At 68.8% G+C, this 56,270-nt stretch carries 51 protein-coding genes (2 of these 51 cut by a window edge); 35 read left to right on the forward strand and 16 right to left on the reverse strand.

Going from position 1 to position 56,270, the window contains the following annotated elements; all coding sequences use genetic code 11:
• From DLJ53_RS31280 to rutA, 3 genes are all read left to right on the forward strand, one after another.
• Nucleotides 1-1,048, forward strand: the 3' portion of a protein-coding gene (locus DLJ53_RS31280; RefSeq protein WP_111352259.1) for a CaiB/BaiF CoA transferase family protein. It extends 137 nt beyond the left edge of the window; 1,048 of the gene's 1,185 nt are visible here — the last part of the coding sequence; its start codon lies beyond the left edge, outside the window; it ends in the stop codon at nt 1,046-1,048.
• Nucleotides 1,049-1,312: 264 nt separating this feature from the next.
• A complete protein-coding gene (locus DLJ53_RS31285) occupies nt 1,313-2,608 on the forward strand; it encodes an ArgE/DapE family deacylase (protein ID WP_111352260.1) in 1,296 nt (431 codons plus the stop codon).
• A gap of 210 nt (nt 2,609-2,818) precedes the next feature.
• Nucleotides 2,819-3,898, forward strand: a complete 1,080-nt coding sequence (gene rutA, locus DLJ53_RS31290; protein ID WP_111352261.1) for a pyrimidine utilization protein A — start codon at nt 2,819-2,821, stop codon at nt 3,896-3,898.
• A 26-nt stretch (nt 3,899-3,924) separates the two neighbouring features.
• On the opposite strand, the gene DLJ53_RS31295 is transcribed toward rutA, so the two are convergent.
• Nucleotides 3,925-5,010 (reverse strand): replication initiator protein A, encoded by a 1,086-nt coding sequence (locus DLJ53_RS31295; RefSeq protein WP_111352262.1) that lies wholly within the window; start codon nt 5,008-5,010, stop codon nt 3,925-3,927.
• Between the two features lie 1,158 nt (nt 5,011-6,168).
• Here DLJ53_RS31295 and DLJ53_RS31300 point away from each other — a divergent pair.
• From DLJ53_RS31300 to DLJ53_RS31325, 6 genes are all read left to right on the forward strand, one after another.
• Nucleotides 6,169-7,020, forward strand: a complete 852-nt coding sequence (locus DLJ53_RS31300; protein WP_162409740.1) for a ParA family protein — start codon at nt 6,169-6,171, stop codon at nt 7,018-7,020.
• Nucleotides 7,017-7,478: a hypothetical protein gene (locus DLJ53_RS31305; RefSeq protein WP_111352264.1), complete on the forward strand. Its 462-nt coding sequence runs from the start codon at nt 7,017-7,019 to the stop codon at nt 7,476-7,478. Before DLJ53_RS31300 ends, DLJ53_RS31305 begins: the two co-directional genes overlap by 4 nt.
• A 102-nt stretch (nt 7,479-7,580) precedes the next feature.
• Nucleotides 7,581-8,576, forward strand: coding sequence for a BMP family protein (locus tag DLJ53_RS31310; RefSeq protein WP_111352265.1), 996 nt, complete (start codon nt 7,581-7,583; stop codon nt 8,574-8,576).
• A gap of 167 nt (nt 8,577-8,743) precedes the next feature.
• Nucleotides 8,744-9,895: an AI-2E family transporter gene (locus DLJ53_RS31315; protein WP_111352266.1), complete on the forward strand. Its 1,152-nt coding sequence runs from the start codon at nt 8,744-8,746 to the stop codon at nt 9,893-9,895.
• 113 nt (nt 9,896-10,008) lie between these two features.
• Nucleotides 10,009-10,608, forward strand: a complete 600-nt coding sequence (locus DLJ53_RS31320) for an HD domain-containing protein (protein ID WP_111352267.1) — start codon at nt 10,009-10,011, stop codon at nt 10,606-10,608.
• A gap of 311 nt (nt 10,609-10,919) precedes the next feature.
• Nucleotides 10,920-12,872, forward strand: coding sequence for a sigma-54-dependent Fis family transcriptional regulator (locus tag DLJ53_RS31325; RefSeq protein WP_111352268.1), 1,953 nt, complete (start codon nt 10,920-10,922; stop codon nt 12,870-12,872).
• A 37-nt stretch (nt 12,873-12,909) separates the two neighbouring features.
• Here DLJ53_RS31325 and DLJ53_RS31330 read toward each other — a convergent pair whose 3' ends face one another.
• From DLJ53_RS31330 to DLJ53_RS31340, 3 genes are all read right to left on the reverse strand, one after another.
• Nucleotides 12,910-13,557, reverse strand: a complete 648-nt coding sequence (locus DLJ53_RS31330) for a hypothetical protein (RefSeq protein ID WP_111352269.1) — start codon at nt 13,555-13,557, stop codon at nt 12,910-12,912.
• 124 nt (nt 13,558-13,681) lie between these two features.
• Nucleotides 13,682-14,536: a c-type cytochrome gene (locus tag DLJ53_RS31335; protein WP_111352270.1), complete on the reverse strand. Its 855-nt coding sequence runs from the start codon at nt 14,534-14,536 to the stop codon at nt 13,682-13,684.
• A 110-nt stretch (nt 14,537-14,646) separates the two neighbouring features.
• Complete coding sequence (locus DLJ53_RS31340; RefSeq protein ID WP_111352271.1) at nt 14,647-16,392, reverse strand: PQQ-dependent dehydrogenase, methanol/ethanol family; 1,746 nt, start codon at nt 16,390-16,392, stop codon at nt 14,647-14,649.
• A gap of 631 nt (nt 16,393-17,023) precedes the next feature.
• Here DLJ53_RS31340 and DLJ53_RS31345 point away from each other — a divergent pair.
• The 7 genes from DLJ53_RS31345 to DLJ53_RS31375 all read left to right on the forward strand — a co-directional run bounded on the left by DLJ53_RS31345 (nt 17,024) and on the right by DLJ53_RS31375 (nt 24,559).
• A complete protein-coding gene (locus tag DLJ53_RS31345) occupies nt 17,024-17,785 on the forward strand; it encodes an SDR family NAD(P)-dependent oxidoreductase (RefSeq protein WP_111352272.1) in 762 nt (253 codons plus the stop codon).
• Nucleotides 17,786-18,013: 228 nt separating this feature from the next.
• Nucleotides 18,014-19,264, forward strand: a complete 1,251-nt coding sequence (locus tag DLJ53_RS31350; protein WP_111352273.1) for an urea ABC transporter substrate-binding protein — start codon at nt 18,014-18,016, stop codon at nt 19,262-19,264.
• Nucleotides 19,265-19,370: 106 nt separating this feature from the next.
• Nucleotides 19,371-21,008, forward strand: a complete 1,638-nt coding sequence (gene urtB / locus DLJ53_RS31355) for an urea ABC transporter permease subunit UrtB (protein WP_202913456.1) — start codon at nt 19,371-19,373, stop codon at nt 21,006-21,008.
• Nucleotides 21,005-22,147, forward strand: a complete 1,143-nt coding sequence (urtC, locus tag DLJ53_RS31360; protein WP_111352275.1) for an urea ABC transporter permease subunit UrtC — start codon at nt 21,005-21,007, stop codon at nt 22,145-22,147. Before urtB ends, urtC begins: the two co-directional genes overlap by 4 nt.
• Complete coding sequence (locus DLJ53_RS31365) at nt 22,144-22,866, forward strand: ABC transporter ATP-binding protein (RefSeq protein ID WP_111352276.1); 723 nt, start codon at nt 22,144-22,146, stop codon at nt 22,864-22,866. The genes urtC and DLJ53_RS31365 overlap by 4 nt, the downstream gene beginning before the upstream one ends.
• Before the next feature lie 18 nt (nt 22,867-22,884).
• Nucleotides 22,885-23,577, forward strand: coding sequence for an ATP-binding cassette domain-containing protein (locus DLJ53_RS31370; protein ID WP_111352277.1), 693 nt, complete (start codon nt 22,885-22,887; stop codon nt 23,575-23,577).
• A gap of 46 nt (nt 23,578-23,623) precedes the next feature.
• Entirely contained in the window at nt 23,624-24,559 is a 936-nt protein-coding gene (locus DLJ53_RS31375) for an acetamidase/formamidase family protein (protein ID WP_111352278.1), read from the forward strand.
• Between the two features lie 116 nt (nt 24,560-24,675).
• Here the strand turns inward: DLJ53_RS31375 and DLJ53_RS31380 are convergent, their stop codons facing one another.
• A complete protein-coding gene (locus DLJ53_RS31380) occupies nt 24,676-25,869 on the reverse strand; it encodes an NHL repeat-containing protein (RefSeq protein ID WP_202913457.1) in 1,194 nt (397 codons plus the stop codon).
• Between the two features lie 242 nt (nt 25,870-26,111).
• Between DLJ53_RS31380 and DLJ53_RS31385 the strand changes: the two genes are divergently transcribed.
• Nucleotides 26,112-27,563 carry a HupE/UreJ family protein gene (locus DLJ53_RS31385; protein WP_162409742.1) on the forward strand — a complete coding sequence of 484 codons (1,452 nt, stop codon included), beginning with the start codon at nt 26,112-26,114 and terminating at the stop codon, nt 27,561-27,563.
• Here the strand turns inward: DLJ53_RS31385 and DLJ53_RS31390 are convergent.
• Nucleotides 27,558-28,478, reverse strand: a complete 921-nt coding sequence (locus tag DLJ53_RS31390) for a LysR family transcriptional regulator (protein WP_111352280.1) — start codon at nt 28,476-28,478, stop codon at nt 27,558-27,560. The two genes, DLJ53_RS31385 and DLJ53_RS31390, sit on opposite strands and share 6 nt — an antisense overlap.
• Nucleotides 28,479-28,662: 184 nt before the next feature.
• Here DLJ53_RS31390 and DLJ53_RS31395 point away from each other — a divergent pair, with 184 nt between their 5' ends.
• From DLJ53_RS31395 to DLJ53_RS31410, 4 genes are all read left to right on the forward strand, one after another.
• Nucleotides 28,663-29,430, forward strand: a complete 768-nt coding sequence (locus DLJ53_RS31395; protein WP_111352281.1) for a LamB/YcsF family protein — start codon at nt 28,663-28,665, stop codon at nt 29,428-29,430.
• Nucleotides 29,431-29,685: 255 nt separating this feature from the next.
• Nucleotides 29,686-30,537, forward strand: coding sequence for a tripartite tricarboxylate transporter substrate binding protein (locus tag DLJ53_RS31400; protein WP_162409744.1), 852 nt, complete (start codon nt 29,686-29,688; stop codon nt 30,535-30,537).
• Nucleotides 30,538-30,551: 14 nt separating this feature from the next.
• Nucleotides 30,552-30,998 carry a hypothetical protein gene (locus tag DLJ53_RS31405; protein WP_111352283.1) on the forward strand — a complete coding sequence of 149 codons (447 nt, stop codon included), beginning with the start codon at nt 30,552-30,554 and terminating at the stop codon, nt 30,996-30,998.
• Between the two features lie 70 nt (nt 30,999-31,068).
• Entirely contained in the window at nt 31,069-32,574 is a 1,506-nt protein-coding gene (locus DLJ53_RS31410; RefSeq protein WP_244935209.1) for a tripartite tricarboxylate transporter permease, read from the forward strand.
• Nucleotides 32,575-32,698: 124 nt separating this feature from the next.
• Here the strand turns inward: DLJ53_RS31410 and DLJ53_RS31415 are convergent, their stop codons facing one another.
• From DLJ53_RS31415 to DLJ53_RS31440, 6 genes are all read right to left on the reverse strand, one after another.
• Nucleotides 32,699-33,892 carry a cytochrome P450 gene (locus DLJ53_RS31415; protein WP_111352285.1) on the reverse strand — a complete coding sequence of 398 codons (1,194 nt, stop codon included), beginning with the start codon at nt 33,890-33,892 and terminating at the stop codon, nt 32,699-32,701.
• 134 nt (nt 33,893-34,026) lie between these two features.
• Nucleotides 34,027-34,263: a hypothetical protein gene (locus DLJ53_RS31420; RefSeq protein ID WP_111352286.1), complete on the reverse strand. Its 237-nt coding sequence runs from the start codon at nt 34,261-34,263 to the stop codon at nt 34,027-34,029.
• 69 nt (nt 34,264-34,332) lie between these two features.
• The gene (locus DLJ53_RS31425; protein WP_111352287.1) at nt 34,333-35,403 is read right to left on the reverse strand and encodes an ABC transporter substrate-binding protein; all 1,071 of its coding nucleotides are present in this window, start codon (nt 35,401-35,403) and stop codon (nt 34,333-34,335) included.
• Between the two features lie 12 nt (nt 35,404-35,415).
• Nucleotides 35,416-36,216, reverse strand: coding sequence for an ABC transporter permease (locus DLJ53_RS31430; protein WP_111352288.1), 801 nt, complete (start codon nt 36,214-36,216; stop codon nt 35,416-35,418).
• 66 nt (nt 36,217-36,282) lie between these two features.
• Complete coding sequence (locus tag DLJ53_RS31435; protein ID WP_111352289.1) at nt 36,283-37,035, reverse strand: ABC transporter ATP-binding protein; 753 nt, start codon at nt 37,033-37,035, stop codon at nt 36,283-36,285.
• 92 nt (nt 37,036-37,127) lie between these two features.
• Nucleotides 37,128-37,898 (reverse strand): ABC transporter permease, encoded by a 771-nt coding sequence (locus DLJ53_RS31440; RefSeq protein WP_111352290.1) that lies wholly within the window; start codon nt 37,896-37,898, stop codon nt 37,128-37,130.
• A gap of 618 nt (nt 37,899-38,516) precedes the next feature.
• On the opposite strand from DLJ53_RS31440, the gene DLJ53_RS31445 reads away from it, so the two are divergent.
• The gene (locus DLJ53_RS31445; RefSeq protein ID WP_211100713.1) at nt 38,517-39,017 is read left to right on the forward strand and encodes a VOC family protein; all 501 of its coding nucleotides are present in this window, start codon (nt 38,517-38,519) and stop codon (nt 39,015-39,017) included.
• A gap of 33 nt (nt 39,018-39,050) precedes the next feature.
• Here DLJ53_RS31445 and DLJ53_RS31450 read toward each other — a convergent pair whose 3' ends face one another.
• Nucleotides 39,051-39,944 (reverse strand): LysR family transcriptional regulator, encoded by an 894-nt coding sequence (locus DLJ53_RS31450; protein WP_111352292.1) that lies wholly within the window; start codon nt 39,942-39,944, stop codon nt 39,051-39,053.
• Between the two features lie 443 nt (nt 39,945-40,387).
• Between DLJ53_RS31450 and DLJ53_RS31455 the strand changes: the two genes are divergently transcribed.
• From DLJ53_RS31455 to DLJ53_RS31490, 8 genes are all read left to right on the forward strand, one after another.
• On the forward strand, nt 40,388-41,155 hold the full coding sequence (locus tag DLJ53_RS31455) for a carboxymuconolactone decarboxylase family protein (RefSeq protein WP_111352293.1): 768 nt from the start codon (nt 40,388-40,390) through the stop codon (nt 41,153-41,155).
• 198 nt (nt 41,156-41,353) lie between these two features.
• On the forward strand, nt 41,354-41,749 hold the full coding sequence (locus DLJ53_RS31460) for a (R)-mandelonitrile lyase (protein ID WP_111352294.1): 396 nt from the start codon (nt 41,354-41,356) through the stop codon (nt 41,747-41,749).
• A gap of 89 nt (nt 41,750-41,838) precedes the next feature.
• Complete coding sequence (locus tag DLJ53_RS31465; protein ID WP_111352295.1) at nt 41,839-42,549, forward strand: RibD family protein; 711 nt, start codon at nt 41,839-41,841, stop codon at nt 42,547-42,549.
• Between the two features lie 114 nt (nt 42,550-42,663).
• Nucleotides 42,664-43,128, forward strand: coding sequence for a (R)-mandelonitrile lyase (locus tag DLJ53_RS31470; RefSeq protein WP_244935203.1), 465 nt, complete (start codon nt 42,664-42,666; stop codon nt 43,126-43,128).
• Nucleotides 43,129-43,339: 211 nt separating this feature from the next.
• The gene (locus DLJ53_RS31475) at nt 43,340-44,740 is read left to right on the forward strand and encodes an MFS transporter (RefSeq protein WP_111352296.1); all 1,401 of its coding nucleotides are present in this window, start codon (nt 43,340-43,342) and stop codon (nt 44,738-44,740) included.
• Between the two features lie 243 nt (nt 44,741-44,983).
• Nucleotides 44,984-45,334: a cyclophilin-like fold protein gene (locus tag DLJ53_RS31480; protein WP_111352363.1), complete on the forward strand. Its 351-nt coding sequence runs from the start codon at nt 44,984-44,986 to the stop codon at nt 45,332-45,334.
• Nucleotides 45,335-45,562: 228 nt separating this feature from the next.
• Nucleotides 45,563-46,084 carry a DUF6152 family protein gene (locus DLJ53_RS31485; RefSeq protein ID WP_146620155.1) on the forward strand — a complete coding sequence of 174 codons (522 nt, stop codon included), beginning with the start codon at nt 45,563-45,565 and terminating at the stop codon, nt 46,082-46,084.
• Between the two features lie 57 nt (nt 46,085-46,141).
• On the forward strand, nt 46,142-46,645 hold the full coding sequence (locus tag DLJ53_RS31490) for a hypothetical protein (RefSeq protein WP_111352298.1): 504 nt from the start codon (nt 46,142-46,144) through the stop codon (nt 46,643-46,645).
• Between the two features lie 203 nt (nt 46,646-46,848).
• Here the strand turns inward: DLJ53_RS31490 and DLJ53_RS31495 are convergent, their stop codons facing one another.
• Both DLJ53_RS31495 and DLJ53_RS31500 read right to left on the reverse strand, forming a co-directional pair.
• Nucleotides 46,849-47,712 carry an aldo/keto reductase gene (locus DLJ53_RS31495; RefSeq protein ID WP_111352299.1) on the reverse strand — a complete coding sequence of 288 codons (864 nt, stop codon included), beginning with the start codon at nt 47,710-47,712 and terminating at the stop codon, nt 46,849-46,851.
• A 411-nt stretch (nt 47,713-48,123) separates the two neighbouring features.
• Nucleotides 48,124-49,539, reverse strand: a complete 1,416-nt coding sequence (locus DLJ53_RS31500; RefSeq protein ID WP_111352300.1) for an amidohydrolase family protein — start codon at nt 49,537-49,539, stop codon at nt 48,124-48,126.
• Between the two features lie 285 nt (nt 49,540-49,824).
• Between DLJ53_RS31500 and DLJ53_RS31505 the strand changes: the two genes are divergently transcribed.
• The 4 genes from DLJ53_RS31505 to DLJ53_RS31520 are packed head-to-tail and all read left to right on the forward strand — an operon-like array spanning nt 49,825 to nt 53,826.
• Nucleotides 49,825-50,949 (forward strand): Zn-dependent alcohol dehydrogenase, encoded by a 1,125-nt coding sequence (locus DLJ53_RS31505; protein ID WP_111352301.1) that lies wholly within the window; start codon nt 49,825-49,827, stop codon nt 50,947-50,949.
• Complete coding sequence (locus tag DLJ53_RS31510) at nt 50,942-51,490, forward strand: TRAP transporter small permease (protein WP_111352302.1); 549 nt, start codon at nt 50,942-50,944, stop codon at nt 51,488-51,490. Before DLJ53_RS31505 ends, DLJ53_RS31510 begins: the two co-directional genes overlap by 8 nt.
• Nucleotides 51,487-52,752: a TRAP transporter large permease gene (locus DLJ53_RS31515; protein ID WP_111352303.1), complete on the forward strand. Its 1,266-nt coding sequence runs from the start codon at nt 51,487-51,489 to the stop codon at nt 52,750-52,752. Before DLJ53_RS31510 ends, DLJ53_RS31515 begins: the two co-directional genes overlap by 4 nt.
• 51 nt (nt 52,753-52,803) lie before the next feature.
• Nucleotides 52,804-53,826 carry a TRAP transporter substrate-binding protein gene (locus DLJ53_RS31520; RefSeq protein WP_111352304.1) on the forward strand — a complete coding sequence of 341 codons (1,023 nt, stop codon included), beginning with the start codon at nt 52,804-52,806 and terminating at the stop codon, nt 53,824-53,826.
• Nucleotides 53,827-54,101: 275 nt separating this feature from the next.
• Here DLJ53_RS31520 and DLJ53_RS31525 read toward each other — a convergent pair whose 3' ends face one another.
• Entirely contained in the window at nt 54,102-54,998 is an 897-nt protein-coding gene (locus tag DLJ53_RS31525; protein WP_111352305.1) for a LysR substrate-binding domain-containing protein, read from the reverse strand.
• Nucleotides 54,999-55,103: 105 nt separating this feature from the next.
• On the opposite strand from DLJ53_RS31525, the gene DLJ53_RS31530 reads away from it, so the two are divergent.
• Nucleotides 55,104-56,270 carry the 5' portion of a CaiB/BaiF CoA transferase family protein gene (locus tag DLJ53_RS31530; protein ID WP_111352306.1) on the forward strand. It continues 33 nt past the right edge of the window, so the window shows 1,167 of its 1,200 coding nt (coding positions 1-1,167); it begins with the start codon at nt 55,104-55,106; the stop codon falls past the right edge of the window.

Raw genomic sequence — 56,270 nt, forward strand, 5'->3', positions numbered from 1 at the left:
CGGCCAGGGCGGAATGCGCAACGGCTTCTCCTGGTACTTCGCCGGGTTCAACCGCAACAAGCGGTCGGTGAAGCTCAACATGCGCACCGACGAGGGGATGGCGATCCTCAAGGACCTCATCCGGACCGCCGACGTGCTGGTCGAGAACTTCCGCCCCACCGTGCTCGACACGATGGGGCTGACCGAGGAGGTGCTGAAGGCGCTGAAACCGGATCTCATCGTCTGCTCGATCTCCGGCTACGGCCAGACGGGACCCTACAAGGACCGTCCGTCGTTCGACTTCATCGCCCAGGCGATGAGCGGCTTCATGAGCTCCACGGGCTATCCCGACCGCGAGCCGCTCCGGGCGGGCCTTCCGATCTCGGACCTGATCGCGGGCCTCTACGGGGCGCTCGCCGTGTCGGCCTCGCTGCGGCGGCGGGAGGTGACGGGCGAAGGCGAGCGCATCGACGTCGCGCTCGTCGACTCGATCCTCTCCTTCGCGTCCTACTTCGCCGCCAACTATCTAGCGACAGGCACGGCGATGGAGCGGACCGGCAACGACCACCCGGTGGTGGCGCCCTACGGCGTGTTCCGGGCGAAGGACGGCGACGTCGCGATCGCGCCGAGCAACGACCAGATCTACGGCCGCCTCGTCGACGCGCTCGGGCTGCGCGAGGCGCTGTCCGGGCCGGACTTCGCCACCAACGCGGCGCGGATGAAGAACCGCCCCCGGGTGAACGCGATCATCGACGCCAAGATCGGCGAGGACACGCGCGACCACTGGATCGACCGGCTGAACGCGGCGGGCGTACCCTGCGGGCGCGTGCTGACCTATCCCGAGGTCTTCGAGGACCCGCAGATCCTGGCGCGCGAGATGGTCTGCGAGGTGGAGCACCCGGGACGCGGGCCGATTCGCATGGTGGGCTTTCCGATGAAGCTCTCCGAGGCGCCGTGCGAGATGCGCAACCCCGCCCCCGAGCTCGGCGCCGACACCACCCCGGTCCTCGAGGCGCTGGGCTACGACGCGGAGAGAATCGCCGCGCTGCGCGACGGCGGCGTCATCTAGGCTGCGCTCGCGCGGGGGCACCCGGTCGGCGACCGCCCTCCCCCTTCCATGTTCCACCCCCGGCAACGTTCGGTCGCCGCGACGACGCTCGAGGGCGCGCGGCGCGACGCCGGGCCGGCCACCATCAACGTCCGCCCGGGACGCGCGGCTCGCGGCGTGTCCCGGGCGGCGGCCGTCTGTCCGCTGCGATATCGGCTGTACCTTCGGAACGTCTCGCCCCATCCTGCGCTGGCCACCCCCCCTCCCCCTCGAAGGACAGCGCTCATGACCGGCCCCCTCGCCCCCGACCTCGCCCGCCGGATTCTGGACGAGGTGCGCGCCGGCTTCGAAGACCAGATCCGCTTCACCCAGGAGCTCATCCGCCTGCCCTCCCTGCGCGGTCAGGAGCAGACGGCGCAGGACTTCATGGCCCGCACGCTGACGAAGCGCGGCTACGGCGTCGACCGCTGGCGGATCGACCCGGAGGACATCCGCCACCACCCCGGCTTCTCCCCCGTCGCGACCGACTACTCCAACGCCTACAACGTGGTCGGCGCGCTCCGGCCCCGGGAGGAACGCGGGCGCAGCCTCATCCTCAACGGTCACATCGACGTCGTGCCGACGGGGCCGGCCGACATGTGGTCCGCGCCCCCGTTCGAACCCCGCCGCGAGGGGGACTGGCTCTACGGCCGCGGCTCCGGCGACATGAAGGCGGGGATCGCGGCCAATGTCTTCGCCGTCGACGCGCTCGCCCGGCTCGGCTACCGTCCCGCCGCCACGCTCTACCAGCAGTCCGTCATCGAGGAGGAGTGCACCGGCAACGGGGCGCTGGCCTGCCTCGTGCGCGGCTACACCGCCGACGCGGCGATCATCCCCGAGCCGGAGGACGACCGGCTGGTGCGCGCCAATGTCGGGGTGCTCTGGTTCCGCGTCCACGTGCGCGGCCACCCGGTGCACGTGCGCGAGGCCGGCACCGGCGGAGACGCGATCCAGACCGCCTACCGCCTGATGGCGGGCCTGCGCACGCTCGAGGAGCGGTGGAACGCCCGCAAGGGCGCGCACCGCTACTTCGAGGACCTCGACCACCCGATCAACTTCAACGTCGGCAAGATCGAGGGCGGCGACTGGGCCTCGACCGTACCCGCCTGGTGCAGCTTCGACTGCCGCATCGCGATCTACCCGGACCAGGATCCCGCCGAGGCGGCGCGCGAGATCGAGGCGCAGATCCGCGAGAGCGCGGCCGAGGTGGCCTTCCTCGCCAACTCGCCGCCGGAGGTGGAGTTCAACGGCTTCTTCGCGCGCGGCTACGTGCTGGAGCCGGGGAGCGATGCGGAGACCCTCCTCGCCCGCTGCCACCTGACGACCTTCGCCAGGCCGCTGGAGAGCTTCGTCACGCCCGGCTACCTCGACGGGCGCGTCTTCGTCATCTACGCCGACATGCCCTGCCTCGTGTACGGTCCCGTGTCGGAGGCGATCCACGGGTTCGACGAGCGGGTCAGCCTCTCCTCCGTGGAGCGGATCACCGGCACCATCGCGCTCTTCATCGCCGAGTGGTGCGGGCTGGAGCCGATCGACGCCTGACCGGTCCCCCCCGCATCCGTGCGTCCGTTGCGCGCGGGCCGACTGGCCCGGGACTTGAATGGACCGTCGCGATGGTGGGGCCGGCTTGATCGTCGTGCCACGGTCCCGGACCGGCACAAGCTCCCCGCCTTCGGGCCCGGCACCCGCCGGGTCAACGCGCGTCTTCGGCCATCGCCGCACCAAGAGCAGCACGGAGGAGGAGTTTTCGAGATGGACATGGGCGTCTTCATCCCCATCGGGAACAACGGATGGCTGATCTCGAAAGCCTCGCCACAGTACAAACCGAGCTTCGAGCTCAACCGGACCGTGGTCCAGAAGGCCGAGGAGTACGGCTTCGAATTCGCGCTCTCGATGGTGAAGCTGCGGGGATTCGGCGGTGAGACCGAGTTCTGGGACTACAACCTCGAGAGCTTCACCCTCATGTCGGCGCTGGCGGCGGTCACGACGAAGATCAAGCTTTTCGCCTCGTCGGCCATCCTGACCCTGCCGCCGGCGCTCGTCGCCCGCATGGCGACCACCATCGACAACGTCGCGCCGGGCCGGTTCGGCATCAACATCGTCAGCGGCTGGGCGCCGAACGAGTACACGCAGATGGGGCTGTGGCCGGGCGACGCCTACTTCGGCTACCGCTACGACTACGCGAGCGAGTACTGCCAGGTCATGAAGGAACTCTGGGAGACCGGCCAGTCGGACTTCAAGGGCAAGTACTTCACGATGGACGACTGCCGCCTGCAGCCGACGCCGACCAGCAAGATCGAGATCGTCGCCGCCGGACAGTCCGACACCGGCATGGCCTTCTCCAGCACCTACGCGGACTATTCGTTCGTCCTGGGAACCGGCGTCAACACGCCCGCCGCATTCGCGCCGACGGCCGAGCGGCTCGCGTCCGCCGCCGCGAAGACGGGCCGTGACGTCGGCGCCTACGTCCTCTTCATGGTGATCGCCGACGAGACCGACGAGAAGGCCCAGGCGAAGTGGCAGAGCTACCGCGAGGGCGCCGACCTCGAGGCGCTCGCCTACATGGGTGTCCAGGGGGCCGCCGACACCGCGTCCGGCGAGACCTCGACCGCTCGCGCGATCAACCTTCCCGAGGGCGCTGTGAACTTCAACATGGGCACCATCGTCGGCTCCTACGAGACGGTCGCCGCGATGCTCGACGAGGCCGCCGCCGTACCGCACGTCAAGGGCATCATGCTGACGTTCGACGACTTCGTGATCGGCATCGACCAGTTCGGCCAGCGTATCCAGCCGCTGATGACGTCACGTCGGGTCGCCGTCCCCGCGCAGTAACCGGGACGGTTCCGCCCTCCCCCACATCAGGCCGGCGCGCCGCGGCGTTCGTAGAAGCGGGCGCAGAAGGCGATGAAGGCGAGGTCCGGCTTGCGCGGCGGGGTCTTCTCGCTGGACGCGAGCCAGTTCCGCCATTCGGCCTCGATGAAGTACGGGTCCCAGCCCGGCGCGGCGTCGCGGGCGGCCTCGTAGGTATCGGAGTCGAGGCGGATCTCGTCGATCCAGTGCGGACCGGTCAACGCCGGCTGCATCGTGTTGCGGTTGACGAAGACGACCTTGTCGTCCGTCTCGTCGTAGGCGATGTGGTAGTCGGGAAGGTGGTCGGTCTCGGCGGTGTCCTTCAACAGGTAGCGGAACTGCTTGAGCGGGCTCTTCGACCCCGACTTCTTGTGCAGCAGCTGGACGGAGCAGCGCCACTGCGCCTGCGCCCCGCAATGCTTGCGGGCGAGCTCGTAGAGCCGCCGCTCGATCGGCTTGCGCAGGCGGAAATAGTCCGGGTGAAGGGTCAGCACGTCCTGCGCGCGGATCGCCTTGAAGACCCAGTCGGACAGCTTCACCTCGCACCACAGGAGGCGCCCGTCGAGCCCGTGCTTGCGCCGGATCGAGGCGGCGTCGATCAGGCCGAAGGTGCTGTACTCCTCCTCGTCGCCCGCGCGCACGTTGGTGGAGATGCGCGTGCCGGCGAGCCGGTCGAGCGCTTCGGCGAGCGCGGCGTAGTCCTTCCCCGCCGTGCCGCGGTTGGTGAAGATCAGCAGATCGCGCGAGTTGATCCGCACGTTCTGCGAGACCGCCTCCCCGCGATTGAGCTTCGCCATGATCTGCGAGATGCAATAGATGAGAATATCTTTGTCATAAATGGTGGCGAGCCCTTTCACGCTGGGCGTGATCTCGATCCAATTCCCGTTGTGCTCGTAACGGCGGATGGCCGTCTCGGGCTTCTTGGAGAGCGAGTAGAACGGGTGCTCCATATGCTGCATCAGGTCCTTGAGGACCGCGTCTGCAACGTCGCAGATGAAGAGGTCCTGCTCGGGGTGGCGCTCTGGCAGCAGCGTTGCGAGATCGCGCGCCGACTCGAGCGGCAGAGACGACTGTTGAGGCGTTTCGTAGCTCATGGCGCACCCATTCGGGGTTTCAGTGACTCGAACAGCAGATTCGGGGTTTCAGTGACCCCGACTCCACCTTCGGGGTTTCAGTGACCGCCGTCAATAGTTCGGGGTTTTAGTGACCACAGCGACGGATTCGGGGTTTCAGTGACGCCGGTTCGGGGTTTCGATGACGGGGATTCGGGGTAACAGTGACCGGCTGGACGATTCCAGCGTCGATTCCAGCTTGTCTTTCAGCGGGTTACGCGAACGGGGATTCCCCTTAACACGGAATCTAACACCCATTTAACCCCTCGAACCCGTGCCAGAACGAATCCGGGGGACGAACGAAATTCCCCATCCGACACGAACGCACCGCATCGCGAGCCCCCTCCCCTACCGGTGAGAACCCGGCGATCCCGTCGATGATCCCCCGCTGACCTCGGCACTCGACATGTGAAGCGCCATCCCCGCTGCAACGGCATCATAGGGCTGACGAAGCAGATCGTGCAGTTTCTGGACTGACGGTCCGTATCCTCCGGTTTTCGCACTTACGAGTAAGACCGACCGGCTCGCACAATTTTCATGCCGTCGGTAAGGTCAGACATCATCGGGCGGCCAAAACCCGCACCGACCGTACAGCGCTGCCCTCCCGTACCGTACGTACTGGCCGACCGATATGTGTTGGCCACTCCGTACACATGAGACCAACCGATAACCCTATGATCCGGATTTCGTTGGGATTAAATGAATGAGCCGGTTTTCATGCGGATGGTAAGTCCGATGCGGACACCATCATACCGGTACGACCGATCCGACAAGCCGTTCGGCTGACGTCACCGAACCGGCCTCCGAGCGGGCAGACGCAGGATATCAGCGGCACCCGGCACGGTCCTTTCCATCCCTACGAGACACAACATGCGGATATCGCCCGCAGCGGACGTATGGTCCTGCTCGGCTGCCCTTTATCCAAATTTCATACGTACGTTATGTCTGAAAACCATATGAGCCACACCAGCCGGATAGGCCGTCTGACACGCACCGTTAACCGCATCGGGCGCACTGGCGGGGCGTTAACCTCCGGGTATTAGGCAAATATCCACCATTCCAGGACCATGCTCCGGCACACGCTCCGTCACGTTTTCGGCCGGACCGGCCGGTTATCGTGCGCATGAAAATGGGATGAGCATGACCCAACGCCGACGCCCCGTGATCTCCTTCGCCACGTCGAAAGGGGGTTCGGGCAAATCCACCTGCTGCATCGTGCTGGCCGGCGTCCTCGCCGATCAGGGCGGCCGCGTCGCGATCATCGACACCGACCCCACCCAGACCGTCTACCGCTGGGCGCAGAAGGACGGCCGGCCGAAAGGCATCGAGGTTTATTCCGCGACGAGCGAGGACGAGCTCCTCGATGCCATCGACGACGCCTCGCCCAAGAACCACGTCATCCTGATCGACGTCGAAGGGCGCGCCTCCGTCGTCGGCAACATGGCGATGGGCAAGTCCTCCCTGGTGATCGTTCCGGTCCAGCCGTCCGAGCCGGACGGGCACGAGGCGGCCAAGACGATCCGCGCGATCAAGACCGCCGCCCGCGCCCACGAGCGCGACATCAAGTTCGCCGCCGTCATGAACCGGATCGCCGGCGCCATCCGTTCGAACACCTACAAGGACGTCGTCCAGCAGTTCGCGTCCGGGGGCGTCCCGATCGCCGCTCACCTCGTCGACCGCGAGGCCTACCGCCGCATCTTCATGGAAGGCGGCACGATCTTCACCCTCGAGAGCAATTCCAAGTCGCAGGTCGCCCAGCTCAAGAAGGCCCGTGCGGAGGCCTACGTCTTCGGCGAGCAGATCGGGCGCATGGTCGGGCTGGTCGACGGGGGAGGGGGCCAGGCCGCGGACGAGACGATCGCGGAGGCCGCGGTCGACACCTTCCGCCGTGCCGCCATGGCCTCGCTCGACACGGAGGACGGGGAGGGCGAAACCCTCGACGACCTCGCCACCAGCACCATGCGAGACCTTGAGACCGAGGCCAGCCGATGACGCAGTCCCGCACCACCACGTTCTCGTTCGACCCGGCGGACGTCGAGCCGGACGACCTCGAACGCGAGCGCTTCAAGGACAAGAACCGCAGAGCGTTCGAGCGCGCCGACTACGTCCCGCCGGAGCTGCGCACGGCACCGGAACCCCGCGCGCCACGCGCGAGCGCGGCGCCGTCCCCGGCGCCGAAGCCGGCCGCACCGAAGGTGCCGAGCTTTCGCCGACAGCGGGGGCGTCCGGCGGGCGAGCGGCAGCACCGCGTCTCGTTCAAGAGCACCGAACCGCACCTCGCCGCGCTTTATGCCATCGCCGGGCAGGGTGAACTCGTCGGGGTCTTCGAGCACGCCGTCGAACTCCTGGCGCGCGAGGTCGCCGACAGCGAGCGCTACGCCGGCCGGCCGGTCGACCGCGAGGCGATGGAGGCCGTCCACCAGCTCCTGCGCTACGTCGAAGGCGGGTAGGGGAGGGCGAGGCCTGACCTCGCCGGCAGGCGGCCCGCGCGGCACCGCGCTGGCATCCCACTTGCGTGCGCTCGTTCCCGACCACGCAAGGACCGAGCCCCCATGTCACGCACCCTCCGTTTCCGTGCGGCGCTTGCCGCGTTCGCCATAGCCGCATCGCTCACCGCCGCGCAGGCCGACGAACCGGTCAGGGTCGGTGGACTCTTCGCGGGCCGCATCGACGATGGCGGCTTCATGCAGGCGGGCTACACGGGCCTCGCGAAGGCCGGCGACGCGCTCGGCGTCACCATCGACTACACCGACGGGATCAAGCCCGAGCCGGACCTCCTCGCCGAGGCGCTGCGGGCCCTCGCCGCCGATCATACCCTCGTCATCGCCCACGGCGGACAGAACAGCGCCGCGGCGAAGACGGTCGCGGCCGAGTTCCCCGATGTCACCTTCGTCGTCACGCAGGGCGGCGTCACCGGCGACAACCTCTCCAGCTACGAGGTTCTCCAGGAGCAGTCGGCGTTTCTCGCCGGAGTCCTCGCCGCCCGCGTCACGAAGACCGGCACCGTCGGGCACATGTCCGGCATCAAGGTCAAACCCGGCCTCAAGGGCCGCGCCGCCTACATCGCCGGCGTCGCCTACGCCGACCCGGACGTCACGGTCCTGACCAACTTCTCCGGGGACCAGGACGACAACGCCCTGTCCGCCAAGATCGCCAACGCCATGGCCGACGCAGGCGCCGACGTCGTCTTCACGATGCTGAACGCCGGGCGCACCGGGGCCATCGACGCGATGCGCGAGCGCGGCGTGCGCCAGATCGGCAACGTGGTCGACTGGACCGCGATCGATCCCGTCTTCGTCGGCTCGGCGATGGCCGATTCCGGCATGGCGCTGTTCGATGCCGTCTCCGACTACGTGTCCGGCGCGTTCGAGCCGGGTGTGGTGCGCAGGATCGGCCTCGACACGCCGGAGGCCGTCAGCCTCGCCGTCGCCGACGACGTGCCGCAGGCGGTGCGGGACGAACTCGCCGCCGTCGCCGCGAAGATCGTCGCTGGCGAGATCGAGGTTCCGACGGAATGGGAGGGCGAGGAGTTCACGGTCGCGGACTGAGACGAATATTCTTGCGCCCCGTCGACCCTGACGAGGGCACGCTTCGCCGGTCTCGGGCGTTGTAGGTCGGAACCGGGCGAGGCGGTCTCGCCCGGGAGCGTCGACGAGCCGACCACGGCCCCGAGCGGGCAGCGGACGGCGGCGCGCGAAGACTTGTCGAGGATCCGATGACCACTTCACGTCCTGCACCGGTCCGACCGGAGCCGGTCCACGTCCGGCCGAACTGGGCTCTCGTCGGCATCTTCATCATCCTCGCCTTCGGCGCCGTCGCCCTCGCGCGCAGCTTCCTGATGCCGATGACGCTGGCGCTGCTGCTGTTCTTCGTCTTCGCCCTGCCGTGCCGTATCCTCGCGCGGGCCGGCATCCCGCCCAGCATTTCGGCGGGGATCATCACCCTGGCGCTCTTCTTCGGCCTCATCGGGGGGATCATGTCGCTGGCGGTGCCGATCGCCTCCGCCGTCGACGATGCGCCGCGGATCTTCGGCGCGCTGCAGGACAAGCTCGCCTCGCTGGAAGGCTCGGTCGACAAGATCCGCGATGCGATGAAGCAGGTCGAGACGATGGCCGTCCCGGAGGAGGGCGGAGGGGAGGCGACCAAGGTGGTGACGACCGGGACAGGCCTCGGCGTCCTCACCGGCATCGCGACGACGACACCGGCGCTGCTTGGCCAGATCGTCTTCACCCTCGTGCTGCTCTTCTTCGCCCTCGCCTCGCGCGACCTCCTCTACCGACGCACGGTGGAGAGCTTCTCGCGCTTCCGCGACAAGCGGGCGGCACGGGCCGCCATCGACGAGATCGAGAAGAGCCTCGGCATCTATCTCGGGTCGATCACGCTGATCAACGCCATCCTCGGGCTCGCCATCGGGCTGGCGATGTGGGCCTGGGGGATGCCGGCGCCGGAGCTCTTCGGCGTCGCCGGCTTTGCCCTCAACTACGTCCCCTATGTCGGGCCGGTCTCGGGAATCATCATGGCGACGCTGGTCGCTCTGGTGACGCTCGACGGGGTGCTGCAGCCGATACTCGTCGGCATGACCATCCTCGGCCTGATCTCGCTCGAGGGGCAGTTCATCACGCCCTACTTCCTGTCGCGGCGGCTGAGCCTCAACCCGGTCGTGGTCTTCGTCGCGGTGGCGCTGTTCGCATGGTTGTGGTCGGCGATCGGCATGGTGGTCGCGGTGCCGATGCTGGTCGTGCTCAACGTGATGTGCGCCCACATCCCCGGCATGCAGGGCCTCGGCAATTTCCTGTCCGGGTCGGAGGAGACCTGTGCCGGGGAGGAGGATGCGCCGAAGGGTGGCGACACGCCCGCCGCGGCGTAATCGTCGATGCGGGCCGGCCCCTCGCGTCCATTGCCCGTCCGCGCTAAACCCGGGGCGATCGCCGCCGGGCGGTGAGCCCGGCCGCCACGCAGCGCCAAGAACCGGATCCCGCCATGACCGCCCCCTCCGATGCGCTCTCGCGCCGTCTCTCCTTTCTGGCCGAGCTCGAAAAGCTGAAGTCGGTGACGCGCCAGTCCCGCCTCGTGGACGGGAGCCGCAACGAGAACTCGGCGGAGCACTCCTGGCATCTTGCGATGTTCGCGATGGTTCTCGCCCCGCACGCGCCGGGGGTCGACGTCGGGCGGGTGATCGAGCTCCTGCTCGTCCACGACATCGTGGAGATCGACGCCGGCGACGTGCCGTACCACCTCGCCGGCAAGGACCTCGCGAAGATCGCCGAGGCCGAGAACGCCGCCGCCGCCAGACTGTACGGGCTGCTTCCGGGTGCTGAAGGGCAGCGGCTCCGCGCCCTTTGGGACGAGTTCGAGGCGGCCGAGACGCCGGAGGCGCGCTTCGCCAAGGGCCTCGACCGGCTGCAGCCGGTGCTCCTCAACCTGATGACGGACGGGGGCACGTGGGACGACTTCGCCGTAACGGAAGAACAGGTGATGGCGCGCTGCGGCCCACCGATCGAGGGCGCCTCGCCGGACCTGTGGGCCGCCGCAACAGACCTCATCCGCGCACACTTCGCCGCCCGCCGCGCCGACGCCTGACCCCGGTCCAGCAGGAACTTTCCTCATCCTGACGGCCGGCAGGCCGTCAGGACCGGGCAGGCCGGATGAATGCCGCTCCCTGCTGTCGCGGTCAGTCAATTCTCGCCGCTCAAAAATAATTCGTGCCGCAAGTTACATCACCGGATGCCGGCAGCATCCGCTACGTGCCTGATCTATCAGGGGTAGCGCGATGTCGGTCAGGGATGGGCCGGTTCAGGGCGTTGGCCGTAAGACTTTTGTCCGTCTTGAACCTGCGCTAACGCTTACGTTGAAACAATGGTCCTATAATTCGTGGCGCAGCGGGGAAGGCGATGTCGGGGCCCGACGGCGACGCCGAACTGTCAGCACTGATCCGCAGCCGGTCGTTCGCAGACGCGCCCGATCGCTTGATCCGTGCGAGCTGGCACCGGTGTCTCGAGGACTTCCAGCTCGACCCGGGGCGCAAGCTCGCCATCGCGCAGCTCACCCCGGCCGAGACCGCCGTCGAGAGCGAGCGGTGCGGCCTAGCCCTTCACCTCGCCGAAATCCATCTCAACCGGCTTCAGGGCATCATGCAGCCCGCCGGCTACGCGGTGTCCTTCGCCAACCGCGACGCGGTCACGCTCGCCGCCCGCATCCCGCACGAGTTCGACGTCGAGATCGGCCGGGCGCTCGCGCAGGGAACCCGCTGGCGCGAGGCGGAGATGGGCACCAACGGCATCGGCTCCTGCCTGCAGCTCCGCGAGTCGCTGATCGTCAACCGCGACGAGCACTTCCACACCTGCCACGAGATGATGAGCTGCTGCGTCGCGCCGGTCTTCGACCCGTTCGGCGCGCTGCTGGGATGCATCAACGCGTCCATGGTCGGCGGCTCGCTGCGGCGGATCGACCACCGGCTGGCGATGCAGCTCGTGAACCGGCACGCGCTGCTCCTGGAGGACGATCTCGTCGGCAGCCTCGAGAACGCCTGCGCGTGGCTCAGCCTGCGTCCGCTCGACCGCACCTGGGACTGGCCCGCGCTCGTCGCGGTGGACGACGCCGGGCGCGTCATCGGCGCCAACAGCGCCGCCCGGCGGCTGGGGGCGGAGATCGCGGACGCGCGCGGCGAGCTCCTCGGCTTTCCGCTCGACGAGGTGCTCGGCTGCGACCTCGAACGCTTCATCCGCACCTCCGAGGAGGCGGCCATCGAGCTCCAGCTCGGCCGCCAGGGGGTGCCGCACCTCTACGCCTGCCGCGTGACCTGGCCGCCGCCACCGTTCGCCTTCCGCCGGCACACCGCGGTGTCGCCGTCGCCCGGCGCGCCCGCGCCGGTCCCGGCCACGCGGGCGCGGCCGGGCGGGCCGAGGCCGCTCGACCTCGCGTACCTCTGCGCCGGGGAGACGCGTCTGGCGCTCGAGCGCCCCCGCGTGGTCCGCGTCGCCGACGCGGGGGTGCCGGTGCTACTCTGCGGCGAGACGGGCACCGGCAAGGACGCGTTCGCCCGGGCGATCCACGAGGCCAGCGCCCGGCAGGGCGGACCGTTCGTCACCTTCGACTGCGCCGCGGTCCCCGAAGCGCTGATCGAGCGGGAGCTCTACGGCGACGATGTCCCTCACGGTGCGGGGCGGCCGGCGGGCAAGCTGCAGCTCGCCTCCGGCGGGACGCTCTTCCTCAACGAGATCGGCGACATGCCGCTGGCGCTCCAGACCCGGCTCCTCAGGGTCCTGTCGGACGGCGAGATCCATCCGCCCGGTGCGCCGGCGCCGATGCTCCTCGACCTGCAGCTCATCGCCGCGACGCATCGCGACCTGCCCGCCATGGTGGAGGAGGGCAGCTTCCGCCGCGACCTCTACCACCGCGTCTGCGGCTACGCGCTGTCGCTGCCGGCGCTGCGGGAACGCTCGGACCGACAGGTCCTCCTGCGGGCGATCATGGCGGAAGTCGGGGCGAACGGGTGCTCGTCGACCGTCGAGACGATCCTGCTGGGGTACGACTGGCCCGGCAACATCCGCGAGCTCCTGCAGACCGTCCGGATGGCGGCGGGCCTCGCCGGGGGAGGGCGCATCGAAGTGGAGTGCCTGCCTGCGCACCTGCGCCTGAAGGCAGCCACCACGGCGGAGGCCGGGGCAGGGGAGTGCGCGGCACCGCTGCCGGTGAACTGCGACGAGCGCCAGATGCTGCTCGAAGCGCTGCGCGCGACGCGGTGGAACATAACAGCGACGTCGCAGCGTCTCGGCCTCTCCCGCTCGACCGTGTACCGGCGCATCCGCAACTTCGACCTGCCGGTCCCGAGCCAGCTCATCTGACCCCCGGCCCGGGACGAGCCGGGGGGCCTGTCCGTGCCTAGCTCTGCGGGCGGCGCTTCACCTCGAACGAGGTGGCGTTGACGACGTCGTCGGCGGCGTCGCGGTAGAGCTGCGTCTGCAGCACGATCTCCCGACCGTCGGTCACCTTCTCGCAGCGCTCGTCGACGAAGGTGCCGCCGACCTCGCGCCGCTCCGCGGACGGCTGGCCGACCGAGCACTGCCAGCCCTGCCAGCCGTAGTGCGACTTCACCTTGTTGCCGAGAAGGAAGGCCTTCTTGTGCATGTACTGCCGCGCCTCGGGGTCGGTGCGCACCGCGAGCGTCTCGAGGACGCCGTCGGCGTCGACGCGCACCGTCAGCTCGACCGGATGGCCGGCGACGCGCGTGCCGCCCCACTTGTCGTTGACGGAGATCCACTCCTGCGCGGCGTCGTCGTAGTAGACGCGCACCGTGCGCAGGCCCGCGGCATCGGCCGGGCACTCCAGCACGGCGCTCCATTCGGACACGTGCGCGACGGGCGCGCCGTCCGGCCCCAGGCAGGCGAGGTCGCCGTAGCCGTGGTGGGACAGGATGGTGACCGGCTCGCCGACGGTCAGCGTGCGGATGTCGCCCGCGGCGGCCATCGTGGCGAAGGACAGCGCCAGACCGGCGCCGAAGAGAATGGATCCGGGTACGGATCGTGTCATGGCATCGTCTCCCCAGGGAACGGGACGATGCCCGCTCCGTCGTCTTGTTCTTGGCTTCCGGGTCTTGCGGTCCGTGGCCCGCGCCGGGCGGAACAGGCCGCCCGGCGCGGCGGGCACGGGCGGATCACTCGTAGATGCTGCACATGCGGGACTTGTCGCCCCAGAAGGCCTTGCACTCCTCGAGGGTCGGCTCGCCTTTGCCGACCACGTCATGGCGCAGATAGTAGACCAGCGCGTCGAGCTGACGGTCGCTGACGGACTTCGGCGCTTTCGGCGGCATCATCTCGCCGAGTTGTGTCGCCGTCATGTCGTAGCAGCTCGTGTCGTCGCCCTTGTAGGCGGTGCGCGAGTGGTAGGGCATCCCGGTGTTGGGCCGGCCGCACAGGATCACCGTGCGCAGCTGGTCGTCGTCGAGCGCGGACTGGCGCAGCGAGAGCGCGGCCCCGCCGTAGCCGCCGCCGCCGCTGCCGTGCCACTTGTGGCAGCCGATGCAGTTGGCCGACTCGAAGACCTTCTTGCCCCGGTCGAGCAGCGCCGTGTCCACGACCTTCCCGCCCTCCGCCGCGGCCGAGCGGTCGAGGACCTTGGCGTAGACCTTGACCGTAAAATTGGCGTCGAAGCCGGCGGCGCCGACGATCTGGATGCCCTTGCCCTCGAAGCGGCCCGTCGCGTCGCCGTCGGCGACGGTCTCGGCGAGCGTCTTGCCGTCCTGCGCGACCGCGAAGTGCGCCTTCGCGCCCGGGTCGCCTTCCACACGCCAGATGAGCTGCACGGTCTTGGGCTCCCAGGTGAGGGCGAACGCCGCGCTGTCCTGGCAGCCGTCGGCTCCGCACGTCACCGGGACCGTGGCGATGAGGTCCTCCCGGAACGAGGGATTGTTGTGCGCCTGGACGGCTGGAATGGCGAAAAACGAGCCGAGCAACGCGGCCGAACAGGCGACCTGCACGAACCCGCGCAGGCGCCGCGATAGGCGGACCATCGATGAACCTCCCTTCCCCGTATCGGGGTCTTGTTCTTTGGCAGAAGGCCGCGGCGCCTGAGGCGCCGCGGCCGGAACGTCCCGCTCCGCGCGGGACGCGGGGGATGCGATCAGAGCTCGAAGACGTAGAGCATCGAGCTCGGCTCGATCTTCTCCAGGCCCTTCGTCCCGTCGACGAACCACTTGGGCCACGCCCCGCCGAGGCCGACGAGGATGGCGATGTACTGCTTGCCGTCGACCTCGTAGGTCATCGGCGGCGCGTTGAGGCCGGCGTTGGTGTGGAACTGCCACTTCAGCTCGAGCGTGTCGGCGTCGAGCGCGAGGAGCTTGCCGTCCGGCGTGCCGGTGAAGACGAGCCCGCCCGCCGTGGTCAGGATGCCGCCCAGCAGCGGGTAGTCGGTCGGATACTTGCCGACGATCTTGCCGGTGGACACGTCGATCGCCGCGACGCTACCGGTGATCGGCTGGTGCTGGGACGGGCCGCCGCCGGTGAACCACTCACGCGGCTTGTAGGACTCGCCCGGCACCATCTCCTCGTTGGTGATCGTGTTGCAGCTCTCGATCACCGGGATGTACCAGCGCTTCAGGTCCGGATTGTACGCCGTCGGGGGCCAGTTCTTGCCGCCCATGTTGCCGGGGCAGGTCACGCCGACCGGGTTCTCGCGGTTCGCCACCGTGCCCTGGGCGTAGGTCTGGACCTTCTTCGTCCGGTCGTAGTTGAGCGGCAGGCCCGTCTCCTCGTCGAGGCCCGGGGTCCAGGTCAGCTCTTCGACGAACGGCGTCCCCCAGATGAATTCGCCGGTCTCCCGGTCGAGCGCGTAGCCGAAGCCGTTGCGGTCGGCGTGAAGGGCGAGCTTGTGCTCGTCCCCGTCGATCGGCGCGTTCACCAGGACGTGCTCGGACACCGAGTCGTAGTCGTAGGGGTCGTTCGGCGTGTACTGGTGGTGCCAGACGATCTCGCCGGTGTCGGCCTTCAGCGCGATGGCGCTGTTGGTATAGAGGTTGTCACCCGGCCGGTACTCCGCGTCCCAGTCCGGGCCCGGGTTGCCGACGCCCCAGATGATGAGGTTGGTCTCCGGGTCGTAGGAGCCGGTGACCCAGGTGGAGCCGCCGCCGTTCTTCCAGGCGTCGTGGTCGTCGGCCCAGGTGTCCGCCCCCGGCTCGCCCGGCTGCGGGATGGTGTGGCGGCGCCAGACCTCCTCCTCGGTGTTGAGGTCCGTGGCCGCGAGCCAGCCGCGGATGCCGTACTCGGCGCCCGCCACGCCCGTGATGGCGAGATCGCCGACGATCAGCGGCGCACCGGTGATCGTCTCCGAGATGGACGGATCGGCGACCTCGCGCTCCCATGCGACCTCGCCGGTCTCCTTGTCGGTGGCGATGAGGCGGCCGTCGAGCGTGTGGGAGATGACCTTGTCTTTCCACAGCGCGACGCCGCGGTTGTTGACGCCGCAGCAGGCGACCGCGCCGGCCCAGTCCTTGTCGGTCTCCGGGTTCATCTTCCAGATGAGCTTGCCGGACCCGTCTGAGATGTCGAGCTTGTAGACCGAGCCCCAGCCGTCGGTGATGTACATCGCCCCGTCTTCGACGATGGGCGTGCCTTCGAGGCCGCCGTGCGGCCAGATTCCGCCGCCTTCCACGCCGCCGAGGGCGAAGCTCCAGGCCATCTTCAGATCACCGACGTTCTCGGTGTTGATCTTGTCGAGGGTGGAGTAGCGGGTTGCGGCATAGTTGCCGTGGTGATGGATCCAGTTCTGCGGCTCCGCGCCCGCGTTCAGCAGCCGCTCCTGGGTCATCTCTCCGGCATGGGCCATGCCGATGCAGCCGGTCGCCATGAGGGCCACCAGCGCCGTTGCCATTCCACCTTGGCGCCACCGGGCGCGGTAAGACTTGGAGACTATTGGCATAGTGCGTTTCTACCCTTGTTGTCGTTCTTATGTGCGACGGCGTCGTGTCGGGACTGTGCGCCATCGGCAGTGTTCGAGCCCCATGCAGAGGCCGGCAAGAGGCTAGAACAAGAATACCTATTCTTAAAGATCAAAATCTTGAATCGGCGTCGCTTCCTTTGGTGAATACATCAAGTGTTCCAAGATGAGGTCCTCTGCGATACGGTGTGCGACAGATGTCGCAGGCGGCTCCGGGCGGGTCCCGGCCGCGCGCCCGGGCAGGCTCTCTCCGGCCGCCTCCGGGCGCGGACCCGCAAGCATCTCATACGGCTACGCGGCGATGGCATGCCGTTTGCTATGGCACGGATCGCGGCCCGTCTCCGCGCGGGATCCGGCACGGGTTCCGGTGTGACCGGGTGCCCCTCGAGCGCGCGGTGACACAGGTTCCGCGAAGGAGTGTCCATGACGGATCGTCGGGGCCGTGCCCCGATGGCGGCTGGGACCGCCTGACGACGAGACGAAGGGGCAGGCCGTGCCCCGTTCCGCCGCCAGGCGGCCGGGACGGGCCGGGACCGGTCCGCGAACGAGAAACGCAGGAGCAGGTATGGATCTGGGTCTGAAGGGGATGAAGGCGCTGGTCACCGGCGGGACGAAGGGGATCGGCCGGCATTGCGCCGAGATCTTCGCCGCCGAGGGCGCCGACGTCGCGGTCTGCGCGCGCAAGGCCGAGGAGGTCGCCGACACCGTGGCCGCGCTCGAGGCGAAGGGAGTGAAGGCCTTCGGCCAGGCCGTCGACGTCGCCGACAAGGCCGCGTTCGAGCGCTTCGTGGCGGCCGCCGCGGACGCGCTCGGCGGGCTCGACATGGTCGTCGCCAACGTGTCGGCACTGGCGGTCGCCGACGACGAGGCGGCGTGGAAGGCGGGTTTCGAGACCGACCTCATGCACACCGTGCGGCTCGTCAATACGGCGATGCCCTTCCTGGAACAGTCGAAGGCCGCGTCCATCACCGCGATCTCCAGCGTGTCGGGCCGCGAGACGGACTTCACCGGCCCGGCCTACGGCGCCTACAAGGCCGCGCTCGTCCACTACATGCACGGCCTCGCGGTGAAGCTCGCGCCGAAGATGATCCGCGCCAACGCGGTCTCGCCGGGCAACACTTACTTCGAAGGCGGGATCTGGAACCAGATCGAGACCGGCAACCCGGAACTCTTCGCCGAGGCGCTGGCGCTCAACCCGACCGGGCGAATGGGCAGGCCCGAGGAGGTCGCCCGCGGCGTCGTCTTCCTGGCGAGCCCCGCCTCGTCCTTCACGACGGGAACCAACCTCGTCGTCGACGGCGCGCTCACCCGCGGCGTCCAGCTCTGAGGCGAAGGCCATCGGTCGTCGACCGCGTCGCGAGCCTCGATCGGTGGCGCTTTGTCACGCCTGCGTATTGCGCAGGCGGCGGCATGCCTCATGAGCGAACCAAGAAGTGTTAAATGGCATGCATCTCGTCTTATTTTGCCGATTTGGGTGACAGAGATCGTCCAAAATTGAGGCTTTGAAACAATATACTTCGGAATTAGCGTCCGGTCGGCAACAGATGGAGGTTCCATGGCCAGACTGACGCGGCGATCGTTTGTTACGGGAACCAGTGCACTCGCTCTCGGCTCCGGTATTCTTCCCATGCCGGGCATTCTGCGCCGTGCTCGCGCGCAGGACGGACCGGTCAAGATCGGCTGCCTGTTCTCCTCCTCCGGCACCATGGCCAACATCGAAGGCCGTCTGAACGACGTCGTGAAGATGGCCGCCGCCGAGCTGAACGCCGCGGGCGGCGTCCTCGGCCGTGAGGTCGAGGTGATGGTCTCCGATCCCGCCTCCGACTGGCCGCTCTACGCCCAGATCGGCCGCCAGATGCTGCAGCAGGAGGGCGTGGCGTCGCTGTTCGGCTGCTGGACGTCGGTGTCGCGCAAGTCGGTCCTGCCCGTCGTGGAGCAGAACAACGGCCTCCTGTTCTACCCGCTGCACTTCGAGGGCGACGAGAACTCCGAGAACGTCGTCTACCTCAACTCGCCCCCGGCGAGCTCCGTGCTGCCGGCGGTCGACTACCTCATGAGCGACGACGGCGTCGCGGCGAAGCGCTTCTTCATGCTCGGCTCCGACTACGTGTGGCCGCGCACGATCAACAAGCAGCTCAAGGGCTACTTCGAGTCGCTGGGCTTCGATTCCTCGTCCTGGCGGGAAGAGTACGTGCCGTTCGGCTTCTCCAACTTCCAGTCGCTGGTGCAGGAGATCCGCCGCTTCGCCGACGAGCCGGGCGGCCAGCCGGTGGTGATCCTCACCGTCGTCGGCTCCTCCATCCCGGACTTCTTCCGCGAGTTCGCCAACCAGGGCATCATGGCGACCGACATCCCCGTCCTCGGCCTCGACGCGCTGGAGGCCGACTTCGAGGGCCTCAACACCGAGGAACTGGTCGGCCACCTCAACTGCTGGGCCTACCTGCAGGCGGTCGACGCGCCCGAGAACGAGACGTTCATGAAGAACTGGGCGGACTACGTCGGCGCCAACAACGTGCCGTATCCGCCGAACGTCGTGATCGACCCGATGGTGTCGGCCTATGACGGCGTGAAGTTCTGGGCGATGGCGGCGGAGAAGGCCGGCTCGTTCGACGTGCCCGAAGTGCGCTCCGCGTTCGGCGGCCTCTCGTTCTCCGACCCGTCCGGCTACAACATCTCCATGACGAGCGAGAACAACTACGTCTCCCGCGGCGTCTTCATCGGCTCGCTGAACTACGACAGCGCGTTCGACATCCTGTGGCAATCGGAGGGCACGCCGAAGCCCGTCCCGTTCAGCGAATTCGGCTGAGCGGCCGTCTCCCCGACGCCATGAGCCCGCGCGGCGCCGGTCGCCGCGCGGGTCGTCCCTCACGCGGGCGCCGTCCGCCCGCCCGTCTCAAAGGCTCGAACCGCCCTTGTTCTCACGGTTGACGCCCCTTTTGCGCGGGCTCCTCGGCCTCATGGCCGTGCTGACGCCGCTCGTGTGCGGCGAGGCGGCCGCGCAAGGCGCGGGCGCGGCGGAGGTACCGCTCGACCGGGCCGCCATCGCCGCCGGCCTCTGCACCGACGCGGGCGACACGCTGGACCGCGCCGCCGACGCGCTCGGCGATGCGAGCGACGACGACCTCGCCTTCCTGCGCCGGATCACCGATGCCCTCATGGGCCGCAACCTCGTCTGCGGCGAGACGGTCGCGATCAAGTCCGGCGGCGGCACGGTCGACGCGCTCACCGGCGCGCCGGCCGACGCCAGCGGCAAGACACCGGTGCTCAATCTCCGCAACCGCGCCAGCGCCGAGAACCTCGGGGCGGCGCTGACGCTCCTGACCCCCTCCAGCGCGTCGGACCGGGATCGTGCGCTGCGCGTCCTCGCGCGCCGGCCGCAGGGCGTCTCCGCCGCTGCGCTCGCGAGGGCGGCCGAGGCCGCCCTCGACGATGCGAGCCGCGCCGCCATCGAGGAACTCGCCGTCGTCGCCTCGCTCGCGTCCGAGGACGTCTCCGAGCGCATCGCCGCCGTCGAGGCGCTCGCGCGGACGCCCAACCGCCGCAACCTCGGCCGCCTCGAGGCGCTGAAGGGCGAGCCGGCCTACGAGGGCGACACGGCCTTCCGCGACGCCGTCGACGCCGCGATCGGCGAGGCCTCCACCTGGGTGCGGATCGCCGACGCCCTGTCGGTGCTCTTCAGCGGGCTGTCCTACGCATCGATCCTCTTCATCGCCGCGGTGGGGCTCGCCATCGTCTTCGGGCTGATGGGCGTCATCAACCTCGCCCACGGCGAGTTCATCATGATCGGCGCCTACGTCACCTTCATGGTCCAGGAGGTGCTGCGGGCGCTCGCTCCGGCGCTGGTGGACTGGTACCTCATCCTCGCGATCCCGTTCACCTTCCTGGTGACGGCGGCCATCGGCGTCGCCATCGAGCTCCTCGTCGTGCGCCACCTCTACCGGCGGCCGCTGATGACGCTGCTCGCCACCTGGGCGGTCAGCCTGTTCCTCGTGAACATCGTGCGCGTCACCTTCGGCACCCAGAACCTCGCCTTCGCGACGCCGTCCTACATCTCCGGCGGCTTCACCCTGATCGGCGACTTCATCGTCACGCAGAACCGCCTCTTCGCGATCGTCTTCGCGCTGGTCGTGCTCGCTGCCACCTGGCTGATCCTCAAGAAGACGCCGTTCGGCCTCAACGTGCGCGCCGTGACGCAGAACCGCGAGATGGCGAGCGCCATCGGCATCGCGACCCGGCGGGTGGACATGCTGGCGTTCGGGCTCGGCTCGGGCCTTGCCGGTCTCGCAGGTCTGGCGCTGGCGCCGATCTACAACGTCAACCCGCTGATGGGGACCAACTTCATCATCGAGAGCTTCATGGTCGTGGTGCTCGGCGGCGTCGGCAGCCTCGCCGGCACGCTGATCGCCGCGCTCGGCATCGGTCAGATCAACGTGCTGATCGAGCCGATCTGGGGGGCCGTCGCCGCCAAGGTGATCGTGCTGCTCCTCATCATCGCCTTCATCCAGCGCCGGCCCGAGGGGCTGTTCGCCGCGCCGGGACGCCGCAAATGACCCCACGCGATCCCCTCGCCGCGCTGTTCGCGGCCCCGGCCGGCGCCTCGCGCGGCGGCTCACCCGCCGTCATCGGGGCGGTGGCCCTGGCGCTCGTCGCGGTCGTCGTGCTGGGCGGGCCGCTGGCCGGGTCGGAGGCGGGCCTTTCGCCCTACATGGTCAACCTCGTCGGCCAGCTCGCGGCCTTCGCGCTGCTCGCCGTCTCGCTCGATCTCATCTGGGGCTTCGCCGGCATCCTCAGCCTCGGCCACGGGCTCTACTTCGCCATCGGCGGCTACGTCATCGCCATGCACCTTCTCAAGCACGGCTACGAGACGACCGGCACGGTGCCCGACTTCATGCAGTTCATGGGGTGGAGCGAATTCCCGGTCTACTGGTTCGGCCTCGAGCTCTTCCCCTACGCGCTGGTCGTCGCGGTCGCCGCCGCCGGGCTGGTCGCGTTCGTCTTCGGCTACGTGTCGTTCCGGTCCCGGGTCGGCGGCGTCTACTTCGCCATCATCACGCAGGCGCTCGTCTACGTCGCGATGCTCTTGATGTTCCGCAACGACACGGGCTTCGGCGGCAACAACGGAATGACCGGTTTCTCCGTCATCTTCGGTTACCCGATCAACACGCCGGGCGCGGCCATGGCGATGTCGGCGGCCTCGCTCGCGGTGCTGCTCGCGGCGCTGCTCGGCACGCGCGCGCTTGTGCGCTCGCAGTTCGGCCGGCTGGTGCTCGCCGCGCGCGACGACGAGGTGCGCCTCAAGACGCTCGGCTACGACACGCTGAGGATCAAGCTCGCCCTCTGGTGCCTGTCGGCGGTCCTGGCGGCGCTGGCGGGGATGCTCTACGTGCCGCAGGTCGGCATCATCAACCCGCGCGTCCTGTCGCCGGAGCTATCGATCGAGATCGCCGTCTGGGTCGCGGTCGGCGGCCGGGGCCATCTGACCGGAGCCGTCATCGGCGCCGTCCTGGTGAACGCCCTGAAGTTCTGGCTCTCGACCAACGCGCCGGAATTGTGGCCCTTCATCCTCTCCGGCCTCGTCATCGTGGTGGTGCTCGTCCTGCCGAACGGGCTGACGGACCTGTCGGCCGCCGTCCGTGGCGCCATGGGACGCACCGGACGCCGCGCGGCCGCGCGGGAGGCGACGCCGTGACGGACGCGATCATCGTCGACGACCTCACGGTCCGCTTCGGCAGCCTCACCGCCATCAACGGACTGTCGCTGGCGATCCGCTACGGCGAGATCCACGCCCTGATCGGCCCCAACGGTGCCGGCAAGTCGACGCTGCTCGACGTCATCTGCGGCGTGACGCGGCCGACGTCGGGCGGGGTCCGGCTGGACCATGAGGTCGAGCTGGGACGCACGAGGGAGGCGGGCATCGCCGCCCTCGGCCTCTTCCGCAAGTTCCAGAAACCGAGTGTCTTCGACGCGCTCACCGTGTTCGAGAACGCCACGCTCGGCAGCGGCCACGGCCGCTGGCGCCGCCCCAGCGAGGCGGAGGCGGAGCGGGCGATGGCGACCCTGACGCGGGTCGGCCTCGCCGGCCGGGCCGGCGTGCTGGCCGGCGAGCTCGCGCACGGCGAAAAGCAGTGGCTCGAGATCGCCATGGTGGTCGCGGCGGCGCCGAAGGTCCTGATGCTGGACGAGCCGGTCGCCGGCCTCAGCGACGAGGAGCGCGACCGCACCGCGAGCCTGGTGCGCGAGCTCTCGGCGCCCGACTGCGCCATCGTCGTCGTCGAGCACGACATGGATTTCGTCGCCAAGATCGCCGACCGTGTCACGGTCCTGCATGAGGGGAGCGCGCTGTTCGAGGGGTCCATGGACAAGGTCCGGGCCGACCAGCGCGTCATTGACGTCTACCTCGGCCGCTGACGATGATGGGGCGGTGACATGAAGATCGAGATCGAACACCTCGACCAGCACTACGGCTCGGCGCAGATCCTGCGGGACGTCTCGCTGACGGTCGACAGCGGCGAGTGCGTCGCCCTGCTCGGCCGCAACGGAGCGGGCAAGACGACCCTCATCAAGTGCCTCGTCGGCACGCTGAGCCCCACCTCCGGCCGCATCCTGGCGGACGGGCAGGATATCACCGCGATGCGCCCGCACCTGCGCTCGCGGATGGGCTTCGCGACGGTGCCGCAGGGGCGGGAGGTCTTCCGCGAGCTGACGGTCAGGGAGAACATCCTCGCCGCCGCCAGAGCCCACGGCCACGCGAGCGACGGCACCATCGAAGAGACCGTGGAGCGCTTTCCCGTCCTGCCGCAGATGTGGTCGCGCAGCGCCGGCCAGCTCTCCGGCGGTCAGCAGCAGCAGCTCGCCTTCGCGCGAGCCCTGGTGACGCGGCCGTCGGTCCTGCTCCTCGACGAGCCGACCGAAGGCATCCAGCCGTCCATCGTGGCCGCGATCGGCGACCTCATCGCGTCCCTCAAGGGCGCGATGACGGTGATCCTGGTGGAGCAGTACGTCGACTTCGCGCTCGGCCTCGCCGAGAGTGCCGTCACCATGGACCGCGGCCGTGTCAGCGCGAAGATCCCCAAGGCGGAGTTCGACCGCACGGTGCTCAGAACATCCGTGTCGGTCTAGCACCCGGCCCCGCGCGGCCGCGATAAGCATGAGAGAGGAAGACGCGATGGCAAGCCACGAGATCCCCGGAACCCACGAAACCATGGTCTGGGGCTATTTCGACGCCACGACCCCGCCGGTCGCGACCGTCGAGTCCGGGGACGAGGTGACGCTCTATTCCTTCCCGGCGGGCGGCGCCGAGGCGCTTCCGGCCGATCGCTCGATCGTCCCCCCGGCCTACCTGGAGGCGATCGAGAGCCTGACGCAGGGCGCCGGGCCGCACTTCGTCACCGGCCCCGTCTTCGTCAAGGGCGCCGTGCCCGGCGACGTGCTCCAGGTCGACATCCTGGAGACGGACGTGACGATGGACTGGGGCTTCATGGCGATCCTGCCGCTGCTCGGCACCGCCCCGGAGGCGTTCACCGAGTACGAGACGATCCACCCGAAGATCGACCGCGAACGGCGCGTCATGGTGATGCCCTGGGGTGCGGAGATCCCGCTCGACCCGTTCTGCGGCATCATCGGCGTCGCGCCGCCGCCGGAGTGGGGCCGCTGCGGCTCCCCCGTGCCGCGCGCCTTCGGCGGCAACATGGACAACAAGGAGCTGAAGCCCGGCACGACGCTCTACCTCCCGGTCTTCAACGAGGGGGCGCTGTTCTTCGCCGGCGACGGCCACGGCGTGCAGGGTGACGGCGAGGTGTGCATCACCGCGCTGGAGACGGGCGTGAAGGCCACCTTCCGCCTCACCGTGCGCAAGGACCTCTCCTACGCCAAGCCGTTCGCCGAGAACGAGACCCACCTCATCGCCATCGGCCTCAACGAGGACCTCGACGACGCCGCCAAGGAGGCGGTGCTGGAGATGGTGGACCGGATCTGCGAGCGCACCAACCTCTCCCGCAACCAGGCCTACATGCTGTGCTCGGTCGCGGCGGACGTGCGTGTCACCCAGCTCGTCGACGGCAACAAGGGCATCCACGTGATGCTGCCGAAGTCGGTGCTGTGACCCGTCCCTGACGGTCGGACCCGGGAGGGCAGGGGCGGGGTCGACGGTCACCCCGCCGCCGGTCTGTGGAGAAGTTGGGCCTGCGGCTGACCGCAGGCCCGGGGGAGGGCAGGTCGCTACGACCGCGGCCAGGCGACGCCCTGATAGCCGCGCGGGATCTGGCCGATCCCCTTGTTCACGAACTTCTGGATGCGCTTACCTTCCCAGGTCTCGGTGGTGTAGATGTTCCCCTCCGAGTCCACGGCGATGCTGTGCACCCCGTAGAACTGCCCCGGCTGGCGCCCGCCGCCGCCGAAGGAGCTGATCTCCTCCAGCGACTCCCGCTCAAGGATGCGCACGACGCGGTTCATCCCGTCGGCCATGTAGATGAAGCGCTGCTCCGGATCCGGAGAGAACGTCAGGTCCCAGGTCGACCCTGCGCCGAGCGTCTCGGGCGCGAAGAACGCTTCCTTCACGAACGTGCCGTCCGGCTGGAAGATCTGGACCCGGTCATTGGCGCGGTCGCACACGTAGACGAGACCGTCGACCGCCCGCTCCACGCAGTGCACGGGATTGCGGAATTGCTGCGCGGGCTCCGCGTTCGGGTCGTAGGGGCCGAGGTCGGTATCGTCGGGCTTGTTGCCGTAGGCGCCCCAGAACCGCTTCATCTCGCCGGTGTCGGCGTCGATGACGGCGACGCGCTTGTTGCCGTAGCCGTCGGCGAGGTACGCCTCGTTCGTCTCCGGATCGACCCAGATCTTGGCGACGCGGCCGAAGTTCTCGGTGTCGTTGCTGCCGGCGTTGGTGCCGGAGCCGCCGACCTGCATCAGGAACTTGCCGTCCTTGGTGAACTTGAGGACCATCGCGTCCTTGGCGCCGTTGCCGCCGATCCAGACGTTGCCCTTGTAGTCGACGTGGATGCCGTGGTTGGACGCCGGCCAGTCGTAGCCTTCGCCGGGACCGCCCCAGGAGTCGAGCAGGTTGCCCTCCTTGTCGAACACCAGGACCGGCGGCGCGCCGACGCAGCAGCCGGAGGTGACCGCGGGCTCCAGCTCGGCCGTCTTCTCGTTGTCGTCGAGGGTGGATGAGCCGCGGTGGATCATCCAGATGTGGTCCTGATCGTCCACCCACACGCCGATCGACATGCCGAGCAGCCAGTTGTTGGGCAGCGGCTTGGGCCAGAGCGGATCGACCTCGAAGACGGGGCCCTCGACGGTGGCGTTCTGGGCTTCCGCCTGGCCCTGCAGCGCAGCCTGGCCGAACCAGAGGGCGGCACCGATCGCCACCAGACCCAGGCCGTAGGTATGGCTTCGGAATCGCGTCAAGTTCATCATGAACTCCCTGTGTCGGGTTGACTTTTCTTCTTCTGGCGCCCCGCGAAATCTTCGGCGCGAGCGTGTCAACCTGAGGTCAGGGTATCAGCCCTCGACACGATTTGTCATGCAATAATGTACGCATTAATGTGTAAGAAAAAGCATGCGGTGGATCGGCGGCCCTGAAACCGGCGCGTCCGCCCGAGGGAAGGGCGATGATGAGGGTGATCCGCAGCGCGCGGTCCGGGTGGGCTGCGCCCATGACCGGGCGACGTCCCCGAGCGATTCCCGGCGGTTCGGGGAGCGGCCGGCGCGGGCTCGTCCCGGCACTCGCCATGGTCCTGGCGGCGCTCCTCGCCCTCGCCGGGTCGATGCAGGGGGCGAGCGCCCATGACGTTCCGGCCGACATCCGCATCAACGGGTTCGTGCGGCCTGCGGGCGACCGCCTGCAGCTCCTGCTGCGCGTTCCGATGCTGGCGCTGCTGGAGGTCGACTTCCCCAAGCACGGCGCCGGGTACCTGACGATCTCCGAAGCGGACCAGTCGCTGCGCAACGCGGTCAAGCTCTGGCTGACCGACAAGATCGAGGTCTGGGAGGACCGGCGGCTGCTGCCCAAGCCGGAGGTCGTCAGCCCGAGGGTGTCGCTGCCTTCGGACCGGTCCTTCGCGTCGTTCGAGACCGCGCTCGCCCACCTCGGCGACCCGCCGCTCGCCGACGACCTCGACCTCTACTGGAACCAGCAGATGCTGGACGTGCTGCTGGAATACCCGATCACGTCGGAGACGGCGCGCTTCACGATCGAGCTCGGGGTCCAGCAGTTCGCGCTGCGCGTCAACACCTCGCTGCGTTTCCTGCCGCCCGGCGGGGGCGTGCGTCCCTTCGAGTTCGTGGGCAATCCCGGGCCGCTCCATCTCGATCCGAGCTGGGCGCAGGCGGCGTGGCGCTTCTTCGTGGACGGATTCCACCACATCCTCGGCGGCATCGACCACCTGCTCTTCCTCCTCTGCCTGGTGGTGCCGTTCCTGAGGCTGCGCCCGCTCCTCGTGCTGGTGACGTCGTTCACGCTCGCCCACTCCGTCTCGCTGACGGCGGCCGCCTTCGGGTTCGTGCCCGACGCGCTCTGGTTCGCGCCGCTGATCGAGACGCTGATCGCCGCCACGATCGTCTACATGGCGCTCGAGAACATCGTCATCGCCGCGCAGCGGCGGGCACAGGAGACCCAGCTCAGGCGGCGCTGGATCGTCACCTTCTGCTTCGGCCTCATCCACGGGTTCGGGTTCTCCTTCCTGCTGCGGGAGCAGTTCCAGTTCGCGGGCGAGCACCTCATCACCTCGCTGGCGATGTTCAATCTCGGCGTCGAGGCCGGCCAGATCACCGTGCTTCTCGTCCTGGTGCCGGTTCTGAGGATGGCGTTCCGCTACATCGTGCCGGAGCGGCTCGGCGTCATCGTCGTCTCCGCGCTCGTCGTCCACACCGCGTGGCACTGGATGATCGAGCGCGGCGACGACCTGATGCAGTTCCGCTTCCCCGAGCTTAGCGCGCTCTTCCTCGCCGGCGTCCTGCGGGCGCTTCTCGCGATGCTGGTGATCGGCGTCGCGCTCGCCCTCGCCGACCGCTGGCTCGCCCGCCGCCGCATCCTTCGTCCGTCCCCGGCCATGGCCGAGCAGCAGCCCCGGTCCGATGCGGGTCCGGCGGAAGGGGCGATGTCATAGCCCGACGGGCGGCGCGCCGGCCGCAGGCCCGCCGGGAGCGGCCTGGCGGGCGAGGCAGGACACGAAGTCGGCGAGGCAGGCGGGACGGGAGCGGTTGTTCTTCCACACCGCGTAGACATCGCCCTTGATCGGCGCGCCGTCGTTGTGGAGGGCGATCGTGCGGGCGGCGTCCCGCACCGGGCGGGCGGAGGTGGAGACGACCGCGATGCCGTGCCCGTCGTCGGCGAGGCAGGCGAGCGTCTCGGCACTGTCGCTCTCCAGCAGGATGTTCGGCCGCAGTCCGGAGCTCGCGCACGTGAGGTCGAAGAGCTGCCGCGTCAGGAACCCCCGCCGCAGCAGCATCAGGTGCTCGTCCGCGATGTCCGCGATGGTCGCCGCCGAGGCGCCCTCCAGCCGGTGCCCGGGGGGAACGACGAGCCGCAGTGCCGCTTCGAAGAGCTTGGTCCCCGCGAGCCCGCGCGCGTTGCTGAACGCGGCGACGGCGACATGGACGACGCCCGTGTCCACCATCTCGAGGAGGCTGTCGTTGTCGCCTTCGCTCAGGATCACGTCGACGAGGGGATAGCTCTCGCGGAAGCGCACCATCGTCGGCGACACCAGCCGCGCGATCGTCTGCGACGTTGCGCCGACGCGCAGCAGCCCGACGCTGCCGCTCTGCAGCTTCTGGGACCGGTCGACGAGGTGCTGCGCCTGGTCGATCAGCGCGACGGCCCCCCGCAGGAGATCCTCCCCCTCCGCCGTAAGGACGAGGCGGTTGCCGACCCGCTCGAACAGCGTGAGCCCGAGGCGCTTCTCCAGCGCCTGCATCTGCCGCGACAACGCCGGCTGGCTGAGATGCACCACCTCCGCCGCCCGCGAGATGTTGAGGCGTTCGGCGACGGCGACAAAGTTCTGGATCTGCCTGAAATCGAGCACTGCATTCCCCTTTCGCCGATGTCAGCGGCGATCGAGGCGGCCGGAAACGATGAACCTCTCGACCTTCGCGGATCATGCGGAAAATGCATGGTCGATGCCAGGAGGAATGCATTGGACGAAGGCTGCGTTTCTCCATACCGCACAACTCGCTCGAAGACGTATCCAGCGGGAGGGATGTCCGGACGTGCGCATCAACATCAATGCCGACATCGGCGAAAGCTTCGGCCACTATCGGATCGGCAACGACAGCGTGATCATGGCCGGGATCGGATCGGCCAACATCGCCTGCGGCATGCACGCCGGCGATCCTACGATCATGACCGAGACCGTCCGGCTGGCGATCGAGAACGGCGTGTCGATCGGCGCGCATCCGGGCTTCAACGACCTGTGGGGCTTCGGCCGGCGGCAGATCCGCATGCGGGCGATCGACCTGCAGCACCTCGTCACCTACCAGATCGGCGCGCTGATGGCGCTGGCCGGGGCACAGGGCGCCCGGGTGACGCACGTCAAGCCGCACGGCGCTCTCAACAATATGGCCCACTCGCAGGACGATGTGGCGCTGGCCGTCGCACGCGGCATCAAGGCGGCGGATCCGGACCTCATCTTCGTCGCAAACGCCAACTCGGCGATGACGCGCGCGGGGGAGAGCGTCGGCCTGAAGGTCGCCAACGAGGCCTATATCGACCGCCGCTACGACGACACCGGCTACATGCTCTCGCGCGAGCGGGACGACGCGGTGATCCACGATCCGGAGGAAGCCGCCGAACAGGTTGTCCGTTTCCTCGAGGAGGGGGCCATCATCTCGACCACCGGCAAACGGGTCGAGGCCGAGATCCACTCCTTCTGCCTCCACGGTGACGAGCCGACCGCGGGAGTGGTGCTCGACGCCGTGCGCAAGCGCCTCGCGGCGGCGTCCATCGAGGTCGTCACCCTGCCCGAACTCCTCGGCTGACCCGCCGCGCCCCGCACATCCCGGCGGGGCGCGCCCTTCTTCCGTCCCGACCATGTGCCCGGCGCATGATGGAACGATGCATGAATGCATTGGACAGAGGGAAGGGGGGCTGATTGGCTAAACCGTTACTAAACTTACGGAGGACGACCGAGAATGCGCTTGCGCTTCTTCCTGGCACTTGCCGCTGCAACCTCAGTCGCGTTCACGGGTCTTTCGGCTCAGGACCGCGCGTGGGCCGACTTCCCCGAGAAATCGGTGACCATCAACGTCGGCTTCGGCGCCGGCGGCGGCGTCGACACGATCACGCGGGCCATTGCCCCGGTGCTGTCCGAAGCGCTGGGTGAGACGGTCATCGTCGTCAACCAGCCCGGCGCCGGCGGCGCCGTCGCGACGACGCGGCTGAAGGCCACTCCGGGCGACGGCTACACCCTCGTCGCCACCACCTCGACGACGCTGACCTTCGATCCGCACACCGGCGCGGTCGCCTTCGATGTCGGCGAGTTCGACTATATCGCCGCGTTCGGCACCTTCCCCGAGGCGCTGATCGCGCTGCCGTCCCGCGGCTGGGCCGACCTCAGCGCCATGCTGGAGGAGGCCAAGGCCAACGGCACCGCGCTGACCTACGCCTCGAACACCGCGATCGACAAGATGGTGACCGCGGCCCTCTCCAAGGCGAGCGGCGTGACGATCAACCCGGTCCCGGTCGAGAGCGGCGCGGAGTCGGTGTCGCAGACCCTTGGCGGGCATGTCGACTTCGCCTACAGCTCCGGCACGTACTACCCGCAGGCGGTCTCCGGCGACCTTATGATCCTCGCCGGCCTCGGCGACGATCCCGTCCCCGGCTTCGAGGAGCGGCCGACCCTGCGCGGTCTCGGCTACGACATCTCGAGCGTCAACATGATCCTCTACCTCGCCCCGAAGGGTCTGCCGGCGGACGCGAAGGCGAAGCTCGTCGAGGCGTTCGACGCGGCGGCGAAGAGCGACGCGCTGCTGAGCGTCCTCGACAAGCGCAACATGGGCAGCTTCACCGTCACGGGTGACGCGCTGACGGCGCTGATCGAGAAGCAGTACAAGCAGTTCGGCACGCTGGCGGAGGGGCAGAACTGAGCCCCAAGCCGATCATGCGGGCCGCTCCCGTCATCGAGTTCGCGATCGTGGGCGGCCTGTGCGCGGTCGCCTACTTCGTCCTGATCCCGGCGCAGATCTCCGCGCAGGGCGCCGTCGGCCTCCGGGCCGACGTCGTCCCGCGCGTCGCCGTGGTCGCGATCGCGCTGTTCGCGCTCCTCCACATGGTGGCGCGGCTCACCGTCGCCGCCCCGCCGTCAACCGCGCCGGACCCGGGCGGGAACGCGGGCGAGGCGGCGCCGCCGTTGCGCTACGTGGCGCTGCTGCTGACGGCCATCGCGGCCGGCTATGCCGGGATCATCTGGCTCGGTCTCGTCGCCGGCGGTGCCGTCACCGTCCTCCTCATCACGCTGGCGCTCGGCGAGCGGCGGCCGCTTCGCCTGGCGCTGCACGCCCTCGGCGGTGCCGCTGTCGCGGGCCTCATCCCCCTTCTCGGACTTTGACTGTCGACATGTCCCTTCCCCGGACGGCGCCTGGGCGCCGAACCCATCGCCGGACCCACGCATCGTGAGCATGATCATCGACGGTTTCGGCGCGGCTCTCGCGCCGTCCTCGCTCGTCTCCATCGTGCTGGGGGTGCTGTTCGGCTACCTCGTCGGCGTCATTCCGGGGCTCAGCCGTCCGGCGGCGCTCTCCATCGCCGTGCCGCTGACCTATACGATGAGCCCGATCTCGGCGATCGCCTTCCTCATCGGCATCGCCAAGGCGAGTGCCGCCGGCGGCGCGACCGGGGCGATCCTCCTCAACACCCCGGGCGAGCCGAGCTCGGCGGCCACGTGCTTCGAGGGCTACCCGCTCGCCAAGGCCGGGCAGGCGACGAAGGCGCTCAAGGTCGCGCTCTACTCGTCCGTGTTCGGCGATATCTGCGCGACCATCGTGCTCATCGCGCTGGCCCGCCCGCTCGCCGCCTTCGCGCTTCAGATGGGGCCGGTGGAGATGACCGCCGTCATGCTCTTCGCGCTGACCTTCATCGCCGGCCTCTCCGGAACGGCGCTGTCGCGCGGGCTCATCTCGGGCACGCTCGGCCTGCTGCTGGCGACCGTCGGCCTCGATCCCGAAACGGCGACGCCGCGCCTCACCTTCGGCATCGTCGACCTGTTCGACGGGGTCCCGCTGCTGGCGGTCACCGTCGGCATGCTCGCCTTCACCGAGATGCTGGTCCAGGCCGAGCAGTACCTCGTGAAGGTGCGGCGCGGCACCCACGTCGAGCCGGCGCCGCACCGGCACGACCAGAGCCTCTCCCTGGCCGAGATCAAGCGCATCGCGCCGACCGCGGTGCAGTCGACCGGTGTCGGCATCGCGGCCGGGATCATCCCCGGGCTCGGCCCGACGATCGGCGCCTTCCTCGCCTACTCGATCGCGCGGCGGACCGGCCGGCCGGGCGACAAGTGGGGCGAGGGCGAGATCAAGGGCGTCGCGGCCACCGAGGCGGCGGACAACGCCGTGCTCCCCGCGAGCTTCATTCCGCTCTTCGCGATCGGGCTCCCCGGCAGCGTCTCCGCGGCGATCCTCGTCGCCGCCTTCATGCTGCACGGCGTCGCCCCGGGCCCGCTCATCTTCGAGCAGCATCCGGACCTGATGTACGGGATCTACGCGGCGATGCTGGTGGCGAGCGTCGCGATGCTGCTGATCGGCCGCGTCGGACTCCACCTGTTCGCGCGCATCGGCGACGTGCCGCTGACGACGATCGTGCCGTTCGTCGTCCTCTTCTGCTTCCTCGGCTCCTACCTCGAGACGCACACGCTCTTTTCCATCACCGTGATGCTGGCGCTCGGCCTGCTCGGGTACGTGATGCAGCGCTTCGGCTACTCGGTCGTCACCTTCCTGATCGGCTTCGTGGTCGGGCCGCTGTTCGAGATCTCGCTGCGCCAGAGCCTCGTCATCGCCAAGACGCACGGCCTCAGTCCGGCGGACCATCCGATCGCGATCATCTTCGTCGTCCTGACGATCGGTGCCGCCGTCGTCTTCGCGCGGGAGAGCCTCTCGAACCGCCCGGGCCGCGTCAGCGAGGGCGAGTAGGCGCCGTGCAGCGGGCCGGGTCGTTCGCTCCCGGCCGCCGCACCACGTCGGGGCTTTCGGAGGAGTGTCTGCCGCATGGCACCGGCCTCTCCGGAGGCGGGGGCCATGCGGGACAGTCGCGGCGTCAGGCGCGGGGCGTCACGCGGACCGGCAGCGTGGTCGGGACCATGCCGATCGTGACCTTCGCCCGCTCGATGGGGCCCGTCACCTCGATCGTGCCGATCCGTTCGGCGAGCACCGTGAAGGCCTCGATCATCTCCATCCGCGCGAGCGGCGCGCCGATGCAGGCATGGCTGCCGAAGCCGAACGTCATGTGCGCGTTGCGGCCGCGATGGATGTCGAAGGAGTCCGGGTTCTCGAACGCCCTGGGGTCACGGTTGACCGCCATCGCCAGAACCGTGGCGACCTCGCCCGCTTCCGCCGGCATCCCGGCGAACTCCGTCGGCGCGACGGCCTGGCGCGACATGTGGTGCGTGATCGAGGCGTAACGCAGGCCCTCCTCCACAGCCCCGGGCGCGAGGGCCGGGTCGGCGGACAGCTTCGCCCACTCGGACGGGTTCTCCAGCAGCGCCATCATCGTGTTGGCGAGCTGACGGCGGGTGGTGTCCATCCCGGCGCGGGTCAGCTCCATCGCGATGCCGACGACCTCGAGCTCGCGGTGGCCCTCCATGGCCCGGATGAGCTCGGAGAAGATGTCGTCCTTGAGGTCCTCGCGCCGCTCGCGCAGAAGCCCGAGCAGATAGGCCTCCAGCGACCGCCAGGCCGCCTCGATCTCCGACAGCTTCTCGCGCGGGAGGAAGATGTCCGTCCATCGCGCGCTGGAGTCGACCCAGGCCGACACCATGTCGATGTCCTTCATCGGCAGGCCGAGGATCGGCGCGAGGACGTGCGCCGGGAACGGGTGGAAAAGCTCCTTCACGAGGTCGCCTTCGCCCCGCTCCATGATCGGATCGAGCAGCTCCTCGAAGCGTTCGCGGATGCGCGGGCGCAGCGTCTCGAGGACGTGGCCGCGGAACACGCGGGTCAGGATCTTGCGCAGCGCCAGATGCTCGGGCCCGTGGCGGGTGAGCAGCGGCTCCTTCGTGCGCTCGCTGAGGTAGGGCGAGACCTCCTCGGGGATGTGGTAGACGGCGATCGGCAGGTCCCGCCGCAGGATGTCGCGCGCCTCCTCGCGGCGCAGGACGGCAAGGCCCTTGTCGCTCGAAGCGTAGGGACACTTGCTGGCGAGATCGGTGAGAAACGCGATCGGGTTCTCACTCGTCTGCTCGTCCTCCCAGCGCAGGACCGGCATGTCGTCCGTCGTGGCGTCATCAGTCATTGGCTTGACCCCTTCGTGGTCGAGATCGTCATGGCATCAGGGCGCCATTCGTCTGGCTGCAGACGCGCTGGCGGAGGTGGACATGTCCCGGTCTGCACGGCGGCCGCCCGCGGACGGCGCCGGCGCGCCGGACATCAGTCGGGGCAGCCGGCCTTGATCCAGCTGCGGAAGAGGGCGACGTGCTCCTCGGGCCAGCTTCGGTCGCACGGCATGTCGCCGGACTTCAGGCGGGCGTAGATGGAGCGGCTGTGCGTGCGCACGTCCTCGATCTCCCAGAGGTCGAAGATGAAGAGCATCTGGTCCCGGTCGAACCGCAGGAACAGCGGCTTGATGTCGGTCTCGAAGCTCGGCGGCGATGTTTCGGCATCCATGGATCAGGTTCGTTGCGTTGGATCGGCGGAGCGGATCCGCGCCGGCCGGTGCCGGCGCGGTCGCGGCACTCAGCCCGCGTAGTTGCGGGCCTGGTCGGCGATGGCCTCGCGGTCGAAGTCGTTGATCGCCTCCAGGAACGAAGGGTCCCAGATCTGGGACACGTCGAAGCCGGCGTCGAGGTGGCCGGTCTGGGCGAGCTCGGCGATCACGCGCTCCCACTGGGCATCGCCCGCCGAGCCGTAGTTGGTTGCATCGCCCAGCGCGAAGCCGTCGAAGCGCGACAGGAAGATGCGCTTGGCCTGCGCGATCTCCTCCGGTGTGCCGCCGCCCTGGGGCCGGGTCTGCGGGTAGACTTCCCAGTGCAGGCGGATGGCCGCGTCCGGGTTCGCCTGGCCGAACACGACGGCCTTGGCGATGCCGCGGCAGAGCTTGATGTAGCTCTCCGGATCGCTGTCGATCCGCTCCTGGTTGCCGGTCACGAAGTTGCCGAGCAGCATGTTGTAGTAGCTCGGGTAGTGGTAATCGAACTCGAGGCCGAGGTTCTCCAGCGCCGCGACGGCCGTGTCCCAGGACACCCAGGCCTTGATGTCGCCCCGGCGAAGGGCGAGCGCCGCCGGCGCGCCGGTGCCGGTCGCGACCAGCTCGATGTCGTTCTCGATGTCGATCCCAGCCTCGGCGAAGGTGCCGCTGGCGAGCGGGTTGGTGTGGATCACCGGGGTGCCGACGGTGGCCCCGCGCAGCGTCGCGAGGTCGGTGATCCCGGCGCTCTTGAGCGTGACGATGCGGCTGATCGGCTGGCGCGAATGCTGGTAGCCGGTCTTGACGGGCATGCCGTTGGCGCGCGCGAACAGCATCTCCTCTGCGGTGATGGTGACGAACTCCATCCGCCCGCCGCTGACCATCTGCATGCCGGTCGTGGAGCCCGCGACGCCGAAGACGTCGACGTTGAGGCCTTCCTGCTCCCAGAAGCCGAGCGCCTGAGGCAGCGACGAGTGGGCCGCGTGCCCGGTGGAGATGTCCGTTGTCGTCGGACCGAAGCGGATGACGGAGCCGCTCTGGCCGAAGGCAGGTCCACCGAAGCTGGCGAGCGCCGCTGCGCCCATCCCGCCTGCGACGAAGGTACGACGAGAAATGGTCATGATGTTCGGAGCCTAGTGTTTCCAGGTGAGGAGGCGGCGGGACGCGAAGTCGATGGCGTAGAAGAACGCCAGTCCGAGCAGCGCCACGACGATGAGGGCGGCGAAGGCTTCGTCGAGCCGGATGCGCGAGTTGGCCTCGAGGACGAGGTGGCCGAGACCGGCGCTCGCCCCGATGAACTCGCCGACGATGGCGCCGGTGAAGGCGAAGACCGAGGCGAGCGAGAAGCCGGCGAAGATGTGCGGCAGCGCCGAGGGGAACCTGATGTAGCGCAGCACCTGCCAGCGGCTGGCACCCATGGAGCGCGCGGTCTCGATGAGGCCCGGCGGCGTCGCATGGAGCCCGGTGATCGTCGTCACGAGCACCGGAAAGAGGCAGATCATCGTCGCGACGGCGATCTTGGAGGAGACGCCGAAGCCGAACCAGATGATGAAGAGCGGGGCGAGGGCGATCTTCGGCGTCGCCTGGATCGCCACGAGCCACGGATAGACCGCCCGCTCCATGAGCCTCACCTCGGCGATGAGGACCGCGAGGACGAGACCGAGGACGCACGCGATGGCGAACCCGCTGAGCGCCTCGAAGGTCGTGACCCCGGCATGATAGACGAGGTGACCGTTGGCGAGCCCCTCGAACAGCGCCACCAGCACGGCCGACGGCTGCGGGATCAGGAAACGCGGCACGACGCCGATCCGCGTGCCGATCTCCAGCAGCAGAAGCGCGGCGAACACCACGCCCGCGGCGGTGAGCAGGCCCCGCGGCACGCGGAGCCAGCGGAACGGGCGGGCGGGCGCCTCAGCGGCGGCGACGTTGCTCACCGTGCCCCCGCCGCGGTCCGGGGCGCGGGAAGCGGGGCGGCGCCGCGTTGCGCGGGAACGGCGGGATCAAACATAGTCGAGCACCTTCCGGATGGCGGCGGTGTAGGAGCCGAACTCCGGGGTCGACACGATGTCGATGGAGCGCGGGCGCTCCAGTTCGATGTCGATGGACTGCGTGACGCGGCCCGGCCGTGGCGACATGACGAGCACACGGTCCGAGAGGAACACCGCCTCGGTGATGGAGTGGGTGATGAGCAGGACGGTCTTGCCAGTCGCCGCCGCGATGCGGCTCAGCTCGAGGTTCATGACGTCGCGCGTCATGGCGTCGAGCGCGCCGAACGGTTCGTCGAGCAGGAGGATCTTGGGCTCCTGGATCAGCGCGCGGGCGATCGACACGCGCTGGCGCATCCCGCCGGAAAGCTCGGCGGGCAGCTTGGTCTCGAAGCCGGACAGCCCCACCATGTCGATGAGGTCGGCCGCCATCTTGCGATACTTCGCCTTGTTCAGGCGCCGGATCTCGATGGGCAGCATCACGTTGTCGAGGACGTTGCGCCAGGGCAGGAGGTTGGCGTCCTGGAAGACGACAGCGACCTCGCGGCTCGGCCCGGTGATCGGCGTCCCCTCGACCTCGACCCGGCCGGCATAGTCCGGGATCAGGCCGGCGAGGATGCGCAGCATCGTCGTCTTGCCGCATCCCGAGGGGCCGACGATGGAGACGAAACCGCCCTCGTCGACTTCCATCGACACCTGGTCGAGGGCGAGAACCGTTTCGCCGGCCTTGGTGTGATAGGTCTTCGACAGCGACTCGGTGATGATCATGGCGGCATGCTCGATTGGGGCTGGAGCCCATCGGGCCGTCGCGCCGGCCTTCGGGCCGGCGCCGGAGGGTCCGATGGCGGTGTCGCGCGGGCCTAGCTGGCCCACGACGTGAGGCGGCGACGGGCAAACTGCGTCGCGAAGTGCAGCGAGATGCCGACGCTCGACAGAACGATCAGGATCGCGAACACCCGGTCGGTCGCGAGCACCTCGTTGGCGTAGAGGATGAGTCGGCCCAGTCCGGCCCGCGAGCCGGCGAACTCGGCCACGATCGAGCCGATCAGCGCCGCGATCGCGGCGATATTCACGCCGGACAGGATGTAGGGAAGCGCGTACGGGATCTTCAGCTTGATCAGCGTCTGCATCCGGGAGGCGCCGAGCGCACGGAAGAGGTCCTGCTGTCCCGCCGGAACCGCCCCCAGTCCCGCGAGCGTCGCGATCAGCACGGGGAAGTAGGCGATGGCGGTGGCGAGGTAGACCTTGGAGCCGATGCCGTAGCCGAACCAGGTGATGGCGAGCGGCGCCAGCGCGATCTTCGGGAAGGCCTCGAAGGCGACGAGGATGGGATTGGCGACCTCGCGCAGCTCCTCCGACTGCGCGACGAAGGCGGCGCTCGCGACGCCCAGGACGATGGAGATGGCGAGCGCGATCAGCGTCTCGGCCAGCGTGGTCCCGATGTGGGGCCAGAAGATCCCGGACGAGAAGCCGTAGTGGAGCTGGTTGGCGACGTCCCGCGGCGAGGGCAGCATCAGCGGGTCGACGAAGCCCGCCGCGGTGATGACGTCCCAGCACGCGAGGACGATGAGAAAGAACGCGAGGGGCGGGACGACGACCTCGATGAGGCCCCTGAGAGCGGCGCTACGCATCGTGCGCTCCGGGCCGATCCAGCCGCGGGCCGGCCGTGGCGGCGCCTAGGGCCGCCGCCCGCGCGCTGTCGGTCGAAGAGTGGCTGTGCGGCTTCATTTGCGCGGCCTCTCGATGGGACGTTGAGGGGTCGGGAGTGGGCGGTCTGATGTCCGAAGTGTTACTAAAAATAGGACCATAGGCCCTTAGGGTGGTCAATTACTTCGCACGCTGAATTTTTAATCATTATAACGTGCGGGTTTGTGCCACTCGCGACGCGAAATGCATGCTTCGACATCCATGAGCGACTCTCGTGGGCGGGGGTCTGCCTACGATCGCGACGCGTCGCCGCCGTCATGCCGCACAGGCACGGTTCGAAAAGTCCGAATGGAGATGCCGGGTTAGCCGGCCTCGTCGGCGTGAATGCGCCGGTTCGCGCGGGGTCCTCGCCTGCCTGATGCGGAACGATTCCGATCCGGGTCGCCTCCGTCCGGAGCCTCGCCTGCCGCGCGATGGGCATGGTCAATAGATCCCGTTCGGCCTTCTTGAGGACCGAATGCGGGCCGATAAGGCGCCGGGCCGACGCGGAAACGGAGCCCGCGCGGTCTCGACATCGGACACGGGAGACTTGGGTGATGGCGATTCCGAAGAACACGATCTGTCTCTGGTATGACAAGGACGCCGAGGAGGCAGCACGGTTCTATGCCGAGGTCTTTCCCGACAGCGCGGTCACGGCGGTGCATCGTGCGCCCGGTGACTACCCGTCCGGCAAGGCGGGCGACGTCCTGACCGTCGAATTCACGGCCTTCGGTATTCCCTGCCTCGGGCTCAACGGTGGCCCCCTCTTCCAGCACAACGAGGCGTTCTCGTTTCAGGTCGCCACGGACGATCAGGAGGAGACGGACCGCTACTGGAACGCGATCGTGGGCAACGGCGGGCAGGAGAGCGCCTGCGGCTGGTGCAAGGACCGCTGGGGCGTGTCCTGGCAGTTCACGCCGCGGGTCCTGACCGAGGCGCTGGCGGCCGGCGGCGAGGAAGCCAAACGGGTGTTCGAGGCGATGTTGGAGATGGGCAAGATCGATGTGGCGACGATCGAGGCCGCCCGGCGCGCCGACGCTACGGCGACACGGGGCGGGTCCTGAACGACCGCCACCGAGCCGCGAGACCTTGCAGCCTCAGCCGACGTGACGCAGGGCGTCGACGATGACGGCGAAGGCCGGCGAGGACTGGCGGCGGTGCGGGTAATAGAGGTAGTAGCCCGGGAAGGGCGGGCTCCAGTCCTCCAGGACGGGGACGAGGCGGCCCTCCTCGATGTGCCGTTCGACGAGGCTCTCCGGCGCGTAGCCGAGCCCGTAGCCGGCGAGGGCCGCATTGACCACAGGGCCGATGGCGTTGAAGGTCAACTGGCCGTCGACGCGGACCCGCAGCTCCCGCTCGTCCTTCTCGAACTCCCAGGCGTATAGGCCGCCGTGCGTCGGCAGGCGCAGGTTGATGCAGACATGGTCGGTGAGGTCCTGCGGCACGACCGGCCTTTCCCTCCCCTGGAAATAGGACGGCGCGCCGACGACGAGCATGCGGAAATCGGGCCCCACGCGCACCGCGATCATGCCGTCGTCGACCTGCTCGCCCAGTCGGACGCCGGCATCGAACTTCTGCCCGACGATGTCCGTCAGGCCGTACTCGGACACGATCTCGACCTTGAGGTCCGGATAGTTCTTCAGGACCGGAGCCAGTTTCGGCCAGATCACGGTGTCCGCCGCGTAGTCGGTCGCGGTGATGCGGAACGTGCCGGCCGGGCGATCCTTCATGTCGATCAGCACGGCCAGCTCTTCCTCGATCTCGGCGAGGCGGGGCGCGATCCGCTTCAGGACACGCTCGCCCTCGGGCGTCGGCGTCACCTTGCGCGTCGTACGGGTGAGGAGGCGGATGCCGAGCCTCTCCTCGAGGCCGCGCATGGAGTGGCTGAGCGCGGACTGCGACACCCCGATCTGCGCGGCGGCGCGCGTGAAACTCCCTTCACGAGCGACGACGATGAAGGACATCAGGTCGGCCACGTTTTCGCGCAGCATTAATGAGCTCATCTCATGGGACTGCGCTCATTATAGCGGCGCGGTCGCTGATGCCGACGCGACATTTTCTCCCCGAGGTCCTCCGAACGGCAACGAACGAGGTGTTGGAGCACGGGGAGAGCGCCGCCCCGGCGGCCGCGAGGTGCGGTCCCGGCCCCGTCCCCGGGCCGCCGCCGGACCGATATCGACGGGCGTGTGCCCGCTGTTGCGGGGAGATTCGGCTGGTGAAGCGGCGCGTTCGGAGTAGAAGCGATCTTCCCGAGGGTGCCGGCCACTGAACTCGCGTGTCGGGCGGCAGTGCATCCGGCGCCGTTCCATGAGCCGGCCTCATCAAACCTATCAGCGCCTCACCATAGTCACTCGCTTCCACATCGTTATGTCAGTCACGGCCTGATCAGCGCTGCCGCTGAGGAGGCCATTGCAGCAACGGTACGGAAATAGACATGCGGAAGATTGCAATACTTGCCGGCGCGCTGGCCATGACTGGACCGACGGCGAAGGCCCAGGAGGCGCTTCCGGTCGAAATGGAGCGGCTCGGCGCCGTGTCTCCGGCCCTGCAGGCCTATACGGCGGACGACCTCTTCGGATCCGTCTGGCAGGACAGCGCCCTGTCCCAGCGCGACCGGGCGCTCCTGACCGTGGCCGCCCTGATCGCGCGGAGCGAGGACGAAGGGCTGGCCGAGTATATCGATCTGGCGATCGACCGCGGCGTGACGCCTGCCGAGATCTCCGAGACGATCACGCACCTCGCGTTCTACGCCGGCTGGCAGAACGCCATGAAGGGCGTCGACGCGGCGGCCGAGGTGTTCGAAGCCCGCAACGTCACGGCCGCCGACCTGCCCGCAGTCGAACCTCAGTCCATGCTTCCGCTCGATCAGGAATCGGAGGACCAGCGCCAGTCCTTCGTGCAGGAGCGCTTCGGCAACGTCAGCCAGGGTGTCGTCGACAACACCGAAAAGCTTCTGTTCCTTGATCTGTGGCTTCGCCCCGCGCTGGCGCCGCGCGACCGCAGCCTCGTGACGGTTTCCGCTCTGATCGCCACCGGCAAGGTGGAGCAGGTGACGTTCCACCTCAACCGGGCGATGGACAACGGGCTGACGAAGGACGAAGCGTCGGCGGCCCTGGCGCACCTCGCCTTCTACGCCGGCTGGCCGAACATTTTCTCGGCCATGCCCGTCGTCAAGGAGGTCTTCGACAGCCGCGAGGGCTGAACTGGCGTCCTGCGCATGTCTTCGGGGGTGTCACAGGAATCGCCCCCGGAGCGGAGCCCGCAGCCGGTCACTCGCTCCGGCTGGCGATGGTTTCATGAGCGCAGCTCATGAGTGCCAGTCGAGCCGGCGCCGTTTTCGATGCCGATCGCCCGACTATCTGTCTCGGCAGACACGCGTCATTTCGAAGAGCATGAAGCCATGAAAATCACACGAGCCGGAAGTCAATCATCGAACCCCGGCCCCGAGGACTGGTTCACCGGGAGGGTTCGTATCGACCCGCTTTTCGCCGCCGAGGAGCCGGGCCGCACGTCCGGCGCGGCGGTGACGTTCGAGCCGGGCGCGCGGACGGCCTGGCACACCCACCCGCTCGGCCAGACCCTGATCGTGACCCAGGGCAAGGGCCGTGTGCAGCGCGAAGGCGGCCCGATCGAAGAGATCCGTCCCGGCGACGTCGTCTGGTTCCCGGCCGGCGAGAAGCACTGGCACGGCGCGTCCCCGGACGTCGCGATGACGCACATCGCGATCCAGGAATCGCAGGACGGATCGCCGGTCACCTGGCTCGAGAAGGTCAGCGACGCCGACTATCAGGGCTGACGGCCCCGCGGCGGGCCCGCTGCCCCGACCGCTGCCCCGGCCCGCCGACCAATCCACGCGAGCTGGCCGCTCCCGATCAAGGACAAGTCATGCGACCGAAGATCACCTGCCACATGATCACATCCCTCGACGGTCGCCTGCGTCCGGACCGCTGGAGCGGACCGGCGGGCGCGTCGATGATGGACCTCGTCCATCGCGTCTATGACGACACCGCCGGGCAGTTCGAGGCGGACGGGTGGATCGTCGGGCGGAAGACCATGGCCGACTATCTGGGCGAGATCCCGGACCCGGTCCTGCTCGACGCACCGTCCGTCCGCGCCCCGCACGTCGGTTCGCGCGGCGGTCGGAATCTCGCGGTGGCGATCGATCCGTCGGGCCGGCTGCGGTTCGAGGACGACAACGTCGACGGCGACCACGCCGTCGTGATCCTCTCCCAGCGGGTTCCCGATTCGACGCTCGCGCGGCTGCGCGAGCGTGGCGTCTCGTATGTCTTCGCCGGCGCGGACGGTCACGATCTCGCCGACGCGCTGGAGGCCGTCGCTGACGCCCTCTCGGTGCGCCACCTGATCCTGCAGGGGGGTGCCGTCATCAACGGGTCGTTCCTCGCCGCTGGCCTGATCGACGAGGTGTCCACCCTGATCGCACCGGCCATCGACGGCCTCTCGGGCATCCCGGCGATCTTCGAGCACGACGGGGGCCCCGACAGCCGCCCTGCTGCGGGCCAGCACCTTCGCCTCATCTCCAGCCAGACACTGGAGGACGGCGTGATCTGGCTCCGCCATGAGGTCCGCCGCGGCTGACACCGGCCGCACCCCGAAGTTCGGCCGTCCTGCCGTGCCGCGAGGCGCGGGCGGGGAGGTCGTGCGCCGGCCTGGCCGATCAGGGCCAGCCCACCCAACTCTCTGGAGTGATTGATGCTTAGACAGACCGCAATCGCCATCACCGCCGCCCTGGCCGTATCCGGCGCGTCCGCGCAAGAGATGGAGATCACCAGGAATGGCAGTCGGGACGGCATGATCGGTTCGCCGGACCTCTTCACCGGCACCGTCTACGTGGAGCCGGTGTTCGGCAACCCGGAGCCCTTCATGGTCAACGCGGGCAAGGTGACGTTCCTGCCGGGGGCGCGGTCCAACTGGCACACGCACCCGGCGGGCCAGATGCTGATCGTCATCGACGGGACCGGCTGGGTCCAGGAAGAGGGCGAGGAAAAGCAGGTGATGCAGCCCGGCGACGTGATCTGGTGCCCGCCCGCGGTGAAGCACTGGCACGGCGCGACGGACACGACCTCGGTCACCCACTACGCCGTCCAGCAGTTCGAGAACGGCGAGAACGTGACCTGGATGGAGCCTGTTACCGACGAGCAGTTCGCCGCCGAGTAATCACCGGACGCCTTCGAGACTGCGGCAGACGGCCATCACGCCGCCGCCTGCCGCGACAACTCCCCGCCTCCGCACGACGGCCCCCGCGCGCGGTGTGACCGCGAGCAAGTGGCCAGCCGATTGTTTGGCGAATTGCACCCGAGCCACGGCGGCGTCCGTCCCGCATCATGGGCGGCCGTTTTCGGCACTCGATCTGAATGGAAAGCACGCCATGACCGGCGAACATCGTCTGGACGGAGCGACCGGTGTCCGCCCGGCGGCCGAGAAGGCCGCACTCAGCCTCACAGTGGTCTCCGCCGCGACGGCGCTGGTCCTCATCGTCTTCACCATCCCGCTGACGACGATGAGCGCCACATCGAGGATGCTCGCCATGGGGCCGAGCGGGGAAGCGTGGCTCCTCTCCGCCATGCCCCTCGGCGCGGCGACCGGCCTTCTCGGTGCGGCGGCGCTCGGCGACGACCATGGCCGGCGTCTGGTCTTCCTCTGGGGTCTTGGCGTGATGGCGGCCGCGTCCGTTCTGGGTGCCGTCGCGACAACGAGCCTGGTGCTCATCGTCGCGCGGATCGTGCAGGGGCTCGGCGGCGCGGCGGTGATGGCGTGCGGGCTCGGCCTCGTCGGCAGGATCTACCCGGAGGGGCGGGCGCGCGCGACCGCGGCGGGGGTCTGGGCCGCGGGTCTGGGCGCCGGCGTCGCGATCGGCCCGATCCTCGCGTCCTGCCTCACCGGTCTCGGCGGATGGACGGCGTCGTACTGGGCCAATGCCATCCTGTCGGCCGGCCTGCTCGTGGCCGGCCACGTCCTCCTGCCGCCGTCGGAGCCGCGACGGCCGCAGCCGGCGGACTGGCTCGGCACCATCCTGCTGATGGCGGGCCTCGCAATGTTCATGGCCGCGCTGACGGAGATGCGCTTCGGCATTGCCAGGCCGACGGTGATCCTGCTGCTGGCCGGCGGGCTTGCCGTCCTCGGCGCCTTCGCCGTGGTCGAGCTGAGGCATCCCCGGCCGATCCTCGAATTGCACTTGTTCCGGAGCCCCGCCTTTTCCGGCGCGACGATCGCGGCCTTCGCATCCGGGGCCGGTGTGCTGGCGCTGATGTCCCTCGTTCCGACGATGATGATGCGGGCGATGCAGGCGACGGCGCTCGACGCCTCGCTGGTCCTCACGGCGTGGTCGGCGACCAGCGTCGTCACGGCGCTCTGCGCGCGCTGGCTGCCGGAGACGCTGACGCCGCGCGTTCTCCTGGTCGGCGGTCTCATCGCCTGCGGGGTCGCCCAGATGCTGCTCTTCGGGAGGTCACCGGACGGTTCCGCGCTTCTGCTGCTTCCCGGCCTCTTCCTGGCCGGTGCGGCCAACGGGGTGCTCAACGCCGCGCTCGGCCGGCAGGCGGTCGCCACGGTGCCGGCGGACCGGGTCGCCATGGGTAGCGGGGCCAACAACACCGCGCGCTATCTCGGCTCGGCCATCGGCATCACGGTCGGCGCGGTCCTGATGGCGCACGGCGCGGACGTCGACGGCGTGGACGGGCTGCTCTCCGGGTGGAACGAGGCCACCCTGATCACCACGGGCTTCTCGCTACTGGGCGCGATCACCGTCGCCGTCGCCAGGGACGGATGAATGCCGCTCATCAGTGCTTGCGGGCTAGCCTGTTGTTCGGCGTTGCGCGACCGGGTCATATCAGCGCGAAATCACGAACCACCCGCGTGGCGCCGCTCGGCCGCATGACAGATCGGGAGGCGCCGGCATGAAGCGCAGGGGCAGGACATGAGGGGGCGGACAGGCCGGACCACCATCGCGCTCGTCGCTGCTCTTTTCATGGCGACCGCGCCGGCGGGCAACGCTTCGGCAGAAGGAGCCGACATGAACATCCGCATCATCATCGACGGCGAGGTTTCGACGGCAACGCTCGAAGACAATGCCGCGGCGCGGGACTTTGCTGCTCTCCTGCCCCTCGACCTCACCCTGAAGGACTACCACGGCATCGAGAAGGTCTCGCCCCTTCCGGCCAAACTCTCGACGCGAGGCACGCCGGACGGGATCGACCCCGACGTCGGTGACATCACGCTCTACGCCCCGTGGGGAAACCTTGCGATCTTCTACCGTGACTTCGGCTATTCGCGGGGCCTCGTGCGCTTGGGGCGCATCACCTCCGGCCTCGAACGCCTGCAGCGGCAGGACAGCTTCAGCGCCCGGATCGAGAGGGCCGACTGAGGCCAGCCGCGCGACCGACACATCCGCCTCGTGCGCCGGCGCCCCTGAACGGCGGGGCCATCGGGTTCACCGCTGCCCCACGTCCTGAGTGCTGGCCATTGTGTCGATGAGCAAGGCTCATAGGAGCTTGCAGAAGAGCGCGATTATTCACCCCGCGACCGTCACCTAGAGTGCCGGCGCATGGTGCATGCACCGGCACTCAGTTCAATGCACTGGAGATCCATCTCGATGCGCAGGCTCATCAAGACGGCAGCCGTATTGGCGGTGACTGCGGCGGCATTCGCCGCGGCCGGAACGGCCTCACGTGTTTCAGCGCATCATGGCTGGAGTTCTTTCGACACGCGCGCGGCTTACTACGTCCGCGGCACCGTCACTTACGTGCGCTGGGGCAACCCTCACTCGGAGGTGACGATCCGCGTCGACGCGGCGGAGCTGCCGGAGGGTTTCAGGGAGCGGCCGCTGCCGCCGGGCGGCAACGAGGCCAACGGAGCGCCGACGCTGGCATCCGCCCGGCCCTATGAAGGCGAGCAGCAGGAACTGCATCTCGTCCTCGCCGGGCCCGGCTGGATGGCGCGGTGGGGCATGGACCGCCCGCTCGCCAATGGCGAGACGATCGAAGTGCTGGGCTTCCTCGGCAGCGCCGACGCCGAGGAGATGCGACCGGTGATGTTCTGGCTCGAGGACGGGCAGGGGGTGTGGCAGCAGCTCACCGCGCTGCCGGCACGCCCCGAGCCGGCGCCCTCGAACTGAGTTTCAAGGCGCCGGCCGCAGCCGTCGGCCAGCGCCGCCGCATTGAACGGACCGCCGATGATCGATGCGATTCCCATGCTCGGGCCGGTCCTGACCGGCATCGAACAGTCGGCCCTCGGGACTGCGGTGCGCATGACACCGCAGCTCTACCCGATATTGGAGAGCCTCCACATTCTCGGCATCGGCCTGCTCGTCGGCCCCGCCGTCGCGGTCGACATGCGGCTGCTCGGGCTTGGCGGCCGGTCAATTCCCGTCAGCACCGTCCTGCGGCATCTGTTGCCGCTCTGCTACGCGGGCTTTGCCCTCGCCGGCGTCTCCGGCCTGATGATGTTCAGCGGCATCGCGCTGGCGGTCGGGCAGAGCGCGGCGGCGCCCTGGAAGCTCGGACTGATCCTCCTCGGCGCACTCAACATCGCGGTCTTCCATCGCGGCATCCATCGCTCGGTCGCGTCATGGGACCGAGCGCCCGTACCGCCGCGCCGGGCCCGCATCGCCGGAGCGGCGTCGGCGCTCGTCTGGACCGGCGTGATCGTCGCCGGGCGATACCTCGCCTACGTCTGACCGGCGGGCTCCGGCGGTGTGCCGTTCACGGTCGCAAAAAAGGCCGCTCCCGTCTGGGGAGCGGCCTCTCGTCCTCGTACGCCACCGTGCCATGACGACGCCCGCGGCATCCGGGCGGAACCACAGGAACGCGTTCGCGATCTCCCCGGCCGTTCGGAGGCCATCGACGCCGGAAGTCCGGGACCGGACGGCGGGCGGTCCGGCTACATCCTGCCCCCGTAGACCGGGAAGACGCTCGCATCGCCGTAGTCCTTGATGGGCTCGGCGCTCCTGAGCACGTCCATGTCCGCGTCGGAGATGTCGAAGTCGACGGCGGCGTTGCTGCGCATGTGGTCCGGGTTCGCCGTCTTGGGCAGCGGCAGCAGGCCGAGCTCGAGGCAGTAGCGGATACAAAGCTGCGGGACGCTCACGCCGTACTTCGCGGCCATCGCGGCGATATCGGTGTTGCCGAGGATCTTCCCGTGGCCAACCGGCGAGTACGCCTCGACCAGCATGCCCTTGCTCCTGGTGTAGTCGATCAGGTCGAACGGCGTGTTGCTGACATGCGCGAGGATCTGGTTGATCATCGGCCTGGTGGCCGCGTTGTCGATCAGGTTGTCGAGGTCGGCCTGCTGGAAGTTCGACACGCCGATGGCGCGGATCTTGCCGGCCGCGTACGCCTCTTCGAGCGCCCGCCAGGCCTCCAGATTGCCGTCGAAATAGCGATCCTCGCCGCCGAAATCGGACCACGGCTGCGGGCTGTGGATGATCATCAGGTCGATGTGGTCGAGGCCGAGGGTCTTCAGCGACCCGTCGATCGACGACTTCGCCGCCTCGTGGGTCTTGATGCCGGCGTCGAGCTTGGTCGTCACGAAGAGCGACTCGCGCGGGACGCCGCAGCCGCGGACCGCCTCGCCGACGCCCCGCTCGTTGCCGTAGGCCTGCGCCGTGTCGATGTGGCGGTATCCGATCTCGACGGCGGCGCGGACCGCTTTCGCGACGACGCCGTCATCGATCATCCAGGTGCCCAGGCCGAGCTTCGGAATGTCGACACCGTTCGGCAGGGTGTAGGTTTCGTCCAGGACCATTGTGTTGCCTTTTCTTCCGGGCTGCTGTGAGCCGCATCTCGTTCCGGATCGGGCACCGCCGGGCGCCGCGCTCCCGGCCGGGCCATGCCGGCCGGGGTGGACGCGTCGATGTCGCCATCGGCGTTCCGGGCGCGCCGCGTGCCGTGCTCCGCTGATCGGGATGTACGGCGGCAGGGGCCCGAAGATTACCGATGCAGGCCGGCAATCACTCATGAGCAGGGAACATCAATCAACCGGGCCGCGTGCGCGGCAACCGGCGACGGCCTTGGGACGAGGATGACGCAGATGGGGGCGGCGGGGCAAGATCGCCGCCGGTCGCGTAGTCTCCAGGGCGCGCCTCATGCCCGGGCGGCATCGGGGACGCTGCCGATACAGGGCGAGGTCGGGTCCCGGCCTCGCCCTGGCCTCGGTCTACGCGGCGGCGCGGGCCGGGAGCATCGTGCCGGGGGCGACGACGATGGGGTCGAGGCCGGCCGCGGCGATGGTGTCGCGGCCGGCGGGGGTCGTGAAGAAGCGGCTGGGGCCGGGATAGACCGTGCCGTCCTCCATCAGCCGCCGGCCGCCCGCGTAGGTGAGGACGGGCGTCAGGCGGTCCATGTCCAGAACCGTGATGTCGCCGTCCGCGCCCGGCGCCAGATGGCCCTTGTCGGCGAGGCCCAGGATGTGGGCCGGCGTGAGGCTCGCCTTGATGGCAAAGTCGGCGAGCGTCAGCGCGTTCATGCGCACGAGGGGCAGGCCCCGCTCGACGATATCGTTGCGGGGGAGGCCGCCGCCGTCCGTCGCCAGCGCGTCGATCCCGAACCGGCCGTCCTTCGACCTGGCCGTGACGAGATGAATGCGCGGCTCCGGTCCGTTCACCATGCAGCTGACGCCGACCATGGTGCCGGCGGCCTTCCAGACAGCGACGCCGTCCGCGCCGGTGACGAGGCCGACGACCCCGCCGACGTCGGCCTGCACGTGGATCCAGCCGTCCGTGATCGCCTGTTCCACACCGTCCTGCGTGTGCGCGTAGCCGCCTGCGGTGAGGACGCGGCGGGCGGCGTTGCTCTCCGGGACACCGTTGGAGCAGCTTCCCGGAAAGCCGTTGAACGGGGCGAGGTAGGATTCGGACCAGATCGCCGGATAGCGCGCCAGGACCTCGATCGCCTCCTGGCCCTCGATGACCCCGGGCTTCTCGAAGCCGCGGCAATAGCTGTTGACGTGGGGCATGTGGAGGGGGTTGCCGTCCGCGAGGAGGCACGCCTCCTCCATGGTGGCGACGGAGGGGTTCGGCGTCTCGAGCGTCCCGGCGTGGAAGGCGACATAGGCCCCGTGCGCGCCGCAGGTGGCGATGACGGCCGCCGAGCCGTCCTGCGTCAGCGGGAAGTGTCCGCCGAGGAGCTTCAGGCCGATCGCGCCGCCCTTGAGCGCGACGGCCAGATAGTCCTCCACCTCGCCGGGCGACGGGCTCGCCGAGCCGACCGTGTGGCCGGGACGCACGTAGCTGATGCAGCCGACGCTGAGGCCGACGCCGTGCTTCGCCGTCGAGGACACCATCCCCTCGATGGGGCCGGCCATGTCGAGCGCGGTGGTGACGCCGGCGAGGGCAAGCATCCTGTGGCCGATGGGCCCGCCCATCCACTCCGAGAGGTGGACGTGCATGTCGACGATGCCGGGCATGACGACCTTGCCGGACACGTCATGCTCCATGGTGGCGGTGCCCCGGATCGTCGGCTCCACACGAGCAATGCGTCCGTCCTGCACCGCCACGTCCATCACCTGGTCGATCCCGTTCTTCGGGTCGACGACGTGTCCGCCGCGCAGCAGCGCATCAAAATGCTCGGCCATATCTGTTCTCCGCCGTTTCGGTGCCGGGATGCATCCGGCAGGCGGGATGTCCGCGACAAGTAAGGCTTAGAGGCTTTTCAGGATTTCCGGAATGCCAACCGCCGGGAAATGACGCCGGCGGTCGCGGGACCGGTCCTCGACCGCGTGCGGCCGTGTCTCCGGCGGGCCCGCCCGGACCGATCGGGGCACCCGACCGCATCCGCCACGCAGCGGGAACTCGCTTGACCAAACATCCATATTTGTGTTCGTTATGTCCAACTTACAGGACAACAATAAAATTCCAATATGTCCTGGCCTGGGGGAGGGCAGACTGTGAAAGCCGCCGTACTTCGTGCGTATCGGGAGCCTCTCAGCGTCGAGGATGTGGACCTCCTCCCGCCGCAGACTGGCGAAGTTCGTATTCGTTTCGCCGCGAGCGGTGTCTGTCACAGCGACATGACACGAATCGAAGGGGCGCGACCCTCTTCCTTGCCGATCGTTCTGGGACACGAAGCGTCCGGCTATGTGGAGGAGGTCGGCCCCGGCGTCACCGACCTCGCCATCGGCGATCGCGTCGTCCTCTCCTTTGTCTACGATTGTGGGCGGTGCTTCTACTGCTGCAACGGCCGGCCCAACCTGTGCGAGGTCGGCATCGGGATGCTGAAGAGCGGCACGATGGTCGACGGCACCACGCGTCTGCGCAAGGGCGACGAGGTCATTCACCACATGGTCGTCTCGTCCTTCGCCGAGCAGGCGGTGGTCCCGGCCCGCTGCGCGACCAGGATCCCCGAGGCGATGCCGATGGACGTCGCCGCGCTGATCGGCTGCGCGGTCCTCACCGGCACGGGCGCCGTCTTCAACACCGGCGCCGTGCGGCCGGGGGACACGATGCTCGTCGTCGGCTCCGGCGGCGTCGGCCTCAACGTGGTGCAGGCGGCCGCCATCGCCGGGGCGCGGGTCATCCTGGTCTCGGACCTCAGCGCCGAGAAGCGGCGGATGGCGCTGGACTTCGGTGCGACGCACGTCGTCGACCCGCGCGAGGAGGACCCCGTCGCCATGGCGAAGTCGCTGACCGGCGGCCGCGGCGTGGATTTCTCGTTCGAGGCGATCGGCCACAAGGCGACGATCCGCCAGTGCTACGACGCCATCCGCCCCGGCGGAAAGGCCATCGTCGTCGGCGCGGCGGAGGCTGGAAGCTGCTGCGAGATCGAGGCGCTGACGCTCCCGATCCAGGAGAAGGTGCTCACCGGCTCGATGTACGGCGGCGCCCGGCCACGCCTCGACGTCGAACGGCTCGTCGACCTCTACACGCGCAAGAGGCTGCGGCTCGACGAGCTGATCACCCGCACCTACCGGCTCGGCGAGATCAACGACGCGCTGCACGACCTGCACGAGGGCCGCCTGGCCCGGGGCCTGATCCGGTATGAGTGACACCGTCGCGGCGGCGCCGCTTCGCGGTCTCCCCACGCCCTTCCGCCAGATCGAGGCCGCGCTCAGCACGGTCCTGCGTGTCGTGGCGGTGTTCCTGATCTGCCTCAGCACCGCGCTCGCCTTCGCCAGCGTCGTCCTGCGCTACCTCTTCGGCACGTCCTACGGGATGGTCGAGGAGGTGTGCCGGTTCTCGATCGTCTATGCGGTGCTCCTCTATTTCGGGCCGCTCATCATGCGCAACGCGCACCTTGCGATGACGGTCGTCACCGACCTCCTGCCCCGGCGTCTGAACCGGACGGTCGACATCGTCCAGACGCTGCTGCTCGCCGCGCTGCTGGTCTGGCTGATGCGGTCGGCATGGACGTGGGAGGCGGGGCTCTATTCCATGGGCCTCCTCACCATGTCGGGCGAGATGCAGGCGTGGGTGCCCTCCGCGGCGCTCCCCGTCGGCATCGCCCTCGCCCTCGTCTTCACGCTGCTGCGCCTCATCGCCCTTGCCGTCGGCACGCCCCTGCCGCACGCGACGGAGGCGGCGGAATGACCGCGCTCGGGATCGGCGCGTTCTTCATCCTGCTCCTCGTCGGCACGCCGATCTGGGCGGCGATGCTGATCTCGGGCGCCATCGTCCTGGTGCTCGACATCGGAATGCCGGCGCAGGCCGTGACCTCGCAGCTTTTCATCTCCATCGACAGCTGGCTGCTGCTGGCGGTGCCCTTCTTCCTCTTCGCTGGCAACCTGATGACCGAGATGGGGCTGGCCGGGCGTCTCTTCCGGTTCATCGAGAACCTCATCGGCCACACGCGCGGCGGCCTGCCGGCGACGGGCGTCGTCACCTGCGCCATCTTCGGCGCGCTGTCCGGTTCGTCCACCGCGACGGTCGTGGCGGTCGGGTCGATGCTGGTGCCGCACATGCTGCGGGCGGGCTACGACCGCCATGACGCGCTCGGCGTCATCGCGGTCTCGGGCACGCTGGGGCAGATGATCCCGCCCAGCATCTACATGATCCTCTTTGCGGCCATCGCGCAGATGGACGTCTCGAAGCTCTTCCTCGCCGGCATCCTGCCGGGCCTCGTCATCACCGTGCTGCTCGTCGCGACCGCCGTCATCCTGTCCTGGTACGGCGACCGGAAGCTGCGCGAACGGGCGGGCTCCAAGGCGGTCATGAAGAGCTTCGTCGATGCGCTGCCGGCGCTGGCGATGCCGGTGATCGTGCTCGGCGGCATCTACGGCGGCCTCTTCACGCCGACCGAGGCGGCTGCCGTCGCCGTCGCCTACGTGCTGGCGATGAGCGCGATCTTCGAGCGCGGGAACTTCACCTTCAGGACGTTCTTCCGCTGTGCGGAGTCGGCGGTCGTCACCACGACGATCATCTTCATCATCCTCGGTGGCGCGACCGTCTTCGCCAACGCGATGACATTCGCCGGCATTCCGCAGACCGTGACGGAGTTCATGACCTCGCTGCCCGTGGGCGACCACGGGACGATGGCGATCGTGCTGCTGCTCTTCATCGCGCTCGGCACCGTGCTCGACCCGGTGCCGATCCTCTACATCACCCTGCCCATCGTGTTCCCGATCGTGCAGGCCATCGGCTACTCGCCGACGCACTTCGCCGTGCTCACGATCGCCTGCATGATGATCGCGCAGGTCACGCCCCCGGTCGGCATGAGCCTCTTCGCGCTCTCCGGCTTCTTCAAGGTTCCCATCGGCACGGTGATCCGCGGCGCGATGCCGTACTTCGCCGCGCTGCTTCTTTCGCTGCTGGTCCTCTGGTGGGTCCCCTGGCTCGCCACGGTCGCGGAATGAGCCGCTCGAGGCTCGCAATAACCGAATAAAACAATCGAGGGAGAGAACTCCATGGGTACCAAATTCGCTCGGGCGGCACTCGGCGTCGCCGCCGCGGCCTTCCTCGCCGCGGGTCTCGGCGCGACCGACGCGGACGCCAAGCAGCTCCGCTTCGTCCACGCCTATCCGACCGCCTCGCAGCACCACAAGAACGTCCAGTGGTTCACGCAGGAGGTGACGAAGCGCACCGACGGCGACGTCACCTTCCAGGTCTTCCCGTCCGCGCAGGTCATGCCGATCAACCAGGAGCTTCCGGCGATCCTCTCCGGTCAGGTCTCCATGACCTATTCGGTGGCGCCGATCGCGGCCAGCGTCGAGCCGCTGTGGGGCATCTTCGACCTGCCGTTCCTGTTCGACATCGCGCTCGACGACACCAGCCATGGCCGCCGCTTCTTCGACAGCGAGAAAGGCGGGGGGATGCTGGCGAGCGCGATGGAGAAACGCGGCTTCAAGCTCGTGTCGATCGCCCCGACCGACTATCCGAGCTCGTTCTTCCTGACCAAGCCGGAGCCGGTCGAGACGATGGACGGGCTCCATGGCCTGAAGCTGCGCTCGCCGGGCGGTCGTATCGGCCAGCTTTCGGGCGAGACGTTCGGGTATTCGCCGATCGCGATTGCCGGGGTCGAGCTGGTGCCGGCGCTGACGCAGGGCGTGGTGGACGGCGGAATCCTGCCGCCGATCTACACCCGCGACAACAAGCTGCCGCTGAAGGGCCTGACCGTCGCGCCCTACAACTGGCCGGCCGTGACGCCGATCATCATGTCGCTCGCCGAGTTCAAGAGCCTTCCGGAGAAGGACCAGAAGGTCATCATGGAGGTCGGCGCGGAGCTGTCGCAGAAGTCGCTGAAGATCGTCGAGGAGCAGACCACGGCGGCCATCAAGGAGCTGGAGGCCGGCGGCGCGAAGGTCGTCTACATCAGCGAGGCGGACCTCCCGGCCTGGCGTGAGAAGGCGCAGCCGGTGTGGGAGGCCTTCGTCGAGATGACCGGCGAGGACGGCAAGGCGATGCTCGACGAGGCCATCAGCCTGCGCTAGCGCCCGGCCCCGCAAACGGGCATCCCCACTGGCGGCGCTTCTGTTTAAGCTTCGGCAACGAGGCGGGCCTGGAAGCGCCGTCACGACCGCGAAGAGTCATAGTGTGCGATGTACCTTCAGCATAAGTGACATCAACTTGGGCCACAGCTGATCTTCGCCCCCCGTCTGTCGGCGAGCCGGTAGCTTCGAACCCGGGTCGTGGGCGCTCTGGCTCCTGCCGTGAGTGGCCCCGGCCGTCTCCCGGAACATCGCACCGTGCCCGGGCGCAGGACGCCTCATGCCGGGTCGTCGTCCACAGGTCGCGGCGCGCGGGACGGGCCGGTGAGGCTCGCGGTGAGACGTTGAAGGGCGTCCGCTTTCGGGTTGGCCGCGTCCCAGACGAGCCGGTAGGTGTGCTGGCCCCGGTCGACCTCGAGGTCCAAGGGACGGACGAGACGCCCCGTCGCGAGGTCGTCGCCGACGAGGGCGAGCTGGGCGAGCGCGACACCCCGCCCGGCGATGGCCGCCTCATAGGCGATCGCCGAACTCTCCATCGAGATGAAGCGCAGGCCGGAGGTGTCATGAACCCCCGCCGCCGTCAGCCAGATCGTCCAGTCGTCCGGACGGTGAGGCGTCGACAGGAGCGGGTGCGTCAGGAGACCGGCGATATCGCCCCGGTGTCTTTCGGCGATCCTAGGCGCGGCGACCGGGGCGAGTATGTTGGCGATCAACGGATGGCTCTCGAGGCCCCAGTCCCCCTCACCGAGGCGGATCGCGGCGTCGAGGCCGGCCAGTTCGGTCCAGAGCGAGGCCATTGTCAGCTGCACCTCGATATCCGGGTTGGCGACCTGGAACGCGGCTAGGCGCGGCAGCAGCCACCGTGTCGCGAACGTCGTGTAGGAGCGTAGCCGCAGGACCGTGCAGCGCGCGGCGCGTGCCGTCTCCGCGCTCGCCCGCCGGATCTGCTCGAAGCCCGGCCGAAGGCCTTCGGCGAGCATCCGCCCGCGGGCGGTCAGCGCAATCCCGCGCCCCACACGCTCGACGAGACGCTCGCCGTAGGTTGCTTCCAGCAGCTTGAGATTCCGGCTGACCGCGCCCGGCGTCACGCACAGCTCGTCCGCCGCGGCGCTGACGCTGCCGTGGCGGGAAACAGCCTCGAAAGCCTGGAGCGCGACGAGCGATGGGAGCGTCATGGCAATGTTGAGCCTAGCTCAACATTTGCGCCAAATAAAATCGTTTGTCGTTTTGCCCCGCCCCGAGCACCGTCCGTCCAACAACGAAAAGTCTGGGAGGAGCCGGTGACGAGCAACGCCCTCGAAGGGGTGGTCGTCCTTGATTTCGGACAGCTGATCGCTGCGCCCGTGTGCGGCATGTGGCTTGCCGACCTCGGCGCGACCGTCATCAAGATCGAGCCGCCGTCCGGCGAGCTCGCGCGCACACTCGGGCCCCCGAGCGTCAACGGCGAGAGCGTCGTCCTGCTCGCCTCGAACCGCAACAAGCTCGGTCTTTCGCTCGACCTGAAGCACCGCGATGCCCGGCGTGTGGTGGCGCGCGCGGCGCAACGGGCCGACGTCCTCGTGCACAACTTCCGACCCGGCGTCGCCGAGCGGCTCGGAATGGGGTTCGCCGACCTTCGGGCCGTCCAGCCCCGCCTGGTCTACTGCGCCATCTCCGCCTACGGGCAGACCGGTCCGTGGCGCGATCAGCCGGGCGTCGACGGCATCGTCCAGGCCGCCAGCGGGATTATGAACACGATCGGTTCGGAGCGCGGGCCCGGCAAGGTGCCGCTGCCCGTCGCCGACATGACGGGCGCGCTGTTCGCGACGATCTCGATCCTCGCGGCGCTGCGCACCCGCGACCGCACGGGCCATGGCGCCTCGCTCGATATCGATCTTTTCGCCGGCATGATGATGCTGCAGCACCTCAACCTCACCGACTACCTGACGAACGGCGCGCTGCCGCAGCCGACCGGCAGCGCGGCGAGCTACGCCGCACCCAACGAGGCGTTCCCGACGGCCGACGGGTGGATCATGGTCGCTGCCTATCAGGGCGCGAAATGGCCCGTCCTTTGCGAGGTCCTTGGCTGCCCCGACCTTGCCGGCGACCCGCGGTTCGCGACCAACGGCGACCGTGTCACGAACCGGGCGGAGCTTCACCGCGAGCTGGACAGGCGGTTCGCCGCGGCCACGGCCCGCGAATGGGCGGCCCGGCTTGCGGCGCGGGACGTGATGGCGACGCCGGTCGCCGACTTCGCCGCAGTGGTCGAGAGCGGCGCCTACCAGCCGCAGCGCAGCGAGGTGACGACCGATCACCCGGCGTCCGGCCCGGTGCGCATGCCGCGCTTCGCTTTCGGCAGCACCGCCGACCCCGGTCCGCAGCGGGCGGCGCCGATGCTCGGCCAGGACAGTCGCGCCGCTCTCGAGCTCGTCGGTTTCGCTCCTCGCGAGATCGAAGCCCTGATCGCC

Source organism: Acuticoccus sediminis (assembly GCF_003258595.1).
GTDB lineage: Bacteria > Pseudomonadota > Alphaproteobacteria > Rhizobiales > Amorphaceae > Acuticoccus > Acuticoccus sediminis.

Bases quoted from the DNA above. Each gene is read 5' to 3' on its own strand.
- DLJ53_RS31520 (WP_111352304.1), top strand. From the start codon at position 52,804: ATGGGTACCAAATTCGCTCGGGCGGCACTCGGCGTCGCCGCCGCGGCC.
- DLJ53_RS31375 (WP_111352278.1), top strand. From the start codon at position 23,624: ATGGCAAGCCACGAGATCCCCGGAACCCACGAAACCATGGTCTGGGGC.
- DLJ53_RS31425 (WP_111352287.1), bottom strand. From the start codon at position 35,403: ATGACCATTTCTCGTCGTACCTTCGTCGCAGGCGGGATGGGCGCAGCG.
- DLJ53_RS31315 (WP_111352266.1), top strand. From the start codon at position 8,744: ATGACCACTTCACGTCCTGCACCGGTCCGACCGGAGCCGGTCCACGTC.
- DLJ53_RS31455 (WP_111352293.1), top strand. From the start codon at position 40,388: ATGCGGAAGATTGCAATACTTGCCGGCGCGCTGGCCATGACTGGACCG.
- DLJ53_RS31295 (WP_111352262.1), bottom strand. From the start codon at position 5,010: ATGAGCTACGAAACGCCTCAACAGTCGTCTCTGCCGCTCGAGTCGGCG.
- DLJ53_RS31340 (WP_111352271.1), bottom strand. From the start codon at position 16,392: ATGGCAACGGCGCTGGTGGCCCTCATGGCGACCGGCTGCATCGGCATG.
- DLJ53_RS31345 (WP_111352272.1), top strand. From the start codon at position 17,024: ATGGATCTGGGTCTGAAGGGGATGAAGGCGCTGGTCACCGGCGGGACG.
- DLJ53_RS31450 (WP_111352292.1), bottom strand. From the start codon at position 39,944: ATGCTGCGCGAAAACGTGGCCGACCTGATGTCCTTCATCGTCGTCGCT.
- DLJ53_RS31410 (WP_244935209.1), top strand. From the start codon at position 31,069: ATGATCATCGACGGTTTCGGCGCGGCTCTCGCGCCGTCCTCGCTCGTC.
- DLJ53_RS31285 (WP_111352260.1), top strand. From the start codon at position 1,313: ATGACCGGCCCCCTCGCCCCCGACCTCGCCCGCCGGATTCTGGACGAG.
- DLJ53_RS31505 (WP_111352301.1), top strand. From the start codon at position 49,825: ATGTCCTGGCCTGGGGGAGGGCAGACTGTGAAAGCCGCCGTACTTCGT.
- DLJ53_RS31460 (WP_111352294.1), top strand. From the start codon at position 41,354: ATGAAAATCACACGAGCCGGAAGTCAATCATCGAACCCCGGCCCCGAG.
- DLJ53_RS31325 (WP_111352268.1), top strand. From the start codon at position 10,920: ATGTCGGGGCCCGACGGCGACGCCGAACTGTCAGCACTGATCCGCAGC.
- urtC (WP_111352275.1), top strand. From the start codon at position 21,005: ATGACCCCACGCGATCCCCTCGCCGCGCTGTTCGCGGCCCCGGCCGGC.
- DLJ53_RS31380 (WP_202913457.1), bottom strand. From the start codon at position 25,869: ATGAACTTGACGCGATTCCGAAGCCATACCTACGGCCTGGGTCTGGTG.
- DLJ53_RS31515 (WP_111352303.1), top strand. From the start codon at position 51,487: ATGACCGCGCTCGGGATCGGCGCGTTCTTCATCCTGCTCCTCGTCGGC.
- DLJ53_RS31490 (WP_111352298.1), top strand. From the start codon at position 46,142: ATGATCGATGCGATTCCCATGCTCGGGCCGGTCCTGACCGGCATCGAA.
- DLJ53_RS31485 (WP_146620155.1), top strand. From the start codon at position 45,563: ATGCGCAGGCTCATCAAGACGGCAGCCGTATTGGCGGTGACTGCGGCG.
- DLJ53_RS31495 (WP_111352299.1), bottom strand. From the start codon at position 47,712: ATGGTCCTGGACGAAACCTACACCCTGCCGAACGGTGTCGACATTCCG.
- DLJ53_RS31500 (WP_111352300.1), bottom strand. From the start codon at position 49,539: ATGGCCGAGCATTTTGATGCGCTGCTGCGCGGCGGACACGTCGTCGAC.
- DLJ53_RS31335 (WP_111352270.1), bottom strand. From the start codon at position 14,536: ATGGTCCGCCTATCGCGGCGCCTGCGCGGGTTCGTGCAGGTCGCCTGT.
- DLJ53_RS31300 (WP_162409740.1), top strand. From the start codon at position 6,169: ATGACCCAACGCCGACGCCCCGTGATCTCCTTCGCCACGTCGAAAGGG.
- DLJ53_RS31370 (WP_111352277.1), top strand. From the start codon at position 22,885: ATGAAGATCGAGATCGAACACCTCGACCAGCACTACGGCTCGGCGCAG.
- DLJ53_RS31320 (WP_111352267.1), top strand. From the start codon at position 10,009: ATGACCGCCCCCTCCGATGCGCTCTCGCGCCGTCTCTCCTTTCTGGCC.
- DLJ53_RS31435 (WP_111352289.1), bottom strand. From the start codon at position 37,035: ATGATCATCACCGAGTCGCTGTCGAAGACCTATCACACCAAGGCCGGC.
- DLJ53_RS31475 (WP_111352296.1), top strand. From the start codon at position 43,340: ATGACCGGCGAACATCGTCTGGACGGAGCGACCGGTGTCCGCCCGGCG.
- DLJ53_RS31470 (WP_244935203.1), top strand. From the start codon at position 42,664: ATGCTTAGACAGACCGCAATCGCCATCACCGCCGCCCTGGCCGTATCC.
- DLJ53_RS31525 (WP_111352305.1), bottom strand. From the start codon at position 54,998: ATGACGCTCCCATCGCTCGTCGCGCTCCAGGCTTTCGAGGCTGTTTCC.
- DLJ53_RS31305 (WP_111352264.1), top strand. From the start codon at position 7,017: ATGACGCAGTCCCGCACCACCACGTTCTCGTTCGACCCGGCGGACGTC.
- DLJ53_RS31405 (WP_111352283.1), top strand. From the start codon at position 30,552: ATGCGGGCCGCTCCCGTCATCGAGTTCGCGATCGTGGGCGGCCTGTGC.
- DLJ53_RS31480 (WP_111352363.1), top strand. From the start codon at position 44,984: ATGAACATCCGCATCATCATCGACGGCGAGGTTTCGACGGCAACGCTC.
- DLJ53_RS31440 (WP_111352290.1), bottom strand. From the start codon at position 37,898: ATGCGTAGCGCCGCTCTCAGGGGCCTCATCGAGGTCGTCGTCCCGCCC.
- DLJ53_RS31415 (WP_111352285.1), bottom strand. From the start codon at position 33,892: ATGACTGATGACGCCACGACGGACGACATGCCGGTCCTGCGCTGGGAG.
- DLJ53_RS31385 (WP_162409742.1), top strand. From the start codon at position 26,112: ATGACCGGGCGACGTCCCCGAGCGATTCCCGGCGGTTCGGGGAGCGGC.
- DLJ53_RS31465 (WP_111352295.1), top strand. From the start codon at position 41,839: ATGCGACCGAAGATCACCTGCCACATGATCACATCCCTCGACGGTCGC.
- DLJ53_RS31420 (WP_111352286.1), bottom strand. From the start codon at position 34,263: ATGGATGCCGAAACATCGCCGCCGAGCTTCGAGACCGACATCAAGCCG.
- DLJ53_RS31330 (WP_111352269.1), bottom strand. From the start codon at position 13,557: ATGACACGATCCGTACCCGGATCCATTCTCTTCGGCGCCGGTCTGGCG.
- rutA (WP_111352261.1), top strand. From the start codon at position 2,819: ATGGACATGGGCGTCTTCATCCCCATCGGGAACAACGGATGGCTGATC.
- DLJ53_RS31350 (WP_111352273.1), top strand. From the start codon at position 18,014: ATGGCCAGACTGACGCGGCGATCGTTTGTTACGGGAACCAGTGCACTC.
- DLJ53_RS31310 (WP_111352265.1), top strand. From the start codon at position 7,581: ATGTCACGCACCCTCCGTTTCCGTGCGGCGCTTGCCGCGTTCGCCATA.
- DLJ53_RS31510 (WP_111352302.1), top strand. From the start codon at position 50,942: ATGAGTGACACCGTCGCGGCGGCGCCGCTTCGCGGTCTCCCCACGCCC.